This window comes from Arthrobacter sp. 01N442 (assembly GCF_056399345.1).
On the sequence record NZ_JBFTRD010000001.1, the window covers coordinates 229022 to 284823 of the forward strand.

General features: G+C 67.8%; 55 protein-coding genes (2 of these 55 running past the window's edge). 21 read left to right on the forward strand and 34 right to left on the reverse strand.

The features are described from left to right. On the reverse strand, positions 1–24 hold the beginning of the coding sequence (locus AC1DNC_RS01005; protein ID WP_476860709.1) for a circularly permuted type 2 ATP-grasp protein. It extends 1572 nt beyond the left edge of the window; 24 of the gene's 1596 nt are visible here — the first part of the coding sequence; it begins with the start codon at positions 22–24; the stop codon falls past the left edge of the window. Between the two features lie 145 nt (positions 25–169). Here AC1DNC_RS01005 and AC1DNC_RS01010 point away from each other — a divergent pair, with 145 nt between their 5' ends. Beyond that, a complete protein-coding gene (locus tag AC1DNC_RS01010; protein WP_476860710.1) occupies positions 170–1204 on the forward strand; it encodes a YeiH family protein in 1035 nt (344 codons plus the stop codon). A gap of 74 nt (positions 1205–1278) precedes the next feature. Further along, positions 1279–3897 carry an aminopeptidase N gene (pepN, locus tag AC1DNC_RS01015; protein WP_476860711.1) on the forward strand — a complete coding sequence of 873 codons (2619 nt, stop codon included), beginning with the start codon at positions 1279–1281 and terminating at the stop codon, positions 3895–3897. A gap of 131 nt (positions 3898–4028) precedes the next feature. Here the strand turns inward: pepN and AC1DNC_RS01020 are convergent, their stop codons facing one another. The 5 genes from AC1DNC_RS01020 to AC1DNC_RS01040 form a co-directional block, all read right to left on the reverse strand. Then, positions 4029–5129 (reverse strand): lipoate--protein ligase family protein, encoded by a 1101-nt coding sequence (locus AC1DNC_RS01020; RefSeq protein ID WP_476860712.1) that lies wholly within the window; start codon positions 5127–5129, stop codon positions 4029–4031. A gap of 122 nt (positions 5130–5251) precedes the next feature. Beyond that, positions 5252–5509, reverse strand: coding sequence for a type B 50S ribosomal protein L31 (locus tag AC1DNC_RS01025; RefSeq protein ID WP_056739465.1), 258 nt, complete (start codon positions 5507–5509; stop codon positions 5252–5254). A gap of 153 nt (positions 5510–5662) precedes the next feature. Beyond that, a complete protein-coding gene (locus AC1DNC_RS01030; RefSeq protein ID WP_476860713.1) occupies positions 5663–6472 on the reverse strand; it encodes a TrmH family RNA methyltransferase in 810 nt (269 codons plus the stop codon). A gap of 7 nt (positions 6473–6479) precedes the next feature. Continuing rightward, positions 6480–7265, reverse strand: a complete 786-nt coding sequence (locus AC1DNC_RS01035) for a sulfite exporter TauE/SafE family protein (protein ID WP_476860714.1) — start codon at positions 7263–7265, stop codon at positions 6480–6482. An 18-nt stretch (positions 7266–7283) separates the two neighbouring features. Then, positions 7284–8069, reverse strand: coding sequence for an ABC transporter ATP-binding protein (locus AC1DNC_RS01040; protein WP_476860715.1), 786 nt, complete (start codon positions 8067–8069; stop codon positions 7284–7286). Positions 8070–8202: 133 nt separating this feature from the next. Between AC1DNC_RS01040 and serB the strand changes: the two genes are divergently transcribed. Continuing rightward, the gene (gene serB / locus AC1DNC_RS01045; protein ID WP_476860716.1) at positions 8203–9099 is read left to right on the forward strand and encodes a phosphoserine phosphatase SerB; all 897 of its coding nucleotides are present in this window, start codon (positions 8203–8205) and stop codon (positions 9097–9099) included. Positions 9100–9175: 76 nt separating this feature from the next. Here the strand turns inward: serB and AC1DNC_RS01050 are convergent, their stop codons facing one another. After that, a complete protein-coding gene (locus AC1DNC_RS01050) occupies positions 9176–9949 on the reverse strand; it encodes an SDR family oxidoreductase (RefSeq protein ID WP_476860717.1) in 774 nt (257 codons plus the stop codon). Positions 9950–10154: 205 nt separating this feature from the next. Between AC1DNC_RS01050 and AC1DNC_RS01055 the strand changes: the two genes are divergently transcribed. Next, entirely contained in the window at positions 10155–10577 is a 423-nt protein-coding gene (locus AC1DNC_RS01055) for a DUF5655 domain-containing protein (RefSeq protein WP_476860718.1), read from the forward strand. 25 nt (positions 10578–10602) lie between these two features. Here AC1DNC_RS01055 and AC1DNC_RS01060 read toward each other — a convergent pair whose 3' ends face one another. Both AC1DNC_RS01060 and AC1DNC_RS01065 read right to left on the reverse strand, forming a co-directional pair. Next, on the reverse strand, positions 10603–11022 hold the full coding sequence (locus AC1DNC_RS01060) for an Hsp20/alpha crystallin family protein (RefSeq protein WP_476860719.1): 420 nt from the start codon (positions 11020–11022) through the stop codon (positions 10603–10605). 101 nt (positions 11023–11123) lie between these two features. Beyond that, entirely contained in the window at positions 11124–11849 is a 726-nt protein-coding gene (locus tag AC1DNC_RS01065) for a beta-ketoacyl-ACP reductase (RefSeq protein ID WP_476860720.1), read from the reverse strand. Between the two features lie 151 nt (positions 11850–12000). Between AC1DNC_RS01065 and AC1DNC_RS01070 the strand changes: the two genes are divergently transcribed. From AC1DNC_RS01070 to AC1DNC_RS01085, 4 genes are read left to right on the forward strand one after another with little or no spacing between them, the layout of a single operon-like run. Then, the gene (locus AC1DNC_RS01070) at positions 12001–12456 is read left to right on the forward strand and encodes a DUF3099 domain-containing protein (RefSeq protein WP_476860721.1); all 456 of its coding nucleotides are present in this window, start codon (positions 12001–12003) and stop codon (positions 12454–12456) included. Continuing rightward, complete coding sequence (locus tag AC1DNC_RS01075; protein ID WP_476860722.1) at positions 12453–12743, forward strand: hypothetical protein; 291 nt, start codon at positions 12453–12455, stop codon at positions 12741–12743. Before AC1DNC_RS01070 ends, AC1DNC_RS01075 begins: the two co-directional genes overlap by 4 nt. Beyond that, positions 12744–13622, forward strand: a complete 879-nt coding sequence (locus AC1DNC_RS01080; RefSeq protein WP_476860723.1) for an SURF1 family cytochrome oxidase biogenesis protein — start codon at positions 12744–12746, stop codon at positions 13620–13622. A gap of 11 nt (positions 13623–13633) precedes the next feature. Continuing rightward, positions 13634–14101 (forward strand): YbaK/EbsC family protein, encoded by a 468-nt coding sequence (locus AC1DNC_RS01085; RefSeq protein WP_476860724.1) that lies wholly within the window; start codon positions 13634–13636, stop codon positions 14099–14101. 222 nt (positions 14102–14323) lie between these two features. Here the strand turns inward: AC1DNC_RS01085 and AC1DNC_RS01090 are convergent, their stop codons facing one another. Then, a complete protein-coding gene (locus tag AC1DNC_RS01090) occupies positions 14324–15922 on the reverse strand; it encodes an ABC-F family ATP-binding cassette domain-containing protein (protein WP_175323337.1) in 1599 nt (532 codons plus the stop codon). Between the two features lie 297 nt (positions 15923–16219). Here AC1DNC_RS01090 and AC1DNC_RS01095 point away from each other — a divergent pair, with 297 nt between their 5' ends. From AC1DNC_RS01095 to AC1DNC_RS01105, 3 genes are read left to right on the forward strand one after another with little or no spacing between them, the layout of a single operon-like run. Continuing rightward, complete coding sequence (locus AC1DNC_RS01095; RefSeq protein ID WP_476860725.1) at positions 16220–17002, forward strand: biotin transporter BioY; 783 nt, start codon at positions 16220–16222, stop codon at positions 17000–17002. Continuing rightward, positions 16999–17742, forward strand: coding sequence for an energy-coupling factor ABC transporter ATP-binding protein (locus tag AC1DNC_RS01100; protein WP_476860726.1), 744 nt, complete (start codon positions 16999–17001; stop codon positions 17740–17742). The genes AC1DNC_RS01095 and AC1DNC_RS01100 overlap by 4 nt, the downstream gene beginning before the upstream one ends. Beyond that, positions 17739–18377, forward strand: a complete 639-nt coding sequence (locus tag AC1DNC_RS01105; RefSeq protein WP_476860727.1) for an energy-coupling factor transporter transmembrane component T family protein — start codon at positions 17739–17741, stop codon at positions 18375–18377. Before AC1DNC_RS01100 ends, AC1DNC_RS01105 begins: the two co-directional genes overlap by 4 nt. 115 nt (positions 18378–18492) lie before the next feature. Here the strand turns inward: AC1DNC_RS01105 and AC1DNC_RS01110 are convergent, their stop codons facing one another. Next, positions 18493–19719 carry a thiolase family protein gene (locus tag AC1DNC_RS01110; protein WP_476860956.1) on the reverse strand — a complete coding sequence of 409 codons (1227 nt, stop codon included), beginning with the start codon at positions 19717–19719 and terminating at the stop codon, positions 18493–18495. Between the two features lie 28 nt (positions 19720–19747). Further along, on the reverse strand, positions 19748–21163 hold the full coding sequence (locus AC1DNC_RS01115; protein WP_476860728.1) for a class I adenylate-forming enzyme family protein: 1416 nt from the start codon (positions 21161–21163) through the stop codon (positions 19748–19750). Between the two features lie 57 nt (positions 21164–21220). Between AC1DNC_RS01115 and ypfJ the strand changes: the two genes are divergently transcribed. Continuing rightward, positions 21221–22108, forward strand: coding sequence for a KPN_02809 family neutral zinc metallopeptidase (ypfJ, locus tag AC1DNC_RS01120; RefSeq protein WP_476860729.1), 888 nt, complete (start codon positions 21221–21223; stop codon positions 22106–22108). A gap of 158 nt (positions 22109–22266) precedes the next feature. Here the strand turns inward: ypfJ and AC1DNC_RS01125 are convergent, their stop codons facing one another. The 7 genes from AC1DNC_RS01125 to AC1DNC_RS01155 all read right to left on the reverse strand — a co-directional run bounded on the left by AC1DNC_RS01125 (position 22267) and on the right by AC1DNC_RS01155 (position 28286). Then, the gene (locus AC1DNC_RS01125; protein WP_476860730.1) at positions 22267–22671 is read right to left on the reverse strand and encodes a hypothetical protein; all 405 of its coding nucleotides are present in this window, start codon (positions 22669–22671) and stop codon (positions 22267–22269) included. Positions 22672–23074: 403 nt separating this feature from the next. Continuing rightward, a complete protein-coding gene (locus AC1DNC_RS01130) occupies positions 23075–23407 on the reverse strand; it encodes a metal-sulfur cluster assembly factor (RefSeq protein ID WP_146337626.1) in 333 nt (110 codons plus the stop codon). Positions 23408–23420: 13 nt separating this feature from the next. Continuing rightward, positions 23421–24218: a Fe-S cluster assembly ATPase SufC gene (sufC, locus tag AC1DNC_RS01135; protein WP_476860731.1), complete on the reverse strand. Its 798-nt coding sequence runs from the start codon at positions 24216–24218 to the stop codon at positions 23421–23423. Positions 24219–24324: 106 nt separating this feature from the next. Beyond that, positions 24325–24684 (reverse strand): non-heme iron oxygenase ferredoxin subunit, encoded by a 360-nt coding sequence (locus tag AC1DNC_RS01140; RefSeq protein ID WP_476860732.1) that lies wholly within the window; start codon positions 24682–24684, stop codon positions 24325–24327. Positions 24685–24715: 31 nt separating this feature from the next. After that, positions 24716–26002, reverse strand: a complete 1287-nt coding sequence (sufD, locus tag AC1DNC_RS01145; protein ID WP_476860733.1) for a Fe-S cluster assembly protein SufD — start codon at positions 26000–26002, stop codon at positions 24716–24718. Further along, positions 26002–27465 carry a Fe-S cluster assembly protein SufB gene (sufB, locus tag AC1DNC_RS01150; protein ID WP_476860734.1) on the reverse strand — a complete coding sequence of 488 codons (1464 nt, stop codon included), beginning with the start codon at positions 27463–27465 and terminating at the stop codon, positions 26002–26004. Before sufB ends, sufD begins: the two co-directional genes overlap by 1 nt. Then, on the reverse strand, positions 27465–28286 hold the full coding sequence (locus AC1DNC_RS01155) for a helix-turn-helix transcriptional regulator (RefSeq protein WP_476860735.1): 822 nt from the start codon (positions 28284–28286) through the stop codon (positions 27465–27467). Before AC1DNC_RS01155 ends, sufB begins: the two co-directional genes overlap by 1 nt. Positions 28287–28421: 135 nt before the next feature. Between AC1DNC_RS01155 and AC1DNC_RS01160 the strand changes: the two genes are divergently transcribed. From AC1DNC_RS01160 to AC1DNC_RS01170, 3 genes are read left to right on the forward strand one after another with little or no spacing between them, the layout of a single operon-like run. Further along, positions 28422–29387, forward strand: a complete 966-nt coding sequence (locus AC1DNC_RS01160; protein WP_476860736.1) for an ABC transporter ATP-binding protein — start codon at positions 28422–28424, stop codon at positions 29385–29387. Continuing rightward, complete coding sequence (locus tag AC1DNC_RS01165; protein WP_476860737.1) at positions 29384–30163, forward strand: ABC transporter permease; 780 nt, start codon at positions 29384–29386, stop codon at positions 30161–30163. The genes AC1DNC_RS01160 and AC1DNC_RS01165 overlap by 4 nt, the downstream gene beginning before the upstream one ends. Before the next feature lie 7 nt (positions 30164–30170). Continuing rightward, the gene (locus tag AC1DNC_RS01170) at positions 30171–31115 is read left to right on the forward strand and encodes a COX15/CtaA family protein (protein ID WP_476860738.1); all 945 of its coding nucleotides are present in this window, start codon (positions 30171–30173) and stop codon (positions 31113–31115) included. Positions 31116–31243: 128 nt separating this feature from the next. Here the strand turns inward: AC1DNC_RS01170 and AC1DNC_RS01175 are convergent, their stop codons facing one another. Next, positions 31244–32206 carry a heme o synthase gene (locus AC1DNC_RS01175; RefSeq protein WP_476860739.1) on the reverse strand — a complete coding sequence of 321 codons (963 nt, stop codon included), beginning with the start codon at positions 32204–32206 and terminating at the stop codon, positions 31244–31246. A gap of 526 nt (positions 32207–32732) precedes the next feature. Here AC1DNC_RS01175 and tkt point away from each other — a divergent pair. The 6 genes from tkt to pgl all read left to right on the forward strand — a co-directional run bounded on the left by tkt (position 32733) and on the right by pgl (position 41021). Then, positions 32733–34850, forward strand: a complete 2118-nt coding sequence (tkt, locus tag AC1DNC_RS01180) for a transketolase (RefSeq protein WP_476860740.1) — start codon at positions 32733–32735, stop codon at positions 34848–34850. A 72-nt stretch (positions 34851–34922) separates the two neighbouring features. Further along, positions 34923–36041, forward strand: coding sequence for a transaldolase (tal, locus tag AC1DNC_RS01185; protein WP_476860741.1), 1119 nt, complete (start codon positions 34923–34925; stop codon positions 36039–36041). 6 nt (positions 36042–36047) lie between these two features. Further along, positions 36048–37697, forward strand: coding sequence for a glucose-6-phosphate isomerase (locus tag AC1DNC_RS01190; RefSeq protein WP_476860742.1), 1650 nt, complete (start codon positions 36048–36050; stop codon positions 37695–37697). A 15-nt stretch (positions 37698–37712) separates the two neighbouring features. Next, a complete protein-coding gene (gene zwf, locus AC1DNC_RS01195) occupies positions 37713–39275 on the forward strand; it encodes a glucose-6-phosphate dehydrogenase (RefSeq protein ID WP_476860743.1) in 1563 nt (520 codons plus the stop codon). Next, the gene (locus AC1DNC_RS01200) at positions 39272–40213 is read left to right on the forward strand and encodes a glucose-6-phosphate dehydrogenase assembly protein OpcA (RefSeq protein ID WP_476860744.1); all 942 of its coding nucleotides are present in this window, start codon (positions 39272–39274) and stop codon (positions 40211–40213) included. Before zwf ends, AC1DNC_RS01200 begins: the two co-directional genes overlap by 4 nt. Further along, on the forward strand, positions 40203–41021 hold the full coding sequence (gene pgl, locus AC1DNC_RS01205) for a 6-phosphogluconolactonase (protein ID WP_476860745.1): 819 nt from the start codon (positions 40203–40205) through the stop codon (positions 41019–41021). Before AC1DNC_RS01200 ends, pgl begins: the two co-directional genes overlap by 11 nt. Here pgl and AC1DNC_RS01210 read toward each other — a convergent pair. From AC1DNC_RS01210 to AC1DNC_RS01275, 14 genes are all read right to left on the reverse strand, one after another. Continuing rightward, complete coding sequence (locus AC1DNC_RS01210; protein ID WP_476860746.1) at positions 40974–41366, reverse strand: RNA polymerase-binding protein RbpA; 393 nt, start codon at positions 41364–41366, stop codon at positions 40974–40976. The two genes, pgl and AC1DNC_RS01210, sit on opposite strands and share 48 nt — an antisense overlap. A gap of 116 nt (positions 41367–41482) precedes the next feature. Next, positions 41483–41740 (reverse strand): preprotein translocase subunit SecG, encoded by a 258-nt coding sequence (gene secG / locus AC1DNC_RS01215; protein ID WP_476860747.1) that lies wholly within the window; start codon positions 41738–41740, stop codon positions 41483–41485. 49 nt (positions 41741–41789) lie between these two features. Then, positions 41790–42605, reverse strand: coding sequence for a triose-phosphate isomerase (gene tpiA / locus AC1DNC_RS01220; protein ID WP_476860748.1), 816 nt, complete (start codon positions 42603–42605; stop codon positions 41790–41792). A gap of 81 nt (positions 42606–42686) precedes the next feature. Beyond that, the gene (locus AC1DNC_RS01225; protein ID WP_476860749.1) at positions 42687–43913 is read right to left on the reverse strand and encodes a phosphoglycerate kinase; all 1227 of its coding nucleotides are present in this window, start codon (positions 43911–43913) and stop codon (positions 42687–42689) included. 10 nt (positions 43914–43923) lie between these two features. Beyond that, positions 43924–44934: a type I glyceraldehyde-3-phosphate dehydrogenase gene (gap, locus tag AC1DNC_RS01230; protein ID WP_476860750.1), complete on the reverse strand. Its 1011-nt coding sequence runs from the start codon at positions 44932–44934 to the stop codon at positions 43924–43926. A gap of 281 nt (positions 44935–45215) precedes the next feature. Continuing rightward, positions 45216–45839 (reverse strand): superoxide dismutase, encoded by a 624-nt coding sequence (locus AC1DNC_RS01235; protein WP_175323312.1) that lies wholly within the window; start codon positions 45837–45839, stop codon positions 45216–45218. A gap of 143 nt (positions 45840–45982) precedes the next feature. Beyond that, positions 45983–46963 carry a DNA-binding protein WhiA gene (gene whiA, locus AC1DNC_RS01240; protein WP_066438143.1) on the reverse strand — a complete coding sequence of 327 codons (981 nt, stop codon included), beginning with the start codon at positions 46961–46963 and terminating at the stop codon, positions 45983–45985. 10 nt (positions 46964–46973) lie between these two features. Continuing rightward, positions 46974–47993 carry a gluconeogenesis factor YvcK family protein gene (locus tag AC1DNC_RS01245; RefSeq protein WP_476860751.1) on the reverse strand — a complete coding sequence of 340 codons (1020 nt, stop codon included), beginning with the start codon at positions 47991–47993 and terminating at the stop codon, positions 46974–46976. Further along, positions 47993–48916, reverse strand: a complete 924-nt coding sequence (gene rapZ / locus AC1DNC_RS01250; protein WP_476860752.1) for an RNase adapter RapZ — start codon at positions 48914–48916, stop codon at positions 47993–47995. The genes AC1DNC_RS01245 and rapZ overlap by 1 nt, the downstream gene beginning before the upstream one ends. Positions 48917–49032: 116 nt before the next feature. Continuing rightward, positions 49033–51042, reverse strand: coding sequence for an excinuclease ABC subunit UvrC (uvrC, locus tag AC1DNC_RS01255; protein WP_476860753.1), 2010 nt, complete (start codon positions 51040–51042; stop codon positions 49033–49035). Positions 51043–51117: 75 nt separating this feature from the next. Next, positions 51118–51786 (reverse strand): lysophospholipid acyltransferase family protein, encoded by a 669-nt coding sequence (locus AC1DNC_RS01260; protein WP_476860754.1) that lies wholly within the window; start codon positions 51784–51786, stop codon positions 51118–51120. Then, positions 51773–52498, reverse strand: coding sequence for an HAD hydrolase-like protein (locus tag AC1DNC_RS01265; RefSeq protein WP_476860755.1), 726 nt, complete (start codon positions 52496–52498; stop codon positions 51773–51775). Before AC1DNC_RS01265 ends, AC1DNC_RS01260 begins: the two co-directional genes overlap by 14 nt. Before the next feature lie 123 nt (positions 52499–52621). Next, positions 52622–55483, reverse strand: coding sequence for an excinuclease ABC subunit UvrA (gene uvrA / locus AC1DNC_RS01270; protein WP_476860957.1), 2862 nt, complete (start codon positions 55481–55483; stop codon positions 52622–52624). Positions 55484–55648: 165 nt separating this feature from the next. Then, positions 55649–55802 carry the end of a GntR family transcriptional regulator gene (locus AC1DNC_RS01275; RefSeq protein WP_476860756.1) on the reverse strand. It continues 239 nt past the right edge of the window, so the window shows 154 of its 393 coding nt (coding positions 240–393); the start codon falls outside the window, past its right edge; it ends in the stop codon at positions 55649–55651.

Sequence of the window (55802 nt, forward strand, 5' to 3'; positions counted from 1 at the left end):
GTAATCCTGGAAAAGGTCAGACATGCCCACTAGCCAACCACCTTTTCGTTACGAAATCATTTCGACGTAACCCGCAGGGCGTGTTGCGGCTAACGCCGACGCCCGGGGTTTGCAGCGGTTCCGTGTTGCGCTCCGATGCATGCCCCGAAGATACGGCAAAGTGGGAGTCGTGCCTCTTACCCGTCCCGCCCTCCCGCAGCGGCGCCCCGGCCAGCTTGCGCCGCTTTTGCCCGGCCTGCTCGCCTGCGCCGCCGCCGTAGCCGTCGCCCTTGCCGTCCACCTTCTGTTGCCCTCGTTGCCTGCCATGACGGTGGCAGTCGTGCTGGGGCTGCTGGCCGCCAACCTGCCGGGCGCCTCCGGCTGGACCGCCGGATCCGGCCGGCCCGGGCTCGACTTCGCCGGCAAGCACCTGATGCGCAGCGGCATTGTGGTGCTGGGACTCAAGGTCAGCGTTATGGATGTGCTGGGCCTGGGCTGGCCGGCACTGCTGCTGATCACCGGGGTGGTGCTGGCCGCCTTCGCCGGCACCTACGGGATCGGCCGGCTGTTCCGGCTGCCGCCGCAGGTGTCCCTGTTGATCGCGACCGGGTTTGCCATCTGCGGCGCCTCCGCGATCGGCGCGATGGCCGCCGTGCGCCGCATCCGGCAGGCCGACACGGTGCTGCCGATCGCGCTGGTCACGCTCTGCGGCACGCTCGCGATCGGCGTCCTGCCGCTCCTGATCGGCCCGCTGGGCCTGGGCCCGGAAACCTTCGGAGCCTGGACGGGCGCCTCCGTGCACGACGTCGGCCAGGTGGTCGCCACCGCCCAGACCGCCGGCGCGTCGGCGCTCGCCGTCGCCGTCATCGTCAAACTCACCCGCGTACTGCTGCTCGCGCCCATGGTCGCCGCAGCAGGGATCCACCACCGGATAGGGTCCGACGACGGCGGGAAGCTCCCACCGGTCGTGCCGCTGTTCGTGCTGGGGTTCATCGCCATGGCGGCCCTTCGCTCCAGTGGCTGGCTCTCCCCCGAGGTACTTGGCGCGGCCGCAATGCTGCAGGATGTGCTGTTGGGCATGGCGCTGTTCGGACTGGGGTCGGCCGTCCGGGTGCGGCACCTGCTGCGCACCGGGACCCGTGCCCTGCTGGCAGCCCTGGCGTCGTGGCTGCTGATCGCCGCGCTGGGCCTGGCCGCCGCCGTCATCCTCATCCCCGGCCGCTGAAACCGGCGCCTGACAGGGCTAAACAGGGCCTGAAGACAGCTGTACCGCGGTACCGCTCGTGATTAGATAGCGGAGTGTCGAACCAGAACCTGCGCCGTGACGAAGCGGCCACCCGCTCAGCCCTGATCACCACCCACAGCTACGATGTGTCCCTTGACGTCCGGCAGGCCGCGGACCCCAAGGTCGCGGGCTATACCAGCCGAAGCGTGATCACCTTCTCCGCCAGCGAACCCGGCGCCTCCACCTTCCTGGACTTCATCGGCAGCAGCGTGCACAGCGTCTTCCTCAACGGTAAGGGGTTGACGCTGGACGAGGTGGTGGACGGTTCCCGAATCCGGCTGGACGATCTTCAGGCCGAAAACCAGGTCACGGTCACCGGCACCGCCCTGTTCAGCACCTCCGGCGAGGGCATGCACCGCTTCTTCGATCCGGCTGACGGCCAGTGCTACCTCTACACCCAGTACGAGCCCGCCGACGCGCGGCGCGTGTTCGCGAACTTCGAACAGCCGGACCTCAAGGCCGAGTTCACCTTCCACGTGATGGCCCCGTCCGGGTGGCAGGTCTCCTCGAACGGCGTCGAAACCCTCCGCACCCAGCTGACCAGCGACCCGGCGACGAGCCGCTGGGACTTCGCCCCGACGAAGCCGATGTCCACCTACATCACCACCGTGCTCGCCGGGCCCTACTTCAAGGCCGAAGACGCCTGGCACGGGACCCTCGCGGACGGGACGGAGCTGGACGTGCCGCTGGCCCTCTACTGCCGCGCCTCGATGGCACCGTCCTTCGACACGGAAGAACTGTTCCGGCTCACCCGGAACGGTCTGGACTTTTTCAACGAGCTCTTCGATTACCCGTACCCGTGGGGGAAGTACGAGCAGGCCTTCGTGCCCGAGTACAACCTCGGCGCGATGGAGAACCCCGGCCTCGTGACGTTCACGGAGAGCTACGTTTTCACCTCCCGGGCGGCCGACTCGCAGTACCAGGGCCGCGCCAACACCCTGCTGCACGAGATGGCGCACATGTGGTTCGGGGACCTCGTCACGATGCGGTGGTGGGACGATCTGTGGCTGAAGGAATCCTTCGCTGACTACATGGGAACCCTCGGCGTGGACCGCACCACGGACTGGGAGACCGCCTGGGTGAACTTCGCCAACAACCGCAAGGCCTGGGCCTACGTCCAGGACCAGCTGCCCACCACGCACCCGATCGTCGCGGACATCCCGGACCTTGAAGCCGCCAAGCAGAACTTCGACGGCATCACCTATGCCAAGGGCGCCTCGGTGCTCAAGCAACTCGTCGCCTATGTGGGCTTCGACGCCTTCATCGCCGGCTCCCGTCAGTACTTCCGTGACCACGCCTACGGCAACACCACGCTGGAGGACCTGCTGGCCGCGCTCAGTGCCGCCTCCGGCCGGGACCTCGCCACCTGGGCACGGCAGTGGCTGCAGACGTCCGGCATTTCCACCCTCAGCTCCGAGATCGAGGAGCACGACGGCGTCCTGGGCACCGCGTCCCTGCTGCAGCACGCCGTAGATCCGATCACCGGCCGGCAGGAGCCGCGGCCGCACCGGCTGCGGATCGGCCTCTACAATCACGACGCCACCGGCGCGCTGGTCCGCACCGAGAGCGTGGAGACCGACGTCGACGGCGAACGCACCCTGGTGGGCCAGCTCGCCGGCAAGGCACGCCCGGCGCTGCTGCTGGTCAATGATGAGGACCTCAGTTACGCCAAGGTCCGGCTGGATCCGCACTCCGAGGCCACGGTGCGCAGCTCGCTGGGAACGATCAGCGATCCGATGGCACGGGCCCTGTGCTGGACCGCGCTGTGGGACTCCGCCCGGGACGCCGTGACCCCGGCGGCCAGCTACGTGGAGGCGGTACAACGCTTCGGCCCCGCCGAGTCAGGCATCGGCGTGCTGCTGAATGTCCTGGGCAACGCCGGGACCGCAATCGAACGCTACGTCCCTGCGGACCGGCGGGGCGCCGTCCGCAGCGGATTCCTCGCCACGGCCGCCGCCGAACTCGAGGGTGCTGCTCCCGGTTCGGACCAGCAGCTGGCCTGGGCGCGCACGCTTGCCGCCACGAGCCGCTTCGACGCCGGGCGCCTGGAGCTGGTCCGCGGCCTGCTGGACGGCAGCACCGTCATCGAGGGCCTCTCGGTCGACGCGGAGCTCCGCTGGAACCTCTGGCACGCCCTCGCGGCCCACGGCCAGGCCGCCCCCGCCGAGCTGGACGCCGAACTGGCCCGCGACAACACCGCCTCGGGCAAGTCCGGGCACGCCACAGCCCTTGCGGCGCGGCCCGATCCTGCGGTCAAAGATGCCGCCTGGGACGCCGCCGTGCACGGCACCGCACTGTCGAACCAGCTGCTCAGCGCCACCATCACGGGATTCAACACCGCGCCGGCCGCCCTGCTGGCCGGCTACGTCGAACCCTACTTCGAGTGCCTCGAGCGGGTCTGGGCGGGCCGGAGCATCGAGATCGCCAGCCGGATCGTCCGCGGTCTGTACCCCGCAGGCCAGGACCTGGCCCAGGACAGCGGGCAGGCGCAGGCTCCCGAGGAGCACCCGGTGATTGTCCGCACGGATAAGTGGCTCGCCGAACATCCGGACGCAGCCCGCGCGCTGCGACGGATCATCATCGAACAGCGCAGCCAGTTGCTGCGGGCGCTCACGGCACAGGCCGCCGGCTAGGACCCGGATCGACTGCTCCCCACCGGCTCCCTAGCCTCGCAAGCTCGGCCAGGGAACCCTGCCGGCGTGGGCCCAACCGCCCTTTGAGGGGTCAACAGGCCGGTGGGGAGCAGTCGATGGGGCGGATGCAGCTACGGGACCCGGTGCAGCCACTCCGTGGTGCCAAACTTGGTCTCGACCCGCTGCCGGGCCGCCTCGAGCTCGGTCTCGGTCAGTTCCGCGGGCGTCGCCGCGTACCGCTCGGTGAAGACTTCCATCATGGCGGCGACAATCTCCGCACGGGCCAGGCCGGTCTGCCGACGGAGCGGGTCGACGCGCTTCTTGGCGCTCGTGGTGCCCTTGTCCGAGAGTTTCTCCTTGCCGATCCGCAGCACCTCGACCATCTTGTCGGCGTCGATGTCGTAGCTCATGGTGACGTGGTGCAGCATTCCGCCGTTGGCGAGCCGCTTTTGCGCGGCACCGCCGATCTTGCCCTGGTCGGTGGCGATGTCGTTCAGCGGCACGTAGAACGCGCTGATGCCGACCTTCTCCAGCGCCGCCATGACCCACGCATCCAGGAATCCGTAGGAATCGGCGAAGCTGATGCCGTCGACGAGGGTTTGCGGCAGGTAGAGGGAGTAGGTGATGCAGTTGCCCGCCTCCATGAACATGGCTCCCCCGCCGCTGATCCGGCGGACCACACTGATGCCGTGCCGGCTGACGCCGTCGGGGTGGACTTCGTTGCGGACGGACTGGAAGCTGCCGATCACCACCGAGGGTTCCTCCCAGTCCCAAAAACGCAGTGTCGGGTTGCGGCGGCCGGCACCGACTTCCTCGGTGAGGACCTCGTCCAGCGCCACGTTCACGTGGGTGGGAAGCACGGAAGGGCCGATGATGTTCCAGTGGTGGTCGCCCCAGCCGGTGGCCTTGGCCAGTGCCCGGCGGACCGCGATCGCGACCGACTCGGCGGAGAAACCGAAAAGCACGGCGTCCTCGGGCAACGCGGCCGTCACGGCGGCGGCAAGGTCGGCTGCACTGGCATCCTCGGGCAGGCCGGTGAGGCTGCGGTTGATCTCCAGGAGCGCCTCGTCGGGTTCGAGGAAGAAATCGCCGCTGATCGAGACGTGCGCCAGGACGCCGTCGACGACGTCGAGGTCGGCCACCACGAGTTTGCCGCCGGGCACCTTGTACTCGCCGTGGCGGCGGCCGCCGTCGTCGGTCGTTGACGCCGCAGAGGAAGGGAGGGATGTCATACCGTCAATCCTGCCCCACGGCCTGCCCAAAGCGAAGCCGGCCGAACCGGGTGCCGCCGGGACGCAAAAAGCCCGCACCGTCGCCGGTGCGGGCTTTTCCAAAAGACCTTGGGAGCAGAAAGTTACTTCTTGCCGCCGAAGCCCTTGAAGCGAGCGTTGAAGCGCTCGACGCGGCCTGCAGAGTCCATGATGCGCTGCTTGCCCGTGTAGAACGGGTGGGACTCGGAGGAGATTTCGACGTCGATGACCGGGTAGGTGTTTCCGTCTTCCCACTCGATGGTCTTCGAGGAAGACACGGTGGACTTGGTCAGGAACTTGACGCCGGAAGCCAGGTCGTTGAAAACAACAGCTTCGTACTTCGGGTGGATATCAGACTGCATAATTGGACCTTTGTTCGCGCAACTGGATTTTGCCAGCTGCCAGGTATGAGTGGGATAGCTACGCGGCGCCCAAAGGCGCAGCACGGCCAGCTACCAATAATAGCCCAGATCCCGGGACTGGACGAACCGGCCGGCGGTGCGCTTGCGGAGGTGTCAGCCGCGGGGCCGCAGTTCCCAGAACGCGACGGCGGACGCTGCGGCGACATTCAGCGAATCGACGCCGGGGCGCATCGGGATTTTCACGGCGAGGTCCACGGCGGCCAGGGTTTCTGCGCTCATTCCGGCGCCTTCGGTGCCGAGCACCAGGGCAAGCCGTTCGGGGTTGCGGGCGGCGAGCTCGTCGACGTCCACCGCGTCCGGGGTCAGCTCCATGGCGGCGACGAGGAAGCCGTGTTCCTTCAGCACCGTCAACTCCCCCGGCCACTCGTCGAGCCGTGCCCACGGCACCTGGAAGACCGTGCCCATGCTGACGCGCACGCTGCGCCGGTAGAGCGGGTCGCCACAGCGCGGGGACACCAGCACGGCGTCGAGCCCGAGTGCGGCCGCGGAGCGGAAGATGGCGCCAACGTTGGTATGGTCCACGATGTCCTCGAGTACCGCGATCCGGCGCGCACCGGCGAGCAGTTCGGGCAGCGGTACGGGTGCCGGACGGTGCATGGCTGCCATCGCGCCGCGGTGCAGGTGGAAGCCGGTGATTTCTTCCAACAGCGCGGCGGAGCCAATGTAGGCCGGGACGTGCGGGTATTGCTCAAAGACGTCGGCGAGGTCCTGGAGCCATTTCTCCGCCAGGAAGAAGGAGCGGGGTCTGTGGCCTGCGGCGAGGGCGCGGCGCAATACGCGGGAGGACTCGGCAATGTACATGCCCTCGGCGGGCTCGCGGAGTTTGCGCAGGTGGACGTCGGTCAGCTGGGTGTAGTCGGAGACCCGGGGGTCGTCCGCGGAGTCGAGGTAATGGAAGGTCACCGGGTGGTCAATTCAGCAACTTGGCAAGCATGAAGCCCAGGGCCACGGTTCCCAGGACGAAGATCACGCCGCGCAGCACCGGCGGGGAGAGGCGGCGTCCCACCTTGGAGCCGACCAGGCCGCCGATCAGCGAACTGACGGCGATCAGGCCGACCGCGGTCCAGCTGATCCGGTCGAACGCGAAGATCAGGTATGAGATGGCCGCGACAATATTCACCCCGAGCACCAGGATGTTCTTCATGGCGTTGGCGTTCTGCATGGTTCCGGCCATGAACACCCCGAGGATCCCCACCAGCAGGATGCCCTGGGCCGCGACGAAGTAGCCGCCGTAGACGCCGGCAAGGTAGACCAGCACCACGAGGAGGAGCCCGTGCTGCTTGTCGCGGATGGCGTGTTCCGGGTTCTGTTCCCGGTTCTGCACCCAGCGCTGGAGCCGGGGCTGGAACACCACCATCAGCAGGGCGAGCACAATCAGGGCCGGAGCCGCGTACTGGAACACCTTCTCGGGCAGGTGCAGGAGCAGGTAGGCGCCGGTGATGCCGCCCAGCAGCGAGGCGGGCAACAGCTTGAGGAGCTGGCGTCCCCGCCCGGCAAGTTCCTTGCGGTAGCCCCAGGCGCCGGCCGCGTTGCCGGCCACCAGGCCCATGGCGTTGCTGATGGAGGCGGTCACCGGGGCGAAACCGAGGGCGATCAGCACCGGGAAAGTCACCAGGGTGCCCGAGCCCACCACACTGTTGATGGTGCCCGCCCAGAGGCCGGCGAAGAAAATGAAGACGCTACTGAGGAACTCCACGCGCTGTCAGTGGCCCTTTCAGCGGCGGGCGGTGGCAGTGTAACGGCCCCCGGAGACGGTGACGTCGAGGTCTACGCCGAAGGTCTTGCTGAGGTTGTCCGCGGTCAGCACCTCGGTCAGCGGCCCGGAGGCGACGACGCCGCCGTCGCGCATCAACAAGGCATGGGTGAAGCCCGGCGGGACCTCTTCGAGATGGTGGGTGACCAGGACAATGGCGGGGGCTGCCTCGTCGCGGGCCAGCTCGCTGAGCCGGTGGACCAGGTCCTCCCGGCCGCCCAGGTCGAGGCCGGCGGCGGGTTCGTCGAGCAGCAGGAGTTCGGGATCCGTCATCAGCGCGCGGGCGATCTGTACGCGCTTGCGTTCCCCCTCGGAGAGCGAAGCGAAGGGCCGGTTGAGCAGCGGGCCCATCCCCCATTCGTTGAGCAGGGCGAAGGCGCGGCGTTCGTCGTCCTTCTCATAGCCCTCGCGCCAGCGGCCGGTGACCCCGTACGCGGCGGTCACGACGACGTTGAGCACCTTTTCGTGCTCGGGGATCTGGTTGGCGAGGGCGGCGGAGGAGAGGCCAATCCGCGGCCGGAGTTCGAAAACGTCCACGGCGCCGAGGATCTCTTCGAGGATCCCGGCCATGCCGCTCGTCGGGTGGAGGCGGGCTGCCGCCACCTGCAGCAAAGTGGTCTTGCCGGCGCCGTTGGGGCCCAGGATCACCCAACGCTCGCCTTCCTTGACCTGCCAGTCAACCTTGTCCAGGAGCGTCTTCGCCCCACGCACAACGCTGACGGCGGCCAATTCAAGAACATCACTCATAGGAGTAGACACTAGGACAAAAAAGCGGACTACTGATAACCCGGGCGTGGGTCCGGCGGAAGCGCCGCCAGCCCGCGTCACCGCGGCGAAACGAATTCCGGCCGGCTCCCGTGCGCTCGCTAGGATTGAGCCCATGAGTTCGAACGTGACCGCGGTCAGCTACGGCGTCAATTTGTCCCTTCCCGAAGTCGAGCAGTTGCGCCGCTCGCTGGCCGACGCCGGGTTGGCCATCGGCACCGAAACCACCACCGGCGACGGACGGTTCTCCGTCTACGCCGCCGACTGCACCCTGCCCCTCCCCCTGACCGAGGCCGGGCTGGCCGGCATCCGGCAAAGCGTAGCCGCGGCCGGCATCGAGGGCATCAACACGGCGGTCGTTCCCGCAGCCCTGCGGGAGGCTCCCCGAAAGTTCTTGATCATGGACGTGGACTCCACCTTGATCCGGCAGGAGGTCATTGAGCTGCTGGCGGCCTATGCGGGCAAGCGGGAGGAAGTGACAGCCGTGACCGAGGCTGCCATGCGCGGCGAACTGGACTTCGCCCAGAGCCTGCACGCCCGGGTGGCTGTGCTCGCCGGGCTGCCCGCCGACGTCGTCGATTCCGTCCGCGCCGAGGTGACCCTGAGCGACGGCGCCGCTGAACTGGTGGCGGCCTTCAAAGCGGCCGGACATGCGGTGGCCGTGGTCTCGGGCGGCTTCAACCAGATCCTGCGGCCGATTGCCGAGGGCCTGGGGCTGGACTACTGGATCGCCAACGAGCTGGAGATCGTCGACGGCGCACTGACCGGCAAGGTGCTGGGCGACGTGGTGGACCGCGCCGCGAAGGAAAAGTACCTGCGCGAGTGGGCCGCCGCGGAGGGCATCCCGATGGAACACACCATCGCGGTGGGCGACGGCGCCAATGACCTGGACATGCTTGGCGCCGCGGGCATCGGAGTAGCGTTCAACGCCAAGCCGGCCGTCCGCGCGGTCGCCGACGCCGCCGTGGACATGCCGTATCTCGACGCAGTCCGGCACATCGCCGGGGTGTGAGGCCCGCTAACGCGAGATGACACTTGACGGCAGTGTCCGTGAGGAACACTGCCGCCAAGTGTCATCTCGGTGGCGGCTAGTTGGTGCCGGCGCCGCTTGACTTGTCTGACTTGTCGAAGTAATCGGCGCCGCCGACGTATTCGGTGTGGCCTGTCTCGACGTCGGCGGTGGCCATCTTGGCGACCTCGGCAGCGAATTCCTTGACCGAGTAGAGCTTGCCGGCCTCGGCGCGGCGGGCCTCGATTGCGCCCGGGTTGGAGCGGTCCAGCAGCGTGGCGGTGACGGTGCCTTCAATCATGTCGCCGGAGACCACGACCAGCGAGATGCCCTTGTCGGCCAGGCTCGGAACGAATTCCCGGAGGGCGTCCTCGCCGGCGCGCTTGCTGCGGGCGACCGGTTCGTATTCGGGCATGGTGGGCACGGTTTCGATGAAATGCGCCTGGTGGCTGGTCACGAAGACCACGCGCGAGCCCTCCGACATCAGCGGGACGGCAGCATTGAGCATGTTCACCTGGGCGTCGCGGTTCAGCTTGAGCGCGTAACCCTCTTCCATGCCGGACTCCATCCCGCCGGAAGCGTTCAGGACCAGGAGATCCAGTGAGCCGAAGTTCTCCATTGCGGCGCTGGCGAGGGCCTGGACGCCTTCCTGCGTGGTCAGGTCCGCGCCCACGGCTGCGGCCCGGCCGCCCGCGGCCTCGATCTCGGAGACAACCTTGTTGGCGCGCGGCGCCTTCTGGCGGTAGTTGACGACGACGGCGGCACCCTCGGCGGCGAGGAATTTAGCCACCTCCGCGCCGATGCCACGCGATGAACCGGTCACGATTGCGGTCTTGTTGTCCAGCAGTCCCATTCGAGCTCCTTTGTTCCAAACATCCAAATACGTTGGGGTCTGTTGTCCATCATGCCAGCGGGCCACAGCATTTCGGTTGTCCGGGATCAACAAAGAAGCCGCGCGGGCCTAGTGCGGGTGGGCTGCCGGGAAGTGGTGCGCGGTGCGGGCGGAGGGCATGCCCGGGCGCTGTTGCGGCAGGCCTCAGGGGCGTAGGCTCGCGCCCATGGGCAGGCGCGGCAAGGACTCGACGCCGGAAGAGGTTTTCAGCGGGTCGCCGCGCGGCCTGGAGCTGTGCCGGGCGGTGGAACGCCTCCTCGAGGAGTCCGTCCCGCCCGGAGAGGCGCCTCCCGCGGCTACCCTGGCCGGAGCTGCGCCGGCCGGGATCAGGGCTACCACCAGTCAGGTTGCCTTCAGCGGGCGCCGCCGCGACTTTGCCTACGTGTGGTGGCCCGGGCGCTATGTCCGATCCGAGGTCCCGGCCGTACTGTCGATTGCCCTCCACGAACGCCTCGACTCGCCGCGGTTCAAGTCCGTGGTGCAGACTTCACCGGACCTGTGGATGCACCATCTGGAGCTTTGCGCCGAGGAGGACCTGGACCTCGAGGCTGCGGGATGGCTGCTGCGGGCCCGGGACGAAGCTGGATGACCAGCTTGCCCCGGGCCCGGCCGGATCAGCTTCGGTCGATCCTGATTTTCTTGGTCGGCTCGCCGGGCGCCGCTACCGGGGCCGGCGCCCGCACTTCAAGGACGCCGTCCTTGTAGGTGGCCGTGATGTCCTCTTCCTTGGCTCCGGCCGGCAGCGCGATGCTGCGCAGGAACGAGCCATAGCGGAACTCCGAGCGGTAGCCGGACTTGCTCTTGTGCTCGGACTTTTCCTCGCGCTCAGCCCGGATGTGCAGCATGCCTTCGCTGACCGACACGTCGACGTCTTTGTCGGGATCGATGCCGGGAACCTCCGCCCGCACCACCAGGGTGCTGCCGTCCTGGAACTGCTCGACCTTGATGGTCGACGCCATCGTCAGGTCGCCGTCGAGGAAGCGGCGGACAGGCTCCAACATGTCCGAAGGCGCCCACTTGCTGAGATCAGCCATAATAATCCTCCTGGATCCACGCCCCTGCCTTGGCGGTCAGGGGCTGTGGCTCCAGTACACGCCCCCGGCGGGGGCGCCGCATAGGGCCAAAGGCCCGGCGCCTAGTGGCCCATGCCGAGGCCGCCGTCGACCGGGATCACTGCGCCGGAGATGTAGGCGGCCTCGTCACTGGAGATCCAGCGCACGACGTCGGCGACCTCCGAGGCTTCGGCGAAACGGCCCGCGGGGACCTTGGACAGGTAATCCTTCTGCGTTGCTTCGGGCAGCTCGGCCGTCATGTCCGTGTTGATGAAGCCCGGGGCGACCACGTTGGCCGTGATTCCGCGTGCCCCGAGCTCGCGGGTGAGCGAGCGGGCAATGCCGACGAGACCGGCCTTGGACGCCGAGTAGTTGATCTGGCCCGGGGCCCCGTACAGGCCGGAGACGGAGGAGATGAGCACCACGCGGCCTTTGCGTGCCCGGATCATGCCCTTGGAAGCGCGCTTGATGACCCTGAAGGCACCCGTGAGATTAGTGTCGATGACCGAGGTGAAATCGTCCTCGCTCATCCGCATCAAAAGCGTGTCCTTGGTGATGCCGGCGTTGGCGACGAGGACCTCCACGGGGCCGTGGGCTGCCTCGACCTCGGTGAACGCCGCGTCAACGGAGGCCTCGTCGGTGACGTCCGCCTTGACGCCGAGAATGCCTTCCGGGAGCTTGGCCTCGCTGCGGTAGGTGACCGCCACCTTGTCGCCATTCGCGAGGAAGGACTCGGCGATGGCCAGGCCGATGCCCCGGTTGCCGCCGGTGATGAGGACGCTGCGGCCGGTGGAGGTTGCTTCAGACATATTGGGCTCCGGGTTTCTGCGGCTCACTGGCGCCGCGTCGGGGGGCTGGATTTTCCTGCCTCCGATCTTAGCCTCCGGCGCACCACCCCAGCCGCGCGGCAGTCGGCTGTTTGGGCGCCCCAGCCGATGGTGAGAGAATCGAAGGAAGCCTATGGAGCGTGATCTGACAGCCGTGACAAACAAGAACCGACCCGGTGAACGGACGTCCGGGGAGGACTCCGGCGACACCGAGGTCCACAGCATCACCGACGCCGCCACGGCGCACTCTGAAGAGATGCGTCAGCGGATGATCAAGTATGCCGTCGCGATGGGCATCCGTATGGTGTGCCTGGTCCTAGTGTTCGTGGTGGACGGCTGGTTCAAGATCCTCCCTGTCATCGGAGCCGTGTTCCTGCCGTGGTTCGCGGTGGTAATCGCCAACGGCAGTGACCACGCCGAAGTGCACAGCGAATCGTTGATCGACTACGTGCCGATGGGCGAACTTGACGCGCCGCGCTCCGAGGAATCGCCGCACCAGGGGCAGGCGGCGGCAGACGACGCGCCCATCACCCTGCTCCAGGGTGAGCTGATTGACGACGACGAAGACCACGGACGGGCAGCTTCATGAACATCTTTGACCTGGCCGGCTCCTCGGCCGAGCCTGCCACCGCGCTGTGCTCCCGCAAGGCGTGCCGCGCCCACGCCGAGTGGCAGCTGCTGTGGAACAACCCCAAGATCCACACGCCGGAGCGGCGAAAGATCTGGCTCGCCTGCCCGGAGCACCGCGACTGGCTGGAGGACTACCTGCAAATGCGGGGGCTGTGGAAGGAAACTCTTCCGCTGGACGGCGGCGAAGCCGCCAATACGGCAGCCGACGGCGCGCCGTCGGCGGTCGGCCAGGGCGGGGTCGGCTGAATGTACCGTTTCCTCTTCTCCAGCAAGTGGCTGGGCTACCTGCTGCTGGCCGCAATCTTCGCCACCGCCTGCGTGCTGCTGGGCCGCTGGCAGATGGACCGCCGGGCGGAGACCCTCGCGGAAATCAACCGCGTCGTCTCGAATTATTCGGCCACCCCGATCCCCTTTGCAGACGCCCGGGACGAGTTCGTAAAGCTCGACGCCGACCGCGAATGGACGCAGGTGGAGCTGCACGGCCGCTACGACGTCGGCGGGCAGCGGATTGTCCGCAACCGTCCGCTCAATGGCCAACCCGGCTACGAGGTGGTGGTCCCCCTCAAGCTGGACTCCGGCGACACGGTCGTGATTGACCGCGGCTGGCTCCCCATCGGCAACAAGACCCCCGGCAGCCCCGACTCGGTGCCTGCCCCGCCCACGGGAAACGTCACGGTGGTTGCCCGGCTCAAGCATTCCGAACCCGAGCTCCAGCGCGGCGCCCCGGACGGGCAGCTCGCGTCGATCGACCTGCCCGCCTATTCGTCCCAGCTCGGCTACCCCCTTCTCACCGGCGCCTACGGCCAACTCGCCTCTGAGACTCCTCCGGTAGCGGACATGCCCGTCGGCTTCCCCAAGCCCTCCACCGACGAGGGCACGCACCTGTCCTACTCGCTGCAGTGGTTCGCCTTCGGTGTCTTGATGTTCGTCGGCTTCGGCTACGCGGCGCGCCAGCAGGCGCGGAACGCAGCCATTGACGCCGAGGACGCGGAAGAGCGCGCAGCCGAGGACGGGTACCTGCACGCGAGCAACCCGGGCCCCCGCCGTCGTCCAGTCCCCCGGAAGCGGAAGACCGCCACCGCAGAGGAAGAGGAAGACGCCATCCTGGACGCCCAAGGATTCTGAAGGAGCGCTGAGTGGACTCCGACGCCGTAGCGAACGTCCGCCGCGCCCTGCACGCGGCAGGGGCCGCGGATACCGTGGCCGTCTTCGCTTCCGCCGTGCCCACCGCCGCAGCGGCGGCCGACACGCTGGGCTGCGACGTCGCGGCGATCGCCAACAGCCTCGTGTTTGAGCTCGACGGCGCTCCCTTGCTTATCCTGGCCAGCGGTGCCGCCAGGGTGGACGTCCGCAAGGTGGCGGCCCGCCTCGGGTCAGGGAAGATCCGTCGCGCGGATCCCGACTTCGTCCTGCTCCACACCGGCCAGCGCGTCGGCGGAGTGGCCCCGGTCGGCCACCCCGCCAAGATCAGGACCCTCCTGGACGAATCCCTGAGAAGCCACGAATTGCTCTGGGCCGGCGCCGGGGACCACAACGCAATGTTTTCGATCACCTACCAAGAACTCCACCGCATCACCAACGCAGAAGTAATGCCCGTCCGCTAGCGAAGGTGGACCGGCTCCAAACCCAACGGTGACGCCCAAGTAAACGCCGACCGCGAATGATTTTCGTAAGGTGCATCTAAGTGTGGACCACGGCGGCTGTGCAACCGCTAGCGGAACGGCGCGGCTGATTTGCGTAGCGTGCGTCTAAGCGAGGAACGAGCGAGCACGCGGCAAATCGGGCGGGCCGAGCCGCGAAGGTGACCAGAGAGCCGGAAGCAGAAACTACGCCAGCGTGATCAAATCGAGGTAGTCCTCGTTCCAAAGGTCCTCGACACCGTCGGGCAGCAGCACGACGCGCTCGGGGTTAAGCGCCTCGACAGCTCCTTCGTCGTGGCTCACCAGCACAACCGCGCCGGTGTAGTTGCGCAGCGCGCCAAGGATCTCGGAGCGGCTCGCCGGGTCGAGGTTGTTGGTCGGTTCGTCGAGGAGCAGCACGTTGGCGCTCGATGCAACGATGGTGGCCAGCGCGAGGCGGGTCTTCTCGCCGCCGGAGAGCACACCGGCGGGCTTGTCGACGTCGTCGCCGGAGAACAGGAACGAACCCAGGATTCCGCGGACCTCGGAATCGTTCATGTCCGGCGCTGCCGAGCGCATGTTCTGCAGCACGGTGCGGTCGACGTCGAGCGTCTCATGCTCCTGGGCGTAGTAGCCGACCTTCAGGCCGTGGCCGGGGATGACTTCGCCGGTGTCGGGCTTGTCCACGCCGGCGAGCATGCGCAGCAGCGTGGTCTTGCCGGCGCCGTTGAGGCCCAGGATGACCACCTTGGAGCCGCGGTCGATTGCGAGGTCGACGTCGGTGAAGATTTCCAGCGAGCCGTAGGACTTGCTGAGGCCGTCGGCGGTGAGCGGGGTCTTGCCGCACGGCGAGGGATCCGGGAAGCGCAGGGCGGCCACGCGGTCGTTCTCGCGAACCGCCTCGAGGCCGCCGAGCAGCCGTTCGGCGCGCTTGGCCATGTTCTGCGCCGCGACGGCCTTGGTGGCCTTGGCGCGCATCTTGTTGGCCTGGTCCATCAGGACCTGGGCCTTCTTTTCGGCGTTCGCGCGTTCGCGCTTGCGGGCCCGCTCGTCGGTTTCGCGCTGGGTCAGGTAGCGCTTCCAGTCCATGTTGTAGAAGTCGATCTGGGCGCGGTTGGCGTCCAGCAGAAAGACCTTGTTCACCGTGGCTTCAAGCAGTTCAGTGTCGTGGCTGATCACGATCAGGCCGCCCTGGTGGTTCTTGAGGAACTCCCGGAGCCAGGCGATGGAATCGGCGTCGAGGTGGTTGGTGGGTTCGTCGAGCAGCATCGTCTCGGCGTCGGAGTACAGGATGCGGGCCAGCTCCACGCGGCGGCGCTGGCCGCCGGAGAGGGTCTTGAGCGGCTGGTTGAGCAGCCGGTCCGGCAGGGCGAGGTTCGAGCAGATCGCTGCGGCCTCAGCCTCGGCCGCGTATCCGCCGGCCGCCAGGAACTCGGATTCCAGCCGGTCGTAGCGGTTCATGGCCTTGCGCTGGACGTTGGCGTCCTCGCTGGCCATCTCCTCGTGTGCCACGCGGAGCTTGCCGACGGCGATGTCGAGGCCGCGGGCGGACAGGATGCGGTCCCGGGCCAGCTGCTCCATGTCCGGCGTGCGGGGATCCTGCGGGAGGTAGCCGATCTCGCCGCTGCGAGTGACCTTCCCGGCGGCAGGCAGGCCCTCACCGGCCAGGACGCGGGTCAGCGTGGTCTTGCCTGCACCGTTACGGCCCACCAGGCCGATCTTGTCTCCCTTGTCGATCCGGAAGCTCACCTGGTCCATAAGCAGACGGGCGCCGGCGCGCAGTTCGAGATCCTGGACGGTAATCAATGCAGCTAAGGCCTTTCACAACAGGGAACGCCGCGGCACAACGGATGGCATCTGGACGGGGCCGGGGCAGTGTGGCCGAGAAAACGGCCTCTACCAGTCTACCGGCACCTCCTCCGCCGGGTGACATCGGGGAACGCGGCGGAGGACGGCGGCCTGCGTCAGCCGTCGCCAGCGGCCTTTGGCGAGGTTGTCCAGCAAGGGGGCCCGCGCTTAGTGGAAGGCCTACAAAATGCTGGGGTTGCCGCGGCCGTATCGTCGAAAGCAGGACCCCGGCCAGACGACCCGACAGGAACCATCATGAGCAACACCGACAATGCCGTCAGCAACACGAACGAGGCGGCTCGCCACGGCGGCGGCACGTCGCCGGCTGTTCCGGCCGCCCCGGCTGCCCCAGCCGGCCCGGCCGAGCAAGAGGCGCTGGGCGCCCCGAGCCGGTACCGGCGACGCCGCTGGGATGCGACCGATCTTGCCTTGATCGCCGTTTTTGCAGCGATCGTCGCGGGTTCCGCCCTCATTGCGGCGATCCCGGTAGGCGGTCTTGGTGTGCCGATCACCCTGCAGACACTCGCCGTCATGCTCACCGGACTCGTGCTCGGCCCGGGCCGCGCCTTCGCTGCCGTGGGTCTTTACCTCCTACTGGGCTTCGCCGGGCTGCCCATCTTCAGCGGCGGCCGCAGCGGGCTGGGGGTCCTGGCGGGACCGTCGGCGGGTTACATTTTCGGCTTCCTGCTGGCGGCCACGGCGGTCGGCGCACTCACCGCCGTCGTCCTCCGACGGACGGCGCCACACGCCGCGAAGACCCGGGCTGTCCTGCTTTTCGGTGCGGCCATGCTCAGCAGCATCGTCTTCGTCCATGGCCTGGGCATCCTCGGCATGATGCTCAATGCCAAGCTCAGTCTCTCCGCGGCTTTCCTCGCCGACCTGGCCTTTTACCCGGGCGATGTCATCAAGAACATCCTCGCGGTCACGGTCGCCCTGGCGCTGCACAAAGCGTTCCCTGACCTGCTGATCCGCCGGGTCCGCGACACAGGTGGAAGCGCAAACGAAAATGCAGCCGGACCCGCCGACGGTCACGCGTGAGTATTGTCTTCGACCGGGCGGCAGTCAGGGTTGCGGTCGACGGCCGCGCGGAGCCCAAGACCCTGCTTCACCCGCTGTCGTTGACATTGGCGGAACGCCGCATCGGCGTCATTGGGGCGAACGGCTCGGGCAAATCCACCCTGCTCCGGATGATCAACGGCCTCGTCGCCCCGAGTGACGGCACGGTGGCCGTGTTCGGTTCAGACACGGTCCGGGACGTGCGCGCCGTACGCCGCCGCGTCGGCTTCGTCTTTACCGACCCGCTCTCGCAACTGGTCATGCCGACCGGACGTGAGGACGTGGAACTGTCCCTGCGCCGCTCGGTGCGGAACGCCGGCGAGCGGCGCGCCCTGGCCGAGGCCTGCCTGGCGCGGCTCGGGATGTTGCGGCTGGCGGACCAGAGCATCTACGAACTTTCCGGGGGCGAGCGGCAGCTCGTCGCCCTTGCCGCGGTACTGGCCGTGGATCCGGAGGTCCTGGTCCTGGACGAGCCGTCCACCCTGCTGGACCTGCGGAACCGCGAACTGCTGCGCCGCACACTGTCCGGACTGGATCAGCAGATCATCCTCTCGACCCATGACCTCGAGCTCGCCCTCGATCTGGACCGCGTGCTGGTGGTGGACGGCGGCAAGATTGTGTTCGACGGCGGGGCTGCCGACGCCGTCGCGCACTACCGCAGGCTGTGCGCAGCACATCCAGCTCCCGTTCCGCCCGCCACCGGGGAGACGACGCGGCCATGAGGGGCCACGGCTTCCTGCTGGCCAATTACGTGCCCGGCTCCTCCCCGGTGCACCGTGCCCCGCTGTGGCTGAAGTTCCTGTTGGTGCTGGCGTGCGGGATGGGATCTTTCCTGGTGGCCGACTGGGCCGCTGCAGCTGCCGCCCTCGCTGTGCTGAGCGGGGTGTTCCTGCTCAGTGGAGCGGGTGTCCGCAGGCTGTTCCAGGCCGTGCGGCCCCTCCTGCCCGTACTGGCCATGATCGGGGTGTTCCAGTGGTGGCAGCTCGGCGGCCCCGTTGCGGCTCGCATCGTCCTGAATATCCTCGTCTGCGTGGTCGCGGCGTCGATTTTGACCGCCACCACCCCGGTTCAGGCCCTCTTGGACGGCGTGGCGTCCCTGGCCCGGCCATTCAGGCGGCTTGGCGCCGATCCCGAGCGGTTCGCGCTGACGATTGCCGTGATGCTGCGCACCATCCCATTCATTGCAGGCGCCTATGCCGATGTCCGGGATTCCGCGCGGGCACGCGGCCTGGACCGGAACCCGCGTGCCCTGGTGCTGCCGGTATTCATTACGTCGGTGGCCTTCGCCCGGCAGACCGGCGACGCCCTGGCGGCCCGCGGCCTAGGCGACGCGGATGATCGCGACCAAGACGACTGAAGGGGCTGCGGCCTGGGTTGGCGCCGGACATGCCCATTCCTACGCACGCGGAGTGGGCATATCAGCACTATGTCCAACGCTGGAGCCAGCAAGTGGGCATGTCCAACGCCGGGGGCTAGCCGAAGGAGCGGTACTCGAACAGCGCCGCGGTCCCCATCCCTCCGGCGATGCTGATCATGGCCAGGGCCAGCATGCCGTCCACCCGCTCCCTGCGGGCCTGGGCCAGCAGCCTGGTCACCAGCACCGCACCGGAGGCTCCGTAGGCGTGCCCCAGGGCGAGGGCTCCGCCGTCGAGGTTTGCCCGCTGCGGGTCGATGCCCAACTGATCGAGGCACGCCAGGGTCTGTGAGGCGAACGCCTCGTTGAATTCGACCAGCCCGAGATCCCCGGGACCGACGCCGTTGTTGGCAAGCAGTCGCTTGGCCGCGGCGGCCGCCCCCACGCCCAGCAGGCCCGGGTGCACGCCGGCGGTCTCCGTCCCGAGCACCAGCAGGCCGTCGCGGGCCCCAAGCTCGCGCGCCTGCGCCAGTGACGTGATCACGACGGCGGCCGCACCGTCCGCGTCGACGCAGGAGTTGCCCGCGGTCACAGTCCCGCCGGGAACGAACGCGGCCGGAAACCGCGCGAGCAGCGCTGGGGCCAGGGAACGGCGCGGGCCGTCGTCGGACACCGCCTCACCTCCATCCGGCGCCAACGAAACGGTCTCACCCGCGAAGGCGCCGGCCGCGGCGGCATCGAGTGCGCGACGGTGGCTGCGCAGGGCGAAGTCGTCCTGGCGCAGCCGCGGGATGCCGTAGCGGACGGCGACGTTCTCGGCCGCGACTCCCATATCCGGGTCGCCGAGGCTGTCCGGTGCGAATTGGGCCCGGCTGAAGAACTGCGGTTCGCCGTCCGCGCCGCGCCTGGCCCGGAGCGGCGCGGTGCTGATGCTCTCCACCCCGCCGGCCAGGTACACGCCTCCCCCGCCGAAACCGTTCCCGAAGCCATTCCCGAAACCGCCGCCTGACGCGACAAGCCGCGATGCCAGCACAATCGCATCCAGGCCCGAGCCGCATTGCCGATCCACCGTCAGGCCGGGGACGCCCACGTCCAGCCCTGCTTCGAGGGCCGCCAGCCGGGCGACGTTTCCGCCACCGCCCACCGCGTTCCCCACCACGACGTCCGCGACCTGGTCCGGTCCAACACCCGAGTCGGCCAGCAGGCGGCGCAGGACCGGCGCCAGCAGCTCGTGCGCCTGGAGGTTCTTCAGGGCTCCGTGGGCGCGGCAGATGGGTGTGCGCAGCGCCGCGATGATGACGGGTTGCCGGTCCTCCGGCAGGTGTCCGGCGCGGCCCGGGCTGATAGGAGAAGCCGGGGCAGGCAGCGACTGCTCAGCCAAGGCGACGGATTCGTGGATCGTTGAAGGCAATCCATTCAAGCAGCAGCGGCCGGCTGGGCTTGCCGCGGTCGGTGAGCGGCAGCTCCGCCAGCAGGTAATAGTCCAACGGTCTCTTGCTCCGGGCCAGGACGCCCTCGACGCCGGCCTTGAGCTGGGTGCCTGTCATTCCGCCATGGGAGGGCAGCACTGCGGCCACGACCCGTTGGCCGCGAAGGTCGTCCGGCTGCCCCGCCGCGATGGCGGCGGCGACTCCTGGCACGGAGGCCAGGGCGAGTTCCACCTCGTGCGGGTACACGTTGGTGCCGGACGTGACGATCATGTCCGAACGGCGGCCCAGTAAATGCAGGGTTCCCTCGGACAGGTAACCCCGGTCGCCCACGGTGTACCAGCCGTCAAAGCACTGCAGCGCCGCGCCGTCGTCGCCCCACAAGTACCCGTCGCTGACCATGCCGCTGCGGACACAGACATTGCCGTCGCCCCCTTCCGGAACCGGGGCGCCGGCGTCGTCGAGGATCTTGAGCTCGACGCCGGGAAACGGCTCGCCGATGCCGGTGCCACCCTCGGTTCCGGCAGCGGCTGGGGCAACGCCTGGCCGCAGTCCGGCGCCGGCGACGAAACTTAGCTCAGCGGCGCCGTAGTACTCGAAGATTGTCGCGTTCGGCGCCCAGCGGCGAGCCGCCTCCAAGGTCCTCGCGTCGAGCTTGGAGCCGGCGCAGATAATGCTCCGCAGGCCCGAGGCGTCCACCCCTCCGGCCAGGCCGCGCTCACTGAGCAGCCGCAACATGGTGGGAACCAGGATCAGCCGGGTGATCCCGTCGTGGCTGACCGCGGTGTGCGCGTCGCCGACGTCGAACTGCTCAAGGGTGTGGAATTCGGAGCCGGCATAAAGGCATTCGGCGAGTGCATAGAGGTTGAGGCTGGCGGCCAGGGGGCCGGGGGCGAGGGTTTTGTCGCCGGGCTGCAAGGCGAAGAACTCGACCGACGAGTCAAAGGAGCGCTGCCAGGAGCGGCGCGAGCGGCTGAATGCCTTAGGCACCGCCGTGGTCCCGGAGGTGAGTCCGATCAGGAACGGTGACTCCGGAGGCCCGTCGGCGAGCTCGTTGCCCAGATCCGTGCCGCCGGCAGGGACTGCTTCCGCAATCCGGACGGTCAAGTCGTCCAGCAGCTGTTGCGGCCAGGTGTTGTCCAGCACGGCGCAGCGCCGGCCGCCCGCCACGGCTGCTGAGAAGGCGGCCGCAAAATCCGTGGAATTGCGCTCGGCCAGTACCGAGACGGCCGGCGTCACCGGGACGAGGACGGCTGCCGCGTTCCGCAGTTCGGACCAGCTCAGGCGTTTTCCGGCCACGACGACGGCGGTGTCGTCGGGGCGCTCATCGGCCCAACGCTGGAGTCTGTCGAGAAAAGGCATCAACCCAACTTTACCGGGCAGCGGGCTGCGGTGGCCGGGAGGGGATAATGTGACAGCATGAGTTTCAATGACAACGTGCAGCTGGACCCGTCGCAGGTCCAGAGCCGCGGCGGCATGGGCCGTGGCACCAAAATAGGCGGCGGGATTGGCGGCGGCATTGTGCTGCTGCTGGCCGCGCTGTTCGGCATCAACCCGCAGTTGCTGGAGGGCCTGGCTGGCAGCACCCAGGACCAGCAGTCGCAGAGCCAGTCCACTGCGCCGGCGTGCAAGACCGGTGCCGACGCCGACGCCCGTCTGGAGTGCCGCATCGTGGGCACGGTCAACAGCTTGAACGCGTTCTGGCCGGCCTACCTGGCCAAGTACGGCGAGAAGTACCCGCAACCGCAGACGGTCCTTTTCCGCAATGCCACCAGCACCGGCTGCGGCAATGCCACCTCGGAAGTCGGCCCCTTCTACTGCCCTGCTGACCAGACGGCGTACTTCGATCCGGGCTTCTTCCAGGAGCTTGTGGACCGCTTCGGCTCCTCGGGCGGCCCGTTGGCGCAGGAATACGTGGTGGCCCATGAGTTCGGGCACCATATCCAGAACGTCCTCGGCACCATCGACCGCGCCCAGCAGGATCCCCAGGGTCCGCAGTCCGGCGCCGTGCGGGTGGAACTCCAGGCCGACTGCTACGCCGGCCTCTGGGCCCGCTACGCGACCACCACCAAGGACCCGAAGAGCGGCCAGCCGTTCCTGGAACCGCTCAAGACCCAGGACCTGCAGGACGCACTGTCCGCCGCCGCGTCCGTGGGCGACGACCGGATCCAGAAGGCCGCCACCGGCCGGGTCTCTCCCGAGTCCTGGACCCACGGCTCCAGCGCGCAGCGGCAGAAGTGGTTCTACCAGGGCTACAAGACCGGCGACATCAACCAGTGCGACACCTTCAAGGTCGCAACCCCGTAGCGACTAAACAATCGACTGCTCCGTAACGGCCCTTATGATCCCTCAAAAGGGCCGTTTCGGAGCACTCGGTGGCATCAGAAGAGGAACCCACCCCGCCGGATGACCGCATGGCTGCCCTGGCCGGCGACTTGCAAGCCATCAGGCTCTAAGCGGTCAGCCTATTTGCCGAGGAAGGCGCGGTAGCTGCTCAGGGTCCCGGGGCCGGAATAGCCCAGATCGGACGGAGAGACGGCCGACGCCCCGTTCGCGGAGATCACCTGGATGGCCAGGTTGACGTCGGGGTCCCCATTAGCTGCGTCCACGACGGCTGGCAGCGCATCCCGGAGGACGCCCACCAGGACCTCCCGGTCCGAGCTGTCGGAATGCAGGAAGACATCCCCGCTGCGGCCCATGCCGCCCGAAGACTTGTAGCTGGCATCCACGGAGGCCACGTGGGCTACCGGTTCGGCTGCCGCTTTGTACTTCGCGGAGTAGTCCGAGTCCGCAGTCCCCGCCCCGGCGCCGCAGCCGGCCACGCCCAGAATCAGCAGACCCGAGGCCAGCGCGGTGGCGACCGTCTTCATGGCGCTGCTGAAATTGATTCCGGCAACAGTGCGTCGGCTCCGGAATTTCACGGATTCCGAGAAAAACGACCGGATGGCGTACTGCCGCCGCCGGAGGTGGCGCCGAGGCCCCTTCGTCCCTGGTGCAGGCGTGAACGGTCCTGCCGCCACGGGGAAGGCCGAAGGAAAGCGGCGGTGGGGATGCTCATGCTGCGAGCCTATCTGTTAGCCAGCCCAGCTGCCGTCCAATGCCACCGGCCGGTCTCGCCTTCAAGCTCGCTACCCCGTAGCGACTAACCCATCGACTGCTCCGTAACGGCCCTTATGAGCCCTCATAAGGGCGGTTATGGAGCAACCGATAAAACGACGACGGCGGACCCACCTCATGGAGGTGGGCCCGCCGTCGTTTTGGTGCGGTGGGAATCTAGATGTTGAAGCCCAGGGCGCGCATCTGGTCGCGGCCGTCTTCGGTGATCCGCTCCGGACCCCAAGGCGGCATCCAGACCCAGTTCAGCCGCCAGTCGTCGACAATGCCGTCCAGGGCCTTGCCCACCTGCTCCTCGATCACGTCGGTCAGCGGGCAGGCAGCCGTGGTGAGGGTCATGTCGATCAGCAGGGCGCCGTCGTCGTCCGAGTACTTCAGGCCGTACAGCAGGCCCAGGTCAACAATGTTCACGCCCAGTTCCGGGTCGATCACATCCTTGAGTGCCTCTTCGACATCCTCGAGGCCCGTGCGGGCCGTATTGATTTCGGTCATGGCGTAGTCCTAACTAGGCCTGTGCTGCGGCTTCGGCGGCAGCGATGGTGGCGGCTCCGGCGCCCTGGACGTAACGGTCGTAGCCTTCTTCTTCGAGGCGGTCCGCCAGCTCCGGGCCGCCCTCTTCGACAACCTTGCCGTCAACGAACACGTGCACGAACTCCGGCTTGATGTAGCGCAGGATCCGGGTGTAGTGGGTGATCAGCAGGGTGCCCATGTTGCCTTCCGCGTGGGCGCGGTTGACACCCTCGGAGACAACCTTCAGTGCGTCGACGTCGAGGCCGGAGTCGGTCTCGTCGAGGATGGCGAACTTCGGCTTGAAGAGCTCCAGCTGGAGGATCTCCACGCGCTTCTTCTCGCCGCCGGAGAAGCCCTCGTTGACGTTGCGCTGGGTGAAGTCCGCGTCGATGCGCAGCTGCGCCATGGCGGCCTTGACGTCCTTGGTCCAGGTGCGCAGCTTCGGGGCTTCGCCGTCGATCGCGGTCTTGGCGGTGCGCAGGAAGTTGGTCATGCTGACGCCGGGGACCTCGACCGGGTACTGCATGGCCAGGAAGAGGCCGGCGCGGGCGCGCTCGTCGACGCTCATCGCGAGGACGTCTTCACCGTCGAGCGTGATGGTGCCGCTCGTGACGTTGTAGCGCGGGTGTCCGGCGATGGTGGAAGCCAGGGTGGACTTGCCCGAGCCGTTGGGGCCCATGATGGCGTGGGTCTGGCCGGTCTTGATGGTCAGGCTGACGCCCTTCAGGATTTCCTTGGTGCCCTGCTCGGTGTCAATGCTGACGTGCAGGTCCTTGATCTCAAGAGTAGACATGTGTCTTGTTCTCCTCTGCACCCGCCTCGGCGGCGGTGCGTTTTCTCGTCGATAAGTTTTGTTAGTGCTGGCTGCCGGCCGGGGCGAGCCTGGCTCGCCCCGGCCTTCAGCCGAAGTTCGGGGCCTCGGCGCCGTTCAGGATGGTGCTGACGTCCACGTAGACGTTGTCATCCTGGATGGTGACGGCGAAGACCGGGACTGGATCATAGGCGGGCAGCTGCAGCGGCTGGCCGCTGCGCAGGTCGAACTGGGAGCCGTGGCCCCAGCATTCGATCTTGCAACCTTCCACTTCGCCTTCGGAGAGCGAGATGTCCGCGTGCGAGCAGGTGTCGCCGATGGCGTGGATCTCCCCCATCGAGTCCTTCACGACCGCTACCGGGTAGTCGTCGATCAGGATGCGCAGCGCCTGCTTTACCTGGATCTCGCTGGTGTTGCAGACCAGCTCGCCCTTTGGCTGTTCCGTCATAATGGCAGTCCGTATCCCCTAGTGCTGCGCACTAGTTATCCGTTGCGGCGAGCTCGCGCTCGACGGCGGCGGTGAGGCGTTCCTCGATGGCGGGAACCTTGATCTGCTGGATGATCTCGTTCAGGAAGCCGCGGACCACCAGTCGGCGGGCCACCTTTTCCGGAATACCGCGGGCCATCAGATAGAACAGGTGCTCATCGTCGAAACGGCCGGTGGCGCTGGCGTGGCCTGCGCCGGCGATCAGGCCGGTTTCAATCTCGAGGTTCGGCACGGAGTCCGCGCGGGCGCCGTCGGTGAGGACCAGGTTGCGGTTGGCCTCGTAGGTGTCGGTGCCTTCTGCTTCCTTGCGGATCAGGACGTCACCCACCCAGACGGTGTGCGCGTTGCGGCCCTGCAGGGCGCCCTTGTAGAGCACATTGGACTTGCAGTTCGCGACGGCGTGGTCAACGAAGAGGCGCTGCTCAAGGTGCTGGCCAGCGTCGGCGAAGTACAGTCCGAACAGCTCCGCTTCGGCGCCTGGGGCGGTGAAGCGGGCCGACGGCGTGACGCGGACCAGGTCCCCGCCGAGGCTGACGACGATGTGCTTGAACTTGGCGTCGCGGCCGAGCTTTGCCTGCTGCGAGGAGGCGTGCACGGCGTCGTCGTTCCATTCCTGGAGCGAGATGACGGTCAGCTGCGCGCCGTCCTCAACCAGGATTTCGATGTTTTCCGAAACGACGGCGGTGCCCTGGTGGTCCAGGACGACGACGGCCTTGGAGAACTTCTCTGCGACGATCACGACGTGCTGCGCGGACGCCCCGGTGCCCTGGCCGGTCAGGACCACGCTGACTTCGCCTTCGGCCTGGACCTCGGCGGGCACCGTGATGACGGTGGCCTCGGTGAAGTTCTCCCAGGCGTTGGCGGAGACCCGGTCCTCCGGGATGGCAGCCGAGCCGATGCGGGCATCGTCGCGGCCGACGGTCTCGACCCGGACGCTGTCCGGGCCAGTGACGGCCACGGCCGGTGCCGTGCCGTTGAGGACGTCGGTGTGCAGGCCGCGGAGGCGCTTGAGCGGGGTGAACCGCCAGTCTTCCTCCATGCCGGTGAGCGGCTTGAAATCCGCCAGCTTGTAGGAGGTGAGCCGGCCGGCGCGTGAGCTGTCCGGAACGCCGACGCCGCCGCCGTGCGAGTGGCGCTTGACGGCCTCGCCGCCCAGGGGCGACTTGGACTCCGCGGCGTTCAGCGGTGAGAGGCTTTCGCCTTCCTCGGTGAAACCGTTGATGAACGGCTGGGCTGAGGGCGCGCCGATGCGTGCCTTTTCGGTAGTGATGTCAGTCATTAACCGACCGATCCTTCCATCTGCAGTTCAATCAGGCGGTTCAGCTCGAGGGCGTATTCCATCGGCAGTTCGCGGGCAATCGGTTCGATGAAGCCGCGGACGATCATCGCCATGGCTTCGTCTTCGCGCATGCCGCGGGACATCAGGTAGAAGAGCTGCTCTTCACTGACGCGCGAGACCGTGGCCTCGTGGCCCATGGTGACGTCGTCCTCGCGGATGTCGATGTACGGGTAGGTGTCCGAGCGGCTGATGGTGTCCACCAGCAGCGCGTCGCAACGGACCGTGTTGGCCGAGTGCTTGGCGCCCTCGCGGACCTGGACCAGGCCGCGGTAGGCGGCCCGGCCGCCGCCGCGTGCCACGGACTTGGAGATGATCGAGCTCTTGGTGTTGGGTGCGATGTGGACCATCTTGGAACCGGTGTCCTGGTGCTGGCCCTCACCGGCGAACGCGATCGAGAGGGTCTCGCCCTTGGCGCCTTCGCCCACGAGGTAGACGGCCGGGTACTTCATGGTGACCTTGGAACCGATGTTGCCGTCGATCCACTCCATCGTGGCGCCCTCTTCGCAGATGGCGCGCTTGGTGACCAGGTTGTACACGTTGTTGGACCAGTTCTGGATGGTCGTGTAGCGGACGCGGGCGCCCTTCTTCACGACGATCTCCACGACGGCGGAGTGCAGCGAGTCCGAGGTGTAGATCGGCGCCGTGCAGCCCTCGATGTAGTGAACGTAGGAATCCTCGTCCGCGATGATCAGGGTGCGCTCGAACTGGCCCATGTTTTCCGTGTTGATGCGGAAGTAGGCCTGCAGCGGGATGTCCACGTGCACGCCCTTGGGCACGTACACGAAGGAACCGCCGGACCAGACGGCCGTGTTCAGCGAGGCGAACTTGTTGTCGCCCACCGGGATGATGGTGCCGAAGTACTCCTGGAAGATCTCCGGGTGTTCGCGCAGGGCGGTGTCCGTGTCCAGGAAGATGACGCCCTGGGCTTCCAGGTCCTCGCGGATCTGGTGGTAGACAACCTCGGACTCGTACTGCGCGGCGACGCCGGAAACCAGGCGGCTGCGCTCGGCTTCCGGGATGCCCAGCTTCTCGTAGGTGTTCCGGATGTCCTCAGGCAGGTCCTCCCAGCTGGCGGCCTGCTTCTCCGTGGAGCGCACGAAGTACTTGATGTTGTCGAAGTCGATGCCCGACAGGTCCGCACCCCAGGTGGGCATGGGCTTGCGGTCGAAGTACTTCAGACCCTTGAGGCGCAGGTCCAGCATCCACTCGGGTTCGTTCTTCTTGGCCGAGATGTCACGGACAACGTCCTCATCGATACCACGGCGGGCGTTGGCGCCGACGTCGGTCTTGTCGGCCCAGCCGTACTCGTAGGTGCCGATTCCGTGGAGCTCGGGATTCTTTTCCAGAATCTCCGAGATCACAGTGGATTCAGCAACCTTCTTCTCTGATAGTTGGTCCGTCATCACGGCCTTTCTTGCAGATGGTTGGATACTTCGTCCGGGTTGCCCGGGCCCGCGGGGCTGGGAGCCCCGACGGCGGCCGGACGGCCCGTAGGTATGTGGGTGGTGCAGACATGCCCGCCGCGTGCCAGCGTGGAGAGCCGGCGCACGTCGACGCCGACCAGCCGGGAGAACAGTTCAGTCTCCACATCGCAGAACACGGGGAACTGTGCAGCGAGCTGCTGGATGGGGCAGTGTCCCTGGCAGAGCTGAACACTGGAAAGGGCGGCCGGCAGCGGTGCCTTGGCCTCGATCGACTGCGCCGAGGCGACAAATCCGTCGCGGCTCAGGGCCTCAGACAACGCCTGGGCGCGGGCCGTGATGTCGGCACCCGCGCGCTCGATTTCCGGCGCGTAGCGGCGTTCCATCTCGGCGAAACGCTCGACGGCGAACTCCCGTACCGCGTCGTCGCCGGCCATTTCGCCGAGCCGGCGCAGCGCGGAACTGGCGATGTCGAGGTAGTCATTGCCCAGTGTCGACTGGCCCTGCGAGCTGAGCACGTAGCGTCGAGCGGGACGTCCGGCGCCGGCGCCCGCACGGGAGGCGCGCTTGACCTCGATCACGCCGTGGCGGGAGAGGTGGTCCAGGTGGCGGCGGACCGCTGCCGGAGTGAAACCCAGCAGCTCGCCAAGCTCCGCGGCGCTGATCGGGCCGTGTTCCAGCACTGCCGCCAGGACACGGTCCCGGGTGCGTTCCTCCGCGTCGGCGGCGGTTGCCGCCGGCACTGCTGCGCGGACTGACGAGCCCTCGGAAGGCCCGGCTGACTCCGCGCGCGTGGCAGGCACGGCAGAAGTAGTTGGACTCATGGAATACACAACACAATCATGTCGTAATTTACTCCCCCGATCCAGTAAGGCATGGCTTTCCTGGCACCGGCTGCCGATCGGGGCACGCCCTACTACATCACGTAGAATGCTTTGGTGCGATCTCCCGAATCTCCCGCCCTGACAATCAGCGGGCTCATCAAGGATGTTGGCCCACTGCCCAGCCTCGACGGCAAAATGCTGCGTGTGGTCAGCGGAGTCTCCCTTGTTGCCGAGCGAGGCCAGGTGACCGCCCTGCTGGGCGCGAACGGAGCCGGCAAAACAACGACCATCGAATGCGCCCAGGGCCTGCAGAAGCGGACCGGCGGCAGCATCAGCCTGCTCGGCCAAGACCCGGACACGGCCGGGGCCGAGCTGCGCGCCCGCGTCGGCGTCATGCTCCAGGACGGCGGCCTGCCGCCGTCGGCCCGCCCGATCCCGCTGCTCAGGCATATCGCCGGCATGTACCAGGACCCGTGGCCGGTGGACGAGCTCGTGGCGCGCCTGGGCATTGACGCTTTCAGCCGGACCTCCGTGCGGCGCCTCTCCGGCGGCCAGAAACAACGCCTGGCCCTGGCCGCAGCCCTGGTGGGCCGGCCCGAGGTGCTCTTCCTCGATGAGCCCAGCGCCGGCCTGGACCCGCAGTCCCGCCAGTTGGTCTTCGAGCTGATCGCCGAACTGCGGGACCGCGGAATGGCCATCGTCCTCACGACCCACCTCATGGACGACGCCCAGCGCCTGGCCGACTACGTGTACATCATCGAAGCCGGCCGGAATGTCGCCGAAGGCACGGTCGCGCAACTGCTGCAGCACGAACTGGCTGCCGCCGGCGAACAGCACATTAGGACGCTGCACTTCGAGGCCGAGCCCGGGCTGGACCTGGCCGGCGTCCTGCCGGCCGACGTCGAAATCCGGGAAACACGCGCCGGGAGCTACAGCGCCACCGGTGCGCTGACGCCCGCCGACCTCGCCGCCGTCACGGCATGGTGGGCGGAACGAGGCATCATGCCCGCCTCGATGAGCCTGGCTGCCCGCAGCCTCGAGGACGTCTTCCTCGACATCTCCGGAAGGGAGACCCGATGAGCTCCGCCCCCGCCACCGTCGGCGTACCGCTGGGCAGTGCGCCCGCTCCCCTGTTGCGCCGGATTCTGCTGCAGGGCAAGTACGAGACCGTGACCATGCTCCGCAACGGCGAGCAACTGATCCTGGCGATCATCCTGCCGCTGCTGGCCCTCGTGGGCCTGACCGTCACTCCCCTGCTGGACGGCCTTGGTTCGAGCCGGGTGAACGTCGCGGTGCCGGGCATCCTGGCCCTGTGCGCCATGTCCACCGCCTTCACCGGGCAGGGAATTTCCACCGGCTTCGACCGGCGCTACGGTGTGCTGCGTTTCCTCTCCACCACACCGCTGGGCCGCACGGGCCTGATCCTGGGCAAGGTGCTCGCCGTGCTTGCGGTGCTGCTGCTGCAGGTGCTGGTGGTCTCCGCAGTCGCCCTGCCGCTGGGCTGGCGGCCTTCGGTGCCGGGACTGCTGCCCGGGCTGGTGCTGCTGGTCCTTGGCGCGGCAGCCTTCACCGCCCTGGGCCTGCTCGTGGCGGGCACGGTCCGGCCCGAGGCCACCCTGGCGATCACCAACCTGCTGTGGATCCTGCTCGGCGCCCTTGGCGGCATCGTTATTCCGGCCGAACGCCTCCCGGCCCTCGCGCAGGCGATCGTGCACTTCCTTCCCTCCGGCGCGCTGGGCCAGGCGCTGCGGGACGCTTTCCTGCACGGCAGCGTCAATTTTGCCGCCGTCTTTGTCCTGCTGCTCTGGACGGCGATCGCCGGCTTCGCAGCAACCCGTTGGTTCAAGTGGAATTGAGAAAACTGTGAGTACGGCGTCCCGCCCTTCCCGGATCGTGTCCAGGATTTCCTCCCGGCTGCCCGTCACCGTCGACAAGACGGTCCGCCGGCTGGCCGTGCTGTCCCTGATCGGCCAGATCGTGCTGGTGGTGACCGGCGGAGCGGTCCGCCTCACTGCCTCCGGCCTGGGCTGCCCCACCTGGCCGCGCTGCACCGACGGCTCGCTGGTGAATACCCCGGAAATGGGTATCCACGGCATCATCGAATTCGGCAACAGGACCCTGACCTTCGCCCTGGCCGCCGTCGCCGTCGCGATGCTGGTTTTCCTGTGGAACCTGCGCAAGGAACGCCGTGACCTCTTCGGGTTGGCCCTCGGCCTGTTGGCGAGCATCCCGGCCCAGGCCGTGATTGGCGGCATCACCGTGCTCACCCAGTTGAACCCCTGGGTGGTGGGCCTGCACTTCCTCGTCTCGATGGCGCTGGTGGTCCTCGCGACCCTGCTCGTCAACCGGGCCTACGGCAGGACCGGAAAGTTCCGCACGCGTGAGCTCCCCGTGCTGCCGGGCGCCGCCCGTCCGGTGCTGACCGCCACAGCCCTGATCTCCGCCGTCGCTGTGTGCCTCGGCGTCGTGGTCACCGGTGCCGGCCCGCACGCCGGCGACGCGAATGCGCCGCGCAACAACCTGGACTGGGACCTGTTCTCACACATCCACGCCGTCCCCGCCTACCTGGTAACCGCCGGGGCCCTGTTCGGCGTCTTCCTGGTGGTCCGCGGCCGCATCACGGGCCTGTTCCGCAGCGCCGTGTTCATGCTCCTTGGCGTCACCGTGCTGCAGGCGGTCATCGGCTTCACTCAGTACTACAACGGCATCCCCGCGCTGCTGGTCGGCGCCCACATGCTCGGCGCGGCCCTGCTGATGGCCGCGTCCACCAATGCGGCGGACATCGCCCGCAGCAGCCCGGTTAACTAGCCCAGTCAACTAGGCCGGGCAGGAACCCCGACTAGCGGCGCCGCCCGCGCCCCAAAAAGAAGAACCCCGGTCCGTTTGGACCGGGGTTCTCTTGTCATGCCCGGGCGGAACGCCCCGTGGCCGGCTGCCTAGCCGCCGACGATGGCGGATCCGATGAACGGGTCGACAGCCAGTGCGATGAAGAGCAGGGTGAGGTAGCTGATCGATCCGTGGAAGACCTTCATGGCGCCCTTGTTGGAGACGTCCCCGGCCTGCGCGCGCTTGTAGAGGGCGTGCGACTCGTACAGGAACCAGGCACCGGCAGCCACTGCGGTGACGGTGTAAACCCAGCCGGCCCCGCCGACCGGGATCAGCAGCAGCGAGCAGGCAACCATGGCCCACGCGTAGAGCACCACCTGCACCGACACAACCTTGGCGCCGGCGATTGCGCCCAGCATCGGCACGTTGGCGTTGCGGTAGTCCTCGCCGTAGCGCATGGACAGCGGCCAGTAGTGCGGCGGCGTCCACAGGAAAATCACCATGAAGAGGACGACGGCGGGCCATTCCACCGTGTTGGTCACGGCGGCCCAGGCGATCAGCACCGGGAAGCAGCCCGCGGCGCCGCCCCAGACGATGTTCTGCGCGGTACGGCGCTTGAGGATCATGGTGTAGATCACCACATAGAACACGATGGCGCCGAGCCCCAGCCAGGCCGAAAGCGGGTTGGCGCCGAACCAGAGGATCGCGATCGCGGCTGCACCGAGGAGCCAGGAGAACACGAGGGCTTCGCGCGGCGTGACCTCGCCGGTAACCAGCGGCCGGTTCTCCGTCCGGTGCATCAGTTTGTCGATGTCCCGGTCGATGTAGCAGTTGAAGGAACCGGCGCTGCCGGCGGCAAAGGCTCCGCCCACGAGTGTCGCCAGGATCAGGCCCAGGGACGGGAATCCGCGCTCGGCGTAAATCATGGTGGGCAGGGTGCTGACCAGCAGGAGTTCGATGACCCGGGGTTTCGTGAGCGCCAGGTAGGCCTTGGCTTTGCGGCCGAAACCGATTCGGCCCGGGGCCGGGGAGGCGTTTAGCGGCGTATCTGTTGTGCTCACGGTGGCAGTCACTCTGTTCTGTCTGGCTGTTCAGTCCGGCTGGTCGTCGCAGTACGTCCTAGATCCGGCGCACTGCGTTCGGAGGGGGTCCACGCGCAGTGCACAGGCATGTCCTCGCCCCCGTTGGTAGCCACGCACCATCATACCGTGGCAGCACCGGCGTCCCGGTACTCCCGGAAGCCGCTGGAATCCGCCCGGTGTCCTGCCGGAATTCCGGCAGGTTAACGCGGCCTCACAGCCGCTGCGGCACGCGGTGATTCATATAAGCCCAAAATCAGGTCCAATTCGTGAGATGTACGCTGCCCGGCAGGTGGAATGGGGCTAAGCTGTCAGACAGATCAGCACGCACGGGCGGCTGCCCTCCAACGGCGCTCCCTGCCTCTGCGCATGCGACTGAATGATAGATCAACGTTTCGATGGTGAACGGCTGGTACGAACCGCAGCGGGCACCGAACTGTGCCCCGGCGGACAGCTCCCAGAGGGAAAACCCGTACCGCCGGCCGTCAGCACAGAGAGGGGCCCGGTTTTCGTGCCACATTTGGAAGAGCAAGAACTGTCATGGACTCATCTGGACCAGCGTGCCGTGGACACCGTCCGCATACTTGCGGCGGATGCGGTGGAGAAGGTCGGCAACGGCCACCCAGGCACGGCCATGAGCCTCGCGCCGGCCGCCTACCTGCTCTTCCAGAAGTTGATGCGCCACGATCCGGCGAACCCGGAGTGGCTGGGCCGCGACCGGTTCATCCTCTCCCCCGGCCACACGTCCCTGACGCTCTACATCCAGCTCTTCCTCTCCGGCTACGGCCTGGAGCTGAAGGACCTTGAGTCGCTGCGCACCTGGGGTTCGCTGACCCCGGGCCACCCGGAGTACAAGCACACCAAGGGCGTGGAGATCACCACCGGCCCGCTCGGCCAGGGTCTGGCATCCGCCGTCGGCTTCGCGTACTCGCAGCGCCGTATGCGCGGACTGTTCGACGCGGACGCCGCCGAGGGCACCAGCCCGTTCGATCACACCATCTGGGTGATCGCCTCCGACGGCGACCTGCAGGAAGGCGTCACGTCTGAAGCCTCCTCGCTCGCCGGCCACCAGGAGCTGGGGAACCTCGTGGTGATTTACGACGAGAACCACATCAGCATCGAGGACGACACTGACGTGGCGTTCACCGAGGACGTCCTGGCCCGCTACGAGGCCTACGGCTGGCACACCCAGCGCGTCGACTGGACCCGCACCGGCGAGTACAAGGAGGACGTGGCCGAACTGCACGCCGCCCTGCTCGCCGCGAAGGCCGAGACGGGCAAGCCCTCCATCATCTCGCTGCGCACCATCATCGGCTGGCCGGCGCCGAAGAAGCAGAACACCGGCAAGATCCACGGCTCGGCCCTGGGCGCCGAGGAAGTCGCGGGCCTGAAGAAGGTCCTCGGCTTCGACCCGGAGCGCAGCTTCCAGGTCGACGACGAGATCCTGGCCCACACCCGCGAGGCGCAGGCCCGCGGCGCCGCGGCCCGGACCGAGTGGCAGGAATCCTTCGACGCCTGGCAGTCGGCCAACCCCGAGGCGGCCGCCCTGCTCGAGCGCGTCGAAGCGCGGAAGCTCCCGGCCGAACTCGACGCCGCCCTTCCGGTCTTCGAGGCCGGCAAGGACGTCTCCACCCGCGCCGCGTCCGGCAAGGTCCTGAACGCCATCGGCCCGGTCATGCCCGAACTCTGGGGCGGCTCCGCCGACCTCGCCGAGTCCAACAACACCACCATCGAAGGCTCGCCCTCGTTCATCCCCGCGTCCCGGCAGACCGAGGCGTGGAAGGGCAACCCCTACGGCCGGGTGCTGCACTTCGGCATCCGCGAGCACGCCGCCGCGTCGATCGTGAACGGCATCAGCCTCGCCGGGGCCACCCGGGCGTTCTCCGGCACGTTCCTGATCTTCTCGGACTACCAGCGCCCCGCGATCCGGCTGGGCGCCCTGATGGGTGTCCCGTCCCTCTACGTCTGGACGCACGACTCGATCGGCCTCGGCGAGGACGGCCCGACCCACCAGCCGGTGGAGCAGCTCGCCTCGCTCCGGGCGATCCCGGGCCTGGACGTGGTCCGCCCCGGCGACGCCAACGAGGTCGCCGCGGCCTGGAAGGTCATGCTCGAAAACCACGAGAACCCGGCCGGCATCGTGCTGACCCGGCAGAACATCCCCACCTACGCCCGCGGCACCGGCGACGCCGAGGGAGACACCTTCGCCTCGACCGCCGGCGTGGCGCGCGGCGGCTATGTCCTCGCCGAAGCTTCCGCCAACGGCCAGAGCACCGACGCGCAGGTCATCCTGATCGGCACCGGTTCCGAGGTCCAGCTCGCCGTTGAGGCCCGCGAGGCCCTGCAGGCCGAAGGCATCCCCACCCGGGTTGTCTCCATGCCGTGCGTGGAATGGTTCAACAAGCAGGACGCCGCTTACCGCGACGCCGTGCTCCCCGCCGGCGTCAAGGCCCGCGTCTCGGTCGAAGCCGGGCTCGCCCTGGGCTGGAAGGAATTCGTCGGCGACGCCGGCCGCTCCATCAGCCTCGAGCACTTCGGCGCCTCGGCCGACTACAAGCGGCTCTTCCAGGAATTCGGAATCACCGCCGAAGCCGTGGCCGCCGCCGCCAAGGAATCCCTCGCCGGCCTCACGGCCTGAGACCCAACTTCACGCTTTCCGGGCCGCCGCCGCCGAATCGACGGCGGCGGCCCCAGACTTCAGGAGTCACACATGAACACCACCCCCACGCAACAGCTTTCCGACGCCGGCGTTTCCATCTGGCTCGATGACCTCTCCCGCGGCCGCCTCGCCACCGGCACGCTGCGCAAGCTGATCGAAGAGAAGAACGTCGTCGGCGTCACCACCAACCCGAGCATCTTCCACGCCGCCATCACGGCCGGCACCGACTACGACGCCAAGATCAAGGAAATGGCTGCCGCCGGCGCCAGCGTCGAGGAGACCGTCTTCGCGATCACCACCACGGACGTCGCCGACGCCTGCGAGCTGTTCGCCCCGGTGGCCGCAGCCACGAACGGCGTCGACGGCCGCGTCTCGATCGAGGTAGACCCGCGCCTCGCCTGGGACACCGCCGGCACCATCACCGAAGCCAAGGAACTCTACGGCCAGGTCAACAAGGACAACGTCCTGATCAAGATCCCCGCCACGCTCGAAGGCCTTGAGGCGATCACCGCCACGCTGGCCAGCGGCATCAGCGTCAACGTGACGCTTATCTTCTCGCTCGAGCGCTACCGCGCCGTGATCAACGCCTTCCAGAGCGGACTCGAGCAGGCCAAGGAAAACGGCCACGACCTGTCCAAGATCCACTCGGTGGCGTCCTTCTTCGTCTCCCGCGTGGACACGGAAATCGACAAGCGACTGGACGCGATCGGCACCGATGAAGCCAAGGCACTCAAGGGCAAGGCCGGCCTGGCCAACGCCCGCCTGGCGTACCAGGTCTACCAGGAGCTGTTCTCCACCGAGCGCTGGGCCCTGCTTGCCGAAGCCGGCGCGCGGCCGCAGCGCCCGCTCTGGGCGTCCACCGGCGTCAAGGATCCGGCCTACCCGGACACCCTGTACGTGACCGAACTCGTCGCCCCCGGCGTCGTCAACACCATGCCGGAAAAGACCTTGGACGCCACCTACGACCACGGCGCCATCACCGGAGACACGATCACCCGCGGCTACGACGATGCGAACGCGACCCTCAACGCCCTCGATGCCCTCGGCATTTCCTACAACGAAGTCGTCGCCCTGCTCGAGTCCGAAGGCCTCGACAAGTTTGTGGCAAGCTGGAAGGAACTGCTGGCCGACGTCGAGGTCGCCCTCGCCGCTGCACGGAAGGACGCATAGTCCCCCATGACCACTCTCAGCTACGACGCCACGGGCGCCGCCCGCCAGGCCCATGAACAGCACCTGCCCGCCCTGCTGGAGGAACGGGTCGCCACCCGGATCTTCGCCAAGGATGCCACCCTGTGGGGTCCGGACGCCGAAGCCGAGGCCGCGGTCCGGCTCGGCTGGGTGGAAGCCGCCACCGTTTCCCAGCCGCTGGTAGCCGATATCCTGGCCCTCCGGGACGCCCTCCGCGCCGAGGGTGTGACCCGGATTGTCCTGTGCGGCATGGGTGGTTCCTCGCTGGCCCCCGAGGTCATCGCCGGAACTGCCGGCGTCGAGCTGACGGTGCTGGACAGCACCGACCCCGAGCAGGTTGCCGCCGCCCTCGCCGACCGCCTCGCGGAGACGGCCATCGTGGTCTCCTCGAAGTCGGGTTCCACGCTGGAGACCGACTCTCAGCGCCGCGTCTTCGAGCATGCCTTCACCGAGGCGGGCCTGGACGCGAAGAGCCGGATCGTCATCGTCACGGACCCGGGCTCCCCGCTGGACAAGGCCTCCCGCGAGGCCGGCTACCGGGCGGTCTTCAACGCCGACCCCAATGTCGGCGGCCGCTACTCCGCGCTGACCGCCTTCGGGCTGGTGCCGTGCGGACTCGCCGGCGTGGACATCCAGGCCTTCCTGGACGAAGCCGAGGAAACGGCCGAGATCCTCAACGACGACAGCGAGGAGAACATCGGCCTCGCCCTCGGCGCCGCGCTGGGCGGCACCAACCCGCTGCGCGACAAGATCGTCATCGCCGAGGACGGCTCCGGGATCGCAGGGTTCGCCGACTGGGCGGAACAGCTCATTGCCGAATCCACCGGCAAGCTCGGCACCGGCGTGCTGCCGGTCGTCGCGGACCCGGACGCGCCGGAGGTCACCGGCGGCGCCGCTGACGTGCTGGTGGTCCGGCTGGTGGCAGCCGACGCCGACGTCGAACTCGGCGACAACGAGGCTGCCATCGCCGGCGGCCTCGCCGCGCAAATGATGACCTGGGAATTCGCCACCGCCGTCGCGGGGCGGCTGCTCGGTATCAACCCCTTCGACCAGCCCGACGTTGAAGCCGCCAAGGTGGCCGCGCGCGGACTGCTGGACGCCCAGCCCGAACCCACACCGGCCAACTTCACCGACGGCGCGATCGAGGTCCGCGGCGGCGATTGGCTGGGCGGCTCGGGTACCGCGGCCGAAGCGGTCAGCGCGTTGCTGGGCCAGCTCGGCCAGGACGGCTACCTCAGCGTCCAGGCCTACTTCGACCGGCTCAACTACGCTCCGCTGGAGGGCATCCGGGACGAACTCGCCGCCCTCAGCGGCCGCCCTGTCACCTTCGGCTGGGGCCCGAGGTTCCTGCACTCCACCGGTCAGTTCCACAAGGGCGGACCGGCCATCGGAGTGTTCCTGCAAATCACGGCAGCGTCCGCCACGGATCTCGGCATCCCGGACCGTCCGTTCACCTTTGGCGAGCTCATCTCGGCGCAGGCCGCCGGTGACGCGCAGGTCCTTGGCGAACATGGTCGGCCGGTGCTCCGGCTCCACCTCACGGACCGTGCCGCCGGCGTCCGCCAGCTGCAGCAGCTCGTTTCCTCGCTGGCCGGCCCTTCAACCGCCGGCAGCACCGCGTCCTCCACCGAAAGCTAAGGCACCACAGCAACCATGCCACTCTCGCAAAACGGCGGCCCTAAGCCCGCGGGCCGGGGGCGCAATCCGCTCCGCGACCCGCGGGACCGCCGACTGAACCGCATCGCCGGCCCCTCCTCACTGGTGCTCTTCGGCGTTACCGGTGACCTCGCCCGCAAGAAACTCATGCCGGCCGTCTATGACCTGGCCAACCGCGGGCTCCTGCCCCCGAGCTTCGCGCTCGTCGGCTTCGCCCGGCGGCAGTGGGAGAACGAGGACTTTGCCGCCGAGGTTAAGGAATCGGTCAAGAACTACGCCCGGACACCGTTCGACGAAACGGTGTGGAAGCAGCTCTCCGAGGGCATCCGCTTCGTTCAGGGCGAGTTCGACGACGACGACGCATTCGAACGGCTGAGCGAGACCATCGACGAGCTCGACGAACAGCGCGGAACCCGGGGCAACCACGCTTTCTACCTGTCGATCCCGCCGAAGGCTTTCGAACTCGTCTGCCGGCAGCTCTCCAAGCACGGCCTCGCGCAGGCGGAGGGCGACAAGTGGCGCCGCGTCGTGATCGAGAAGCCGTTCGGGCACGACCTGGAGTCCGCCCGCCAGCTCAACGACATTGTTGAGTCGGTCTTCCCGCCGGACGCCGTATTCCGGATCGACCACTACCTCGGTAAGGAAACGGTCCAGAACATCCTGGCGCTGCGCTTCGCGAACCAGCTGTTCGAACCGTTGTGGAACGCCAACTACGTGGACCACGTCCAGATCACCATGGCGGAAGATATCGGCACGGGCGGCCGGGCCGGTTACTACGACGGCGTGGGCGCTGCCCGCGACGTCATCCAGAACCACCTGCTGCAGCTGCTGGCGTTGACCGCCATGGAAGAGCCGATCTCCTTCAACGCGGACGACCTCCGCGCCGAAAAGGAAAAGGTCCTCGCTGCCGTCCGGCTGCCGGAGGACCTCTCCATGCACTCGGCGCGCGGCCAGTTCGCCGGCGGCTGGCAGGGCGGCGAGCAGGTCCAGGGCTACCTGGAGGAGGAAGGCATCCCCGCCGACTCCACCACCGAGACGTTCGCCGCCATCCGGGTGGACATCAACACCCGGCGTTGGAGCGGGGTTCCGTTCTACCTGCGGGCCGGCAAGCGGCTGGGACGCCGGGTGACGGAGATCGCCGTCGTCTTCAAGCGCGCTCCCAACCTGCTCTTCCGCGACCACGGTGAGGACGACTTCGGCCAGAACGCGGTGGTCATCCGGGTGCAGCCCGATGAGGGCGCCACGATCCGCTTCGGTTCCAAGGTTCCCGGCACCCAGATGGAAGTCCGCGACGTAACGATGGACTTCGGCTACGGCCACTCGTTCACGGAGTCCAGTCCCGAGGCCTACGAACGGCTCATCCTGGACGTGCTGCTGGGCGAGCCCCCGCTGTTCCCGCGGCACCAGGAAGTGGAGCTCTCCTGGAAGATCCTGGACCCGTTCGAGGACTACTGGGCGAGCCTGAAGGAACAGCCGGAGCCCTACGCCCCGGGAAGCTGGGGTCCCGCCTCCGCCGATGAACTGCTCGCCCGCGACGGACGCACCTGGAGAAGGCCATGATTGTAGATCTTCCCGACACAACAACCTCCAAGATCTCGAAGAAGATCATGGCGCTGCGCGAGCAGGGCGGTGTGATCGCCCTGGGCCGCGTGCTGACCCTCGTGGTGGTGACCAAGTCCGGCCTCGAAGAGGAAGCCATCGAGGCCGCCAACGAAGCCAGCCGGGAGCACCCCTGCCGGATCATCGTCCTGGCCGACGCCGGCGCCTCCGCGCCTACCAGGCTGGACGCCCAGATCCGTGTGGGCGGCGACGCCGGCGCTTCCGAGGTCATCCTGCTCCGCGGCTACGGCGAACTGGCGGAGGAGAGCGAGTCCCTGGTGGCCGCGCTGCTCCTTCCGGACGCCCCGATCGTGGCCTGGTGGCCGCACGGCGCGCCCCGGAATGCCTGCGAGACGTCCATCGGACGGATCGCGCACCGCCGCATCACCGACTCCGCGAATGAGCCGGACCCGCTGGCTGCCCTGGACAACCTCCGCAGCACCTACAAAGCCGGCGACACGGACCTGGCCTGGACCCGCCTGACCAACTGGCGGATCCAGTTGGCCGCCGTCCTCGACCAGGTGGATTCGTCACCGGTCACCGCCGTCGCCGTCGAGGGCGCCTCCGACTCCCCCAGCACCATCCTGCTCGCGGCGTGGCTGACACTGGCGCTGGACGCTCCGGTGACGATCGTTGCCGATCCGGCCGGCACGGGGATCCGGCGGGTGCGGTTGTCCCGCACCGGGGGCGACGTGCAGCTGTTCCGGCCCGGGCTGACCGTGGCCGAACTGACCCAGCCGGGCCAGCCGGCGCAGCGCATTTCCCTGCCGCGCCGCAGCCTCAAGGACTGCCTGGCCGAGGAGCTCCGGCGCCTGGACCCGGACGAAGTCTTCGGCGAAGTGATTACTATTGGACTGCCCCGTACCAACCTAAGGAGTGTCCGTCCCAGTGAGCGCTGACCCCAGAGTAAGCATCCATCCTGACTCGACCGTCCTGATGGCGGCGATCGCGGCACGCCTGATCACCAAGCTCGTCGACATCCAGGACAAGCACGGCGAGGCCACTGTGGTGCTTACCGGCGGGACGATGGGGATCGGCTCGCTCCGGGCCGTTGCCGAGTCGCCGGCCGCCCCGGCCGTGGACTGGTCCAAGGTGAACTTCTGGTGGGGCGATGAGCGCTTCGTCGGCGCCGACGACGCCGACCGGAACGCCCGCCAGGCGCACGAGGCACTTCTTTCGCACATCGACGTCGACCCCGCGCGGGTCCACGTCCCCGGCTCGTCGGATGACTTCGGCACCCCCGAGGAGGCGGCGGCGGACTACGCCCGGCGGCTCGCCGAGGCGGCCGCGGCCGAGCACGCAGCCGACATGTCCGATGACCGTCCGGAGGAGCCCGCCAGCCTGCCGCGGCTGGACATTGTGCTGCTGGGCGTCGGCCCGGACGCCCATGTGGCCTCGCTGTTCCCCGAGCAGGCCGGGATCCGGGAGAAGGAGCTGACCGTCGTCGGCGTCCGCAACTCCCCCAAGCCGCCGCCGGCCCGGCTGTCACTCACGCTGCCGACGATCAACACCGCCAACGAGGTGTGGATGGTGGTGGCCGGCGATGACAAGGCCGGCGCGGTGGGACTGGCCCTGGCCGGTGCCAACCCTGTGCAGGTGCCGGCGGCAGGACCGCGGGGTCGGTTCCAGACGCTGTGGCTGATCGACGAGGACGCAGCCTCACGCGTCCCCGAGCAGCTCGTCCGGAAGGGCGCGTCGGGCGCGTAGCCGTTCCAGCGCTCCAGCCAGCACGTCTTCGGCGTCTTGGCTGGAGCGCCGTTCTTTAACGTATTCGAGGTGGCTCTTGAACCCCTCGACGGGCTCGTCCTCCAGCGCGAACCGGGCTTCGTCCCGGGTGGCTGGAGCGCCGCAGCGGCGGCAGTCCCACACCCCGGGGATTTGCTCCTCCGGAAGCTTGGCGAAGACGAGGGCGGTTTCGTGGCCCTTCGCGCAGCGGTAGGTGACACAGACCCGGGGTGGCGCCGCGCCGCCGTCGAGGGGCTCGTGACGGGCCGGGGCTCCGGCGATGGCACCGACGCGGATACCCCTAAATCCGGAAGCAGAATGCAGCATCGGGAACTCCTGGCTACTCGCTGGTGGATTGGCTCTTGCCAGCGACAGTGTAGTTCGGAGTTCCCGATGCGAGGGAGGGCCGCAAGGCCCCTATGGAGTTTTGGAAAAGCCGGGTATTAGGAGGCGGCGCCGGTGCTGAAGCGCATCAGCAGACCGAGGGCGATGATGACGACGCCCCAGGTGACTCCGAGGATGATCGTGAAGCGGTTGAGGTTCCGCTCGGCCACGCCCGAGGAGCTGAGTCCGGAGCTCATGCCGCCGCCGAACATATCGGACAGACCGCCGCCGCGTCCCTTGTGAAGCAGGATGAGCAGGGTCAGCAGCAGGCTGGTGATGCCCAGCAGCACCTGGAGAATGACATGAAGAACGTCCACGACGGCCTTTCAGAAGATGGGGATTGCGGGGGCCAAAGCTGTGTCCGGACTAATCCGTCAGCAGGTGACTCTCGAACCTGACAATATTAGCAAACTCGGCAGCGTCAAGGCTGGCACCGCCGACCAGCAATCCGTCGACGTCGCGTTCCTTGAGGATCGAGGCGGCGTTGTTGGCCTTGACCGAACCGCCGTAAAGCAGCCGCGTCTTGGCCGCGACCGAGGCGTCGAAGAGGGTGGCCAGCTCGGCGCGGATCGCAGCGCACATTTCCTGGGCGTCCTCCGGGCCGGCGACTTCACCGGTGCCGATGGCCCAGACGGGTTCGTAGGCAACCACCAGCTCTGCTGCCTGCTCGGCGGTGAGGCCTTCGACGCCGGCGCGGAGCTGGGCCAGCGTGTGCTCCACGTGCGTGCCCGCCTGGCGGACTTCGAGCCCTTCGCCGACGCAGAGCACCGGGGTGATGCCGTGGCGGAAGGCCGCCTTGGTCTTGGCGTTAAGGACCGCGTCGGACTCATTGTGGATGGTGCGGCGTTCGCTGTGTCCCACCAGCACGTACCGGCAGCCGAGCTTGGCGAGGAATTGCCCGGAGATGTCGCCGGTGTAGGCGCCGGAGTCGAACTGCGACAGGTCCTGGCCGCCGTAGGCGACGTCCAGTTCGTCGCCCTGGACGAGGGTCTGCACGCCGCGGAGATCGGTGAACGGCGGGAACACGGCGACCTCCACCCGGCTGTAGTCGTGCTTGGCATCGGACAGGGTCCAGGCCAGCTTCTGCAGGAGGGTGATGCCCTGAACGTGGTCCATGTTCATCTTCCAGTTGCCCGCGATGAAGGGCTTGCGGTCGAACTTGCCGTTGGTTGACGTTGTCACGTGATCTCCAAAAGATTCGTAGCAGTGAAAGAGCCGGCAGGGCGCCCGTTTTGCGGGCGGGCGCCCTGCCGGCTGGTGGTTCTAGCGGTCCAGCACGCTCAGGCCGGGAAGGTCCTTGCCTTCGAGGTATTCCAGGCTGGCGCCGCCGCCGGTGGAAATGTGCCCGAACTGGTCGTCGGCGAAGCCGAGGGTACGCACCGCCGCGGCCGAGTCACCGCCGCCAACAACCGTGAACGCGGAGGTCTCGGTGAGCGCCTGGGCCACGGCCCGGGTGCCGCCGGCGAAGGCGGGGAACTCGAAGACGCCCATCGGACCGTTCCAGAACACCGTTTTGGCGCCCTTGATCCGTTCGGCGAACGCGGCTGCCGAATCCGGTCCAATGTCCAGGCCAATGCCGGAGCTGCCGAAGCGGCTGGACTCGATGGCGTCCGCTGCTACCGTCTCGTGCTCGGCGTCGGCGGCGAACTTGCTGGCCACCACCACGTCGGTGGGGACAACGAACTCGGTGCCTGCGTCAGCGGCGCGCTTGAGGTAGTCCTGGACGACGGGGATCTGGTCCTCTTCGAGCAGGCTGCCGGCGACCTTGTGGCCGGCAGCGGCGAGGAAGGTGAACAGCATGCCGCCACCTACCAAAATGGTGTCCGCCTTGCCGATCAGGTTCGCGATCACGGCGAGCTTGTCCGAGACCTTGGAGCCGCCGAGCACGACGACGTAGGGCCGCTGGGTGTCGGTGGTCAGCTTGCGCAGCACCTCCACCTCGGTGCGGACCAGGTCGCCCTGGTACGACGGGAGCCGGGTGGCGACGTCGTACACGCTGGCGTGCTTGCGGTGCACGGCACCGAAGGCATCGTCGACAAAGGCGCCGTGGTCGCCGGTCAGGGCGACCAGTTCGTCTGCGAAGGCGCCGCGTTCGGCGTCGTCCTTGGACGTTTCGCGGGCGTCGAAGCGCACGTTTTCAAGGACCAGGGCTTCGCCGTCCTGCAGTGCTGCAGCGGCCGTCCGGGCGGCTCCGCCGACTGTGTCGTCCGCGAGGGATACCTTGAAGGACGCGAGTTCGGCCAGGCGCGCCACGGCGGGCTTGAGCGAGTACTTCTCCTCCGGGGCGCCCTTGGGGCGGCCGAGGTGTGCCGTGACCAGCACGCGGGCACCGGCGTCCGTCAGCTTCGACAGCACTGGCAGGGAGGCCTTGATCCGGCCGTCGTCAGTGACTGTAGAGCCGTCGAGCGGCACGTTCAGGTCACTTCTGACCAGAACGTACCGCCCGCGGACACCATCAGCGATCAGTTCGTCGAGGGTGTGGAATGTCATGGGTCTTACCCTAGCCCAGCTTCGACGCGACGAGCTCCGTGAGGTCGACGAGGCGGTTGGAGTAGCCCCACTCGTTGTCATACCAGGAAACAACCTTGACCTGGTTGCCGATCACCTTGGTGAGGCCGGAGTCGAAGATGGACGACGCCGGGTCCCCGACGATGTCCGAGGACACGATCGGCTCGTCGGTGTAGGTCAGCAGGCCCTTGAGCTCCTCCGACTCGGAGGCGGCCTTGAGGGCGGCGTTCACTTCCTCGACGGTGGTCTCGCGGGAGACGGTCACGGTGAGGTCGGTGGCGGAGCCGGTGGGGACGGGGACGCGGATGGCGTAGCCGTCGAGCTTGCCCTTGAGCTCCGGCAGGACCAGGCCGATCGCCTTGGCGGCGCCCGTGGAGGTCGGGACCATGTTGATGGCGGCGGCGCGGGCGCGGCGGAGGTCTTTGTGCGGGCCGTCCTGCAGGTTCTGGTCCGCGGTGTAGGCGTGGATGGTGGTCATCAGGCCACGCTCGATGCCGAACGCGTCGTTGACGACCTTGGCCAGCGGGCCGAGGCAGTTGGTGGTGCAGGAGGCGTTGGAGATGATGTTGTGCGCGGCGTTGTCGTAGAGGCCGTCGTTGACGCCCATCACGATCGTGATGTCCTCGTCGGAGGCGGGGGCGGAGATCAGGACCTTCTTGGCGCCGGCGTCGATGTGCTTCTGCGCATCAGCGGCCTTGGTGAAGAAACCGGTGGACTCGATCACGATGTCGACACCCAGCTCGCCCCACGGCAGCTTGGCGGGGTCGCGCTCGGCGAGGACCTTGACGGTCTTGCCGTCGACGACGATGTTGCCGTCCTTGACCTCGATGCTTTCGGCCAAGCGGCCGCCGACCGAGTCGTACTTGAAGAGGTGTGCGAGGGCTTCCGGGCTGGTGAGGTCGTTGACTGCAACGATCTCGAGGTCTGCTCCCTGGGCCAGGGCGGCGCGGAAGTAGTTGCGGCCGATGCGGCCGAAGCCGTTGATACCAATACGTGTCGTCACGTTTTCAGTCTCCTTGGTGCTCTATCAAGCACGACTAGTTGAGTAGGCGTTCAAGCCAACTAACAGATCCCGCACGCCATTGGGCAGAGATGATTACCAGATCGGAGGGCGACCAGCCACGTTGCTGAAGGCTAACCGCCTTCCGTGATCCATCTTACGTTTAAGTTGGCCCGCCCCCGCAAGTGCGGGGGCGGGCTGTCCACGTTTCGGGACCAACGGCCCGAAATGTGAGCTTTGTTACATCCAGGTTACTGCTTGGCGGCCTTCCGGCCGGGCAGTCCCTAGAGGGTGATGAGGCCCGTGGCGTTCTTGCGGGCGGCGTCGAAGCGCTTGGCGACGTCGGCCCAGTTCACGATGTTCCAGAAAGCCTTGACGTAGTCGGCCTTGACGTTGACGTAGTCCAGGTAGAAGGCGTGCTCCCACATGTCGAGCATCAGCAGCGGGGTGGTGCCCAGCGCGACGTTGCCCTGCTGATCGTAGAGCTGCTCGATGACGAGGTTGCCGCCGATGGGCTCGTAGGCCAGGAAGCCCCAGCCGGAGCCCTGCAGGCCCAGGGCCGCGGCGCTGAACTGGGCGCGGAAGGCGTCGAAGGAGCCGAAGGCGTCGTCGATCGCGGCCGCGAGTTCGCCCTCGGGCTTGTCGCCGCCGTCCGGGGAAAGGTTCTTCCAGAACACGGAGTGGTTGATGTGGCCGCCGGTGTGGAACGCGAGGTCCTTGGAGAGGCGGTTGATGTTGGCGAAGTCGCCCTTTTCGCGTGCCTCGGCCAGCTGGGCCAGCGCGTTGTTGGCGCCGGCAACGTAGGTGGCGTGGTGTTTGCTGTGGTGCAGCTCCATGATCTTCGCGGAGATGTGGGGCTCCAGCGCAGCGTAGTCGTAGTCAAGTTCGGGCAGTACGTACTCGGTCACAAAATCCTCCAATGTCGTGGACGGGTTCGTCCGGTTTTGCTAACTCTCGGATTGTGCATCCGGATGGTTGGACACCCGGAAGTCTATGGATGCGGATCCAGTGGGCATAGCCCCCGGTCCGGCTGAGGTATTCCCGGCGCCGGCTACTCGTCCAGCATTTCCGGCGTCACGTTCGCTTCGGTGCCGGGGATGCCGAGGTCCTGGGCCCGCTTGTCCGCCATCGCCAGGAGGCGGCGGATCCGGCCGGCGATGGCGTCTTTGGTCATCACCGGGTCGGCGAGCCGGCCGAGTTCGTCCAGGCTGGCCTGCTTGTGGGCGACGCGGAGTTCGCCGGCATATTTGAGGTGGTCCGGGACGTCGTCGCCGAGGATCTCCAGGGCCCGGTCCACCCGGGCGCCGGCGGCTACGGCGGCCTGCGCCGAGCGGCGCAGGTTGGCGTCGTCGAAGTTGGCCAGCCGGTTGGCGGTGGCGCGGACCTCCTTGCGCATCCGCCGCTCCTCCCAGACCATGAGCGCATCGTGTGCGCCCATCCGGGTCAGCAGCGCCGCGATGGTGTCGCCGTCGCGGATTACCACGCGGTCCACTCCCCTGACTTCACGGGCCTTGGCCTGGATGCCGAGGCGGCGCGCGGCGCCGACCAGCGCGAGGGCTGATTCGGGGCCGGGGCAGGTGACTTCCATCGCGGACGAGCGGCCCGGCTCGGTGAGCGAGCCGTGGGCCAGGAACGCGCCGCGCCAGACGGCCTCGGCGTCGGCGGCGGAGCCGTTGACCACCACGGAGGGCAGGCCCCGGACGGGGCGGCCGCGCGCATCCAGCAGGCCGGTTTGCCGGGCGAGGGCTTCCCCGTCGCGGACCACCCGCACCACGTAGCGGCTGCCGCGGCGCAGTCCGCCGCCGGAGACGACGATGATCTCGCTTTGGTGCCCGTAGACCTCGGCGATCGCCGCGCGGAGCCGGCGGGCGGTCGAGGCGAGGTCCACCTCGGCCTCGATCACGATGCGTCCGGAGATGATGTGCAGTCCCCCCGCGAAGCGGAGCATGGCGGACACTTCAGCCTTGCGGACCGAGGACTTCTTGATGTCCAGCCGGGAAAGTTCTTCCTTGACTGATGCTGTCAGTGCCATGGCACCTTTCCTACCTGTTCCCGAAAATGTCGTGGTACGCCGTTGCCAGGCGCAGCGGGTCGTGGATCGGCCGGCGGCTCGACGCCCCTACTTTACCCAAGACCACCTCTGCTCCGAGCATCCCGGCCGCCTGCTTGAAATCCGTGAGGTCCGGTACCGAGGCGGGGTCGGCGAGGATGACGTCGACGCTGAAGTCCGGCGCGTAGTCGCGCAGCACGCGCAGGTGGTCCGCGGCGGACATGCCGAGGGTCTCCTTGGTGTCCGTGGCGAGGTTCATCGTGAGGCAGCGCCGCGCCTCGGTCTTGCACAACGCGTCGCGCATCTCTGGCAGCAGCAGGTGCGGCAGCACCGAGGTGTACCAGGAGCCGGGCCCGAGGACCACCCAGTCGGCGAGCTCAATGGCGGTCAGTGCCTCGACGCAGGCCGGGGCCGATTCGGGCAGCAGCCGCACGGCTTCGAGGGTTCCCGCCACGGCGCACTTGGCCTGCCCGCTGACGGTCTGCAGTTCGGTCGTGCCGTCCGGCAAGCCGACCCGCACCTCACCTTCGATGGTGAGCGGGGTGGTGGACATCGGCAGGACCTGGCCCCGGGCGCCGAGCAGCGCTCCTGCCCATTGCAGTCCGACGACGGCGTCGCCCAGCAGTTCCCACAGCGTGACGATCAGCAGGTTGCCCATGGCGTGTTCGTCGAGCGAACCGCCGGGGCCCTTGCCGGGTTTGAAGCGGTGCTGCATGACATCGCGCCAGGTCCGGCCCCAGTCCGTGTCGTCGCAGAGCGCGGACAGGGCCATCCGGAGGTCCCCCGGGGGCAGCACGCCGTACTCGTCGCGCAGCCGCCCGGAGGAGCCGCCGTCGTCCGCGACAGTGACGATGGCGGTCAGTTCCGAGGTGAGCAGGCGCAGGGCCGAGAGCGAGGCGGAGAGGCCGTGGCCGCCGCCGAGGGCGACCACGGAGGGGCCTTTGTCCTGCTGGCCGGCGGAGGCCGCGCTGGCGGCCGGCACCAGGGGCAGCGGCCCGGTGAGGAGCGCCATTACTCGCGGCCCAGATCCCGGTGGGTGGTGGTGACGGTGACTCGGGGGTACTGTGCCAGCCGCCGCGACAGTTCCACTGCCACCGCGACGGAACGGTGCTTGCCGCCGGTGCACCCGACGGCGATGGTCGCGTAGTGCTTGTTCTCGCGCCGGTAGCCGTCCAGGACGGGTTCGAGCGCAAGTACGTAGCGTTCCACGAAGTTGCTGACGCCCTCCGCCTCGAGCACGTAGTCGCTGACGTCCTTGTCCAGGCCGGTGTGCGGGCGCAGCTGCGGCACCCAGTGCGGGTTCGGGATGAATCGGGCGTCGGCGACGAAGTTGGCGTCCACCGGCAGCCCGTATTTGAAGCCGAAGCTCATCACGTTCAGCCGCAGCGCCACCGGGCCGGTTTCGCTGAACAGTTCGGTGATGGCGGTCGCGAGGCCGTGGACGTTGAGCGTCGAGGTGTCCAGCACGATGTCCGCGGATTCGCGGAGTTCGTGCAACAAGTCGCGTTCCGCGGCGATACCGTCGAGGATCCTGCCGCCGCCCTGCAGCGGGTGCGGGCGCCGGCCCTGCTCGAAGCGGCGGACCAGGACGTCGTCGCTGGCGTCCAGGAACAGCACCCGGAACGTGACCCCACTGGCCTCAAGGTTGCGCAGCGCGGTGCGGATGTCCGCGAAGAGGTCCTTGCTGCGGACGTCCACGACGACGGCGAGTTTGGAAATGGAGCCCGGCGCGTGGGAGACCAGCTCCGCGAGCGTCCCGAGCATCTGCGGCGGCAGGTTGTCCACGACGTACCAGCCGTGGTCCTCGAGGGCGTCGGAGGCGGTGCTCCGGCCGGCGCCGGACATCCCGGTCACCACGAGCAGTTCCGCCTCGATCGGCTTGACGGGGGTCAAGCCGTCCGCCTCCATGCCGGATCCTGCCGTTGACTCTGTCATCCGTGGTGCCCCATCTCTGCTGTTTGCTCTGCCATCAGGGCACCGCGCGCAGCAGTTTCGTGCCGGCTGCGCGCCGTACCTCAGCTCCTTACCCTAGCTAAGATTGCCGGCCCTAGCTAAGTTTCGAGGATTTCGCCGGTCGTCATGTTGATGGCGGGAGCAGCGGGCTCTTCCGCGCCGTCCTCGGCGTTGAAATGCCGCACGATGGCGCCGGCGAGGGCCGGCCCGACCCCCTTGGCTGCGGTCAGCTCCTCCACCGTCGCGGCCTTGATGCTTTTCACCGAGCCGAACTGGTTCAGGAGCGCCTTGCGCTTCGAGTCGCCAAGGCCGGGCACGCCGTCGAGGGCGGAGACGGTCATCGCCTTGCCGCGCTTTTGCCGGTGGAAGGAAATGGCGAAGCGGTGCGCCTCGTCGCGGATCCGCTGCAGCAGGTAGAGCCCGGCCGAGGCGCGCGGCAGGATGACCGGGAAGTCGCTGTCCGGCAGCCAGACCTCTTCGAGCCGCTTGGCGAGTCCCACCACGTAGACGTCCTGGATGCCGAGCTCTGCCAGGGCCTTCGCTGCGGCGTTGACCTGGGGCTTGCCGCCGTCGACGACGACGAGGTTGGGCGGGTAGGCGAACTTCGTCCGCGGCGCCGGCGTCGTGGTGTCCGATACGGGGGTGTCGGCCACGGCGGCCGCCTGGGCGGCGGCCAGGGGGCTTGAATTGTCGGCCGTCTTCTCGGCCTGTTCCTGCAGATAGTTCCGGAAGCGGCGCGTCAGGACGTCATGCATCGCGGCCGTGTCGTCGTTGGCAGCCGCTCCGGTGACCGAGAATTTCCGGTAGTCGGATTTCTTCGGCAGTCCGTCTTCGACCACCACCATGGAGCCGACCACGTTGGTGCCCTGGATGTGCGAGATGTCGAAGCATTCGATCCGCATCAGCGCGTCCGGAAGATCCAGGGCCTCCTGCAGTTCCTGCAGCGCCTGGGAACGCATGGTGATGTCGCCGGCCCGGCGTGACTTATGGAGCTTGAGGGCGTGTTCGGCGTTGTCCCGGACCGTGGATAGCAGGGTGGCCTTGTCCCCGCGCTGCGGGACGCGGATGTCCACCCGGGCGCCGCGCAGGCCGCTGAGCCATTGGGCGAGCTCGGCGGCGTTGCTGGGCTCGGCCGGAACCAGCACCTCGCGGGGCATCCGGCCCTGGCTTTCGCCTTCTTCGCCGTAGACCTGCTGGAGCAGGTGTTCGACAAGGTCGGGCGTGGTGGAGTCCTCGACCTTTTCCACCACCCAGCCGCGCTGGCCGCGGATCCGGCCGCCGCGGACGTGGAAGACCTGCACGGCGGCTTCGAGCTCGTCCTCGTGCAGGGCGAACACGTCGGCGTCGGTGTCTTCGGCCAGAACGACGGCGTTGCGCTCGAAGACTTTCTTCAGCGCGATGATGTCATCGCGTACCCGGGCGGCGCGTTCGTAGTCGAGTTCGGCGACGGCGGCGGCCATGTCCTTCTCCAGCCGGGAGACGAAGCGTTTGGCTTCGCCGCCCATGAAGGCGCAGAAGTCTTCGGCCAAGGCGCGGTGGTCCTCCGCGGAGATGCGGCCGACGCAGGGCGCGGCGCACTTGTCGATGTAGCCGAGGAGGCACGGCCGGCCGCTGGCTTCGGCGCGTTTGAGGACGCCGGGGCTGCAGCTGCGGACCGGGAAGACCCGCAGCAGGGTGTCCATGGTGTCGCGGATGGCGCCGGCTGTGTACGGGCCGAAGTACCGGGTGCCCTTGCGCCGTTCGCCGCGCAGGACCTGTACCCGGGGGTACTTCTCCCCCATGGTGACGGCCAGGTAGGGGTAGGACTTGTCGTCGCGGAACATGACGTTGAACCGCGGCTTGAATTCTTTGATCCAGGTGTATTCGAGCTGCAGGGATTCCAGCTCGCTGCCGACGACGGTCCATTCCACGCTGCTGGCGGTGTGCACCATCGCGTAGGTCTTGGGCAGCAGGCCTGCGGGGTTGGCAAAGTAGGAGTTCAGCCGGGAGCGGAGGTTCTTGGCCTTGCCGACGTAAATGACCCGGCCGTGCGGGTCGCGGAACCGGTATACACCCGGGTTGGTCGGGATCTCCCCCGTCTGGGGGCGGTAACTAGCTGGATTTGCCACTAGTCCATTCTACTGAGCCGGCCGGTACGGATCCGACCGTACCGGCCCGCGGCGCGCCCGGGCGGCACGCCCGGACTACTCGACGCTCTTGCTCTGGTTGTACGTGGTGGCCCTCTGCTGCCCGCTGAGTTCCGCGATGGCGTCCATGATCCGGTCGGTGACCTGGCGCCGCGCCGGCAGCGAGTGATCCGGGCCGGTCTTGTCGAAGTAGAGCGGCTCGCCCACCTTCATGGTGAAGTGCTGCGGGGTGATCTTGTTGCTGTCCGCGGGCTGCAGGTTTTCGGTGCCGATCAGTCCCACCGGGATCACCGGGGCGCCCGTGGTCAGGGCCAGCCAGCCGACGCCGGTGCGGCCGCGGTACAGGATGCCGTCGCGGGAGCGGGTGCCCTCCGGGTAGATGCCCACGCCCTTGCCGGCGTCGAGGATCTCCAGCAGCGTCTTCAAGGCCTGCACGCTGGCTGCCTGCTCGCCGCGCTCCACCGGGATGGAACCCACGGCCTCGAAGAAAGACTTCATGACCTTGCCCTTGATGCCGCCGGTGGTGAAATACTCCGCCTTCGCGAAGAACGCCACGGGCCGCGGCATGAGGGCCTGGACAATCACACTGTCCAGGAAGGAGAGGTGGTTCGGCGCCACGATGAACGGGCCGCTCTTCGGCACGTTCTCGAGTCCGACGACCGTGGGGCGGCAGGTCGAACTGACCAGCCCCCGCGTGGTCCAGCGGATCGCGTCAAACATTGCCATCGGTGTGCACCTCGTTCAGGGTCTGCAGGGTGTCGGCACGGACGGCGTCCAGCCTGACAATAGTTTCGTGGAGGGCGGAGGTGCTGTGCACCACCGCCGCTGCGCCCGCATCGCGGAGTTCGCCGTCGAGCGCAAAACCCCAGCCTACCCCGATGCATTCCAGGCCGTTGGCCGCCGCTCCGGCGACATCCTGCGCCCGGTCCCCCACCATGACGGCGTCCCCGGTTCCAAGATCTGCCAGCGCGGCCGCGATGATCCCGGCCTTTCCGGCCGGTCCGGAGGCGACGGCGGACTCGTCGGCCGCGGAACCGCGGATGGCGCGGAACAGTCCGGCGAGGCCGTGGTGTTCCAGGACGATTCGGGCAAGGTGCTCGGGCTTTTGGGTGGCGACGGCAATCGGCCGCCCCGCGTGGACGTAGGACTCAAGCCGTGCACGGACACCCTCGTAGACGCGGCCCTGCGCGATGCCGGTGGAGAGGTAGTGGGCGCGGTAGATCCGGATCGCGTCGTCCAGCAACTCAACCGGGACGCCGGCGATGTCCACGAGCGAATGGCTGAGCTTGGGACCGATCATCGCGTTCAGCCGTTCACGCCCGGGCACGGCAAGCCCGAGTTCCCTCAGGGCCACGGCAACCCCTCCGGAGATGCCGTCGGCCGGATCGACAAGAGTGCCGTCCAGGTCAAAGATCACGGGCACGGTTGTCTGGGTCACCGGCTTAGTTTCTCACGGCGGCACGTATGCCAAAAACCCGCATACCCCTAGGGGAATACATCGGGCCGGTTGGGGCTGACGCCTCCGCGGGTGATTCCCGCGGAGGCTAGCCGGCGGCCCGGGTCAGCCGAGGATGTCGGCCAGGAACGCCGCCGTGTGGCTGTCCTTGGACTTGGCGACCTGCTCCGGCGTGCCGGAGGCGACGATCCGGCCGCCGCCGGAACCGCCGTCGGGTCCCAGGTCCACGATCCAGTCCGCGCTCTTGATGACGTCGAGGTTGTGCTCGATCGTGATCACGGTGTTGCCCTTTTCTACCAGGCCCTGCAGGACCATCAGCAGCTTGCGGATGTCCTCGAAGTGGAGCCCGGTGGTGGGTTCGTCGAGGACGTAGACGCTGCGGCCGTTGGAGCGCTTCTGCAGCTCCGCAGCCAGCTTGACGCGCTGCGCCTCGCCGCCGGAGAGCGTCGTGGCAGGCTGGCCGAGCCGGACGTAACCGAGGCCGACGTCGACCAGGGTCTTCAGGTGCCGGGCAATCGGCGAGAACGCGGCGAAGAACTCGGCGCCCTCTTCGATCGGCATGTTCAGCACGTCCGCGATGGTCTTGCCCTTGTAGTGCACCTCAAGGGTTTCGCGGTTGTAGCGCGCACCGTGGCAGACCTCGCAGGGCACGTACACGTCCGGCAGGAAGTTCATCTCGATCTTCAGCGTGCCGTCGCCGGAGCAGGCCTCGCAGCGCCCGCCCTTGACGTTGAAGGAGAAGCGCCCGGGCATGTAGCCGCGGACTTTCGCTTCGGTGGTCTCGGCGAAGAGCTTCCGGATGTGGTCGAAGACGCCCGTGTAGGTGGCCGGGTTGGAGCGCGGGGTGCGGCCGATGGGGCTCTGGTCCACGTGCACCACCTTGTCGAGGTGCTCAAGGCCCTGCACGGTCTTGTGCCGGCCGGCGACCTGCTTGGCGCCGTTGAGCTTGTTGGCGAGCACCTTGTAGAGGATCTCGTTGACCAGGGTGGACTTGCCGGAGCCGCTGACGCCGGTGACGGCAGTGAAGAGGCCCAGCGGGAAGGCCGCGTCCACGTTCGTGAGGTTGTTTTCCTTGGCGCCGACGACCTTCAGCTCGCGCTTCTTGTCGTACTTGCGGCGCTTCTTCGGCACCTCGATGGACTTGCGCCCGGAGAGGTAGTCGCCGGTCAGGGACTCGGTGTTCTTCAACAGGTCCTGGTAGGAGCCGGAGTGGACCACCTTGCCGCCGTGCTCGCCGGCGCCGGGTCCGATGTCCACCACCCAGTCGGCCTCGTGGATGGTGTCCTCGTCGTGCTCGACCACGATCAGCGTGTTGCCGAGGTCGCGGAGCCGGGTGAGGGTCTCGATCAGGCGCCGGTTGTCGCGCTGGTGCAGGCCGATGGAGGGCTCGTCGAGGACGTACAGCACGCCGACCAGCCCGGAGCCGATCTGGGTGGCCAGGCGGATGCGCTGGGCTTCGCCGCCGGACAGGGTGCCGGAGGGCCGTTCCAGGTTCAGGTACTCGAGGCCGACGTCGAGCAGGAAGGTCAGGCGCGCCTGGATCTCCTTGAGGACCTGGTGCGCGATCTGGGCCTCACGGCCGCTGAGGACCAGGGTGTCGAGGAAGTGCGCGCATTCGCGCATCGGCAGCGCGGCGACCTCGGCAATCGATTTGCCGTTGATCAGGACCGACAGCGACGCCGGGTTCAGCCGGGCACCGTTGCAGGCGGGGCACGGAACCTGGCGCATGTACTCCTCGTAGCGGTCCCGCGCCGAGTCTGAATCCGTCTCCGTGTGCTTGCGGTGCACGTACTGCACGACGCCCTCGAAGCCGGTGCTGTACTTGCGTTCCCGGCCGAAGCGGTTGCGGTACTGCACCACAACCTTGTGGTCCTTGCCGTGCAGCACGGTCTGCCGGGCCTCATTGGAGAGCTTCTCCCACGGCGTCGTCATCTTGAAGCCGATTTCCTTGGCCAGGCCGCCGAGCAGCCGGTTCCAGTACTCGGTAGTGGCGGTGCCGAGCGACCACGGGGCGATGGCGCCCTCGGAGAGCGAGAGCTCCGGGTTGGGGATGAGGAGTTCCTCATCAACCTCGAGCTTGGTGCCGATGCCGCTGCAGGCGGAGCAGGCGCCGAAGGGGTTGTTGAAGGAGAACGAGCGGGGTTCGATCTCATCGATCGCCAGCGGATGCTCGTTGGGGCAGGCGAGGTGCTCGGAGAAGGCCCGGATCCGCTCCGGGTCGTCCGCCTCGAGGTCAACGAATTCGGCCAGCACGCGGCCCTCGGCGAGCCCCAGGGCGGTCTCGACCGAGTCGGTGAGTCGCTGGCTGATACCCTCCTTGACCACCAGGCGGTCCACGACCACCTCGATGGTGTGCTTGAACTGTTTGCCAAGCTTGGGCGGATCGCTGAGCTGGATCAGCTTGTCGTCCACCCTGGCCCGCGAGTAGCCCTTCGCCGTGAGTTCCTTGAACAGTTCGACAAATTCGCCCTTGCGGCCGCGGACCACCGGCGCCAGCACCTGGAACCGGGTGCCCTCAGGCAGCTCCAGGAGCTGGTCAACGATCTGCTGCGGGGTCTGCTTGGTGACCGGCTCGCCACAGACGGGGCAGTGCGGGCGTCCCACCCGGGCCCAGAGCAGGCGCATGTAGTCGTAGATCTCGGTGATGGTACCCACGGTGGAACGGGGGTTCTTGCTGGTGGACTTCTGGTCGATCGACACGGCCGGCGAGAGGCCCTCGATGAAGTCGACGTCGGGCTTGTCCACCTGGCCCAGGAACTGGCGGGCGTAGGCGGAGAGCGACTCCACGTAGCGCCGCTGCCCCTCGGCGAAGATGGTGTCGAAGGCGAGCGAGGACTTTCCGGAGCCGGACAGGCCGGTGAAGACAATCATCGCGTCCCGCGGCAGGTCGAGGTCGACATTGCGCAGGTTATGTTCGCGCGCGCCCTTCACGACGAGTCGGGACAGGTCCGGGCGGGCCAGCTCCACGGCCGAGGAGGCCGGGCTGGACGAGCGGGAGCCGCCCGCTTTTCCGGACTTCACCGGAACGGCGGCAGGCTGGACATCAACGGCAGGTTCTTCAGCTACGGCTTTAGGCACGCCTCCAATGCTAATCGAAAACTTCTTCGAATATCTATTCGGGCGTCGGGTGTGCTATTGGCGGTCGTACGCTGCGGCGAGCAGTTGAACGGCCTCGGCGAAGCTGGCGCCCTGCGCTTTGGCCGCCGCCGCGTACTCCGAAGCGGCAGCGGTGAGGGAGCCCCAGGCCTCGTCCCGGGCGCAGACGACGGTTCCGTTCCGGCCGCGG

What these genes read in the sequence shown, in the direction of transcription:
- AC1DNC_RS01115 (WP_476860728.1), bottom strand. Translation starts at nt 21,163, where the DNA reads ATGCCTTTTCTCGACAGACTCCAGCGTTGGGCCGATGAGCGCCCCGAC.
- zwf (WP_476860743.1), top strand. Translation starts at nt 37,713, where the DNA reads ATGCCACTCTCGCAAAACGGCGGCCCTAAGCCCGCGGGCCGGGGGCGC.
- sufD (WP_476860733.1), bottom strand. Translation starts at nt 26,002, where the DNA reads ATGACTGACATCACTACCGAAAAGGCACGCATCGGCGCGCCCTCAGCC.
- whiA (WP_066438143.1), bottom strand. Translation starts at nt 46,963, where the DNA reads ATGGCACTGACAGCATCAGTCAAGGAAGAACTTTCCCGGCTGGACATC.
- tal (WP_476860741.1), top strand. Translation starts at nt 34,923, where the DNA reads ATGAACACCACCCCCACGCAACAGCTTTCCGACGCCGGCGTTTCCATC.
- AC1DNC_RS01020 (WP_476860712.1), bottom strand. Translation starts at nt 5,129, where the DNA reads ATGACATCCCTCCCTTCCTCTGCGGCGTCAACGACCGACGACGGCGGC.
- AC1DNC_RS01105 (WP_476860727.1), top strand. Translation starts at nt 17,739, where the DNA reads ATGAGGGGCCACGGCTTCCTGCTGGCCAATTACGTGCCCGGCTCCTCC.
- AC1DNC_RS01040 (WP_476860715.1), bottom strand. Translation starts at nt 8,069, where the DNA reads ATGAGTGATGTTCTTGAATTGGCCGCCGTCAGCGTTGTGCGTGGGGCG.
- AC1DNC_RS01055 (WP_476860718.1), top strand. Translation starts at nt 10,155, where the DNA reads ATGGGCAGGCGCGGCAAGGACTCGACGCCGGAAGAGGTTTTCAGCGGG.
- AC1DNC_RS01190 (WP_476860742.1), top strand. Translation starts at nt 36,048, where the DNA reads ATGACCACTCTCAGCTACGACGCCACGGGCGCCGCCCGCCAGGCCCAT.
- AC1DNC_RS01245 (WP_476860751.1), bottom strand. Translation starts at nt 47,993, where the DNA reads ATGGCGCTCCTCACCGGGCCGCTGCCCCTGGTGCCGGCCGCCAGCGCG.
- AC1DNC_RS01125 (WP_476860730.1), bottom strand. Translation starts at nt 22,671, where the DNA reads ATGAAGACGGTCGCCACCGCGCTGGCCTCGGGTCTGCTGATTCTGGGC.
- ypfJ (WP_476860729.1), top strand. Translation starts at nt 21,221, where the DNA reads ATGAGTTTCAATGACAACGTGCAGCTGGACCCGTCGCAGGTCCAGAGC.
- AC1DNC_RS01025 (WP_056739465.1), bottom strand. Translation starts at nt 5,509, where the DNA reads ATGCAGTCTGATATCCACCCGAAGTACGAAGCTGTTGTTTTCAACGAC.
- AC1DNC_RS01095 (WP_476860725.1), top strand. Translation starts at nt 16,220, where the DNA reads ATGAGCAACACCGACAATGCCGTCAGCAACACGAACGAGGCGGCTCGC.
- AC1DNC_RS01260 (WP_476860754.1), bottom strand. Translation starts at nt 51,786, where the DNA reads ATGGCAATGTTTGACGCGATCCGCTGGACCACGCGGGGGCTGGTCAGT.
- AC1DNC_RS01200 (WP_476860744.1), top strand. Translation starts at nt 39,272, where the DNA reads ATGATTGTAGATCTTCCCGACACAACAACCTCCAAGATCTCGAAGAAG.
- AC1DNC_RS01140 (WP_476860732.1), bottom strand. Translation starts at nt 24,684, where the DNA reads ATGACGGAACAGCCAAAGGGCGAGCTGGTCTGCAACACCAGCGAGATC.
- AC1DNC_RS01210 (WP_476860746.1), bottom strand. Translation starts at nt 41,366, where the DNA reads ATGCTGCATTCTGCTTCCGGATTTAGGGGTATCCGCGTCGGTGCCATC.
- rapZ (WP_476860752.1), bottom strand. Translation starts at nt 48,916, where the DNA reads ATGACAGAGTCAACGGCAGGATCCGGCATGGAGGCGGACGGCTTGACC.
- AC1DNC_RS01050 (WP_476860717.1), bottom strand. Translation starts at nt 9,949, where the DNA reads ATGGGACTGCTGGACAACAAGACCGCAATCGTGACCGGTTCATCGCGT.
- AC1DNC_RS01070 (WP_476860721.1), top strand. Translation starts at nt 12,001, where the DNA reads ATGGAGCGTGATCTGACAGCCGTGACAAACAAGAACCGACCCGGTGAA.
- sufC (WP_476860731.1), bottom strand. Translation starts at nt 24,218, where the DNA reads ATGTCTACTCTTGAGATCAAGGACCTGCACGTCAGCATTGACACCGAG.
- serB (WP_476860716.1), top strand. Translation starts at nt 8,203, where the DNA reads ATGAGTTCGAACGTGACCGCGGTCAGCTACGGCGTCAATTTGTCCCTT.
- sufB (WP_476860734.1), bottom strand. Translation starts at nt 27,465, where the DNA reads ATGACGGACCAACTATCAGAGAAGAAGGTTGCTGAATCCACTGTGATC.
- AC1DNC_RS01075 (WP_476860722.1), top strand. Translation starts at nt 12,453, where the DNA reads ATGAACATCTTTGACCTGGCCGGCTCCTCGGCCGAGCCTGCCACCGCG.
- AC1DNC_RS01065 (WP_476860720.1), bottom strand. Translation starts at nt 11,849, where the DNA reads ATGTCTGAAGCAACCTCCACCGGCCGCAGCGTCCTCATCACCGGCGGC.
- AC1DNC_RS01130 (WP_146337626.1), bottom strand. Translation starts at nt 23,407, where the DNA reads ATGACCGAAATCAATACGGCCCGCACGGGCCTCGAGGATGTCGAAGAG.
- AC1DNC_RS01225 (WP_476860749.1), bottom strand. Translation starts at nt 43,913, where the DNA reads ATGACATTCCACACCCTCGACGAACTGATCGCTGATGGTGTCCGCGGG.
- AC1DNC_RS01165 (WP_476860737.1), top strand. Translation starts at nt 29,384, where the DNA reads ATGAGCTCCGCCCCCGCCACCGTCGGCGTACCGCTGGGCAGTGCGCCC.
- AC1DNC_RS01060 (WP_476860719.1), bottom strand. Translation starts at nt 11,022, where the DNA reads ATGGCTGATCTCAGCAAGTGGGCGCCTTCGGACATGTTGGAGCCTGTC.
- AC1DNC_RS01080 (WP_476860723.1), top strand. Translation starts at nt 12,744, where the DNA reads ATGTACCGTTTCCTCTTCTCCAGCAAGTGGCTGGGCTACCTGCTGCTG.